Genomic DNA, 57,671 nt, shown 5'->3' with positions numbered 1-57,671 from the left:
CTCCTGGCCAAACCCTGCCGTGTGGCTCAGTACGACCCCTACAACAACGACGAGCAGGACTAGCCCCATCGCCAGCAAGGCAGCGGTGAACGCCGTGCCGGCCACATCGCTATCCGGGGTGGCGAGGAAAATGATGGTGGCAAGCACCGCCAGCCCCGCAACAACCGCCACCACCACCGGCTGAAAACCACCGGCCATCAGCACCGTGGCCACGATCATGATGCCCATGTTCAAGAGTAGCGCGACAAAATCCCCCAGCCCTTGCTTGCCCCCAACCGCGGCCAAAAGGCCCAACAGCACGAGAAGCAGTGCGACGATCGTACTCATGCGCGCCCCTCCTTTGCTAAAAAGGTTGCCAGTCCACTGGTCAGCGGGACGGCCAGCACGATGCCAAACGCGGACACCAGCGACTGGGCAAAGCCTAAGCCCATCACCCAGATGACCGTTTGGGCGATCGAGTTGCCATTGCGCAGCCACAGCACGCTTTCCGTAAAGGTCTCCGCGATAAAGATCATGAACAGCACCGCGATCAGTGGCCCCATCACGCTCCGCCCGATCGCCATCCCCGCGGTGAAACGGTTTTGCGTCGGCGGTAGCTCGATCACCGCCGCCGTGATGTCCGTGCACTCATCAAACACGGCACCCAGTGAGCCGATGATGATCTGCACGAAAAACAGCAGCTGCGGAGCTTGGGTCACGTACTTCACTGCCTCCAGGTGCAAGTCCTTGTAACCGGTCAGGTGAAACACCGCGTACCCCAGGGCCACCCCGGCCGCAGTTGCCCCGATGGTGGCCGTGGCCGCGATGGCCGCCGACCGCGAGACCCCGAGGACGAATAGCGCCGTCACCACGGTAAAGGTCACGGCCAGGCCCGCAAATAGCCCGAAGGCCGCCACTTGATGGGAGTTGAAGTCCACCCGCAGCACCAGCAGCAACAGCCCGATATTGGCCAGAATGCTCAGCGCGGTCATCACGAACCGGCGCCGCATAATCAGCACCAGCAAGGCGACGGCAAACCCGAACAGCGCCAAGACGATGCCATCTCGCTTGCGGTTCAGCAACACGAAGCGACTGTTTTGCTGACTCAAAAACACTTGACTCCCGACCTGCAGGCGGCTGTCCATCGCGCCTGACCGGACGGACGTGTGATTAAAGTGGACCACCCGCCCCCGCGCTTCGGTGTTGAGCAGGCGCGCGGTCACGGCTTGGCGGGTCGTGCGGTCGCGGTTGCCGAGGTTGTCCGTGATCGCACGCGTCTGCGTGGTGCGTACGGCGGTCACCTGGCCGATCGGCTGACGGTACAGGCCCGCGTCCCAGCGCGCCAGCCCAAAAATCACGGCGAACACCAGCAGGGGGAGCCCCCACTTGACCTTAGCTGATATGGTTTTCCCGTAAAATCTGTTCATAGGCACTCCGCACCGGCCCGGCCGGCTTCTCCCACACGTCCCACTGCTTCACGTCAACGGGCGGAAACTGATACGTCTCATTAATATAGGTTTCGTACGTGCGCACGGCGGTGGAGTGCGGGATGTTGAGTTGCAGGATGCGGACCTGCTTGATCAGCCCGTTCAGCGCCGCACGTTCGGCGCGCCCGTTCATCATGATGTTGCCGAGCTCCGCGTACCGGTGCCCATCGTTTTCAGTGATTTCCTGAATCAAATCGAACTGTTCGAACTTGTCGTTCATCCGTCTGTCCTCTTTTCTGGTTGCGCGCCGCAGACTTTGCCCGTCCCCGCGCCTGTGGTAAGGTAAGGTGACACTGAAACAAGGAGTTCTGCTATGCGCAAAGCCATCTTAATCTGTCTGCTGGCGAGTGTCACCCTGATCCTCTGCGGCTTTACCGTCGTCGGTCACCGCGGCGACCCGCTTCAAGCACCGGAAGAAACGTTCCAAAGCATTGATCTCGCCATTGCCAACGGGGCCAATTACGTCGAACTGGACATTCACGAAAGCCAAGACGGCGTGTTGGTGGTGCAGCACGATGACACCATCACGCGAATGACGGGTGCCGCGTTCCCCATCGGCACCACCCCGTTTGCGACGTTGCACGCTTATCATACCAAAAACGGCGAGCCAGTTCACAGCCTAGCTGAGGTCTTTGACCATTACCGCGACAGCCCAGTGAAATTTCTGATCGAAACCAAAGTGGTCAAGGGTGATCCGCACCCGGACGCCGAGGCGAAACTGGCCGCCTTGATCACCCAGAACAACCTGCAAAAGCGCGTGATGTTCCATTCGTTTTCGCTGACCAGCCTCAAACGGCTACAACAGCTGCTGCCGACTGTGCCGCGCCTGTTCATCGTCGGCTCACTCAAGCGTATCACCTTCGCCGTTTTTCCTTACGTTTCGGGGATCAACGTCTCAAGCGACCTGGTCACCCCGGCACTGGTCAGCACGCTTCACGCCGCGCACCAGAAGGTCTACGTCTGGGATGAGATGGCCGAAAACCGGGCGAAGTGGCGCTGGTTGGTCAACCTGAACATCGACGGGGTCGTCACCAACTACCCCGGTCTGGCCCATGAATTCCAGCTGATGAAGCGAGACACGGCCAGTCGCGCCGTAGACCGCCAGGCGACCAACACCTCCAGCCAGACCCTGCCGGTGTACGCCAACCCGTACACCCAGGACCCGACCAAGACAACGCTCGCCCCCGGGGCCAGTTTCACGGTTGCCGAGCAGGTCACCACGGCCAGTGGGACCTACTACCAGATGAGCCAAAACCGCTTCGTGCCCGCGGCCGCCCTGACCCTAGCCCCACAGGCCGGCTGGGCGCAAAGTCTGATCGGGCGCACAGTCTGGGCCCACGGTCAGGGACTACGGCTCGCCGTGCACCCGGCCCCGCGCGCCACCAGTGGCACGGCCGGCTGGTTGACGACCAACAGCGCCGCGCGCATCGATGCGGTGTGTGTGCGCCATGCCACAACGTGGGTGCACGTCACGGCCGGCTGGGTGCCGCTGAGTCAGCTTCTTCTGCCGGTCGCACAGGTGCCACACCCGCTGAACACGCGCACGCTCCCCGGCCCCCTGCAAGTGGCGCTGTGCCTGACGCCGGGTAACGTCCTGCTGTCACCCGCTGTCCTGTAGGCCGCGCCGCGCGTCTTTGGCCGCGGTGGCGCTCACCGCCAATCACCGCGATTCAGTGCGCACTCAGCCCGGAATGAAGCCGGTTACCCTGTGAACGACTTTTTGCTTGTGTCGGGTTGGGCCGGTCTGATATGGTTGAGTTAATCAATTAAAGAAAGCGGGATGATTTGATGACGATCAACTGGCAAGCAGAAGCAGAGAAGTACCAAGATGACTTACTGAAGGACCTCTTTGAGCTCCTCAAGATCAACTCCGAGCGCGACGTCGAACACAAAACCGACGCGGCACCGCTGGGCCCTGGCCCGGCCAAGGCCCTTCAGGCGATGCTCGCCTTGGGTGAGCGCGACGGCTTCAAGACCCTGAACGTGGACAACGTGGCGGGCCGCATCGAATACGGGGCCGGTGAGGAGATCTTCGGCCTGTTCGGCCACATGGACGTCGTACCGGCTGGGCCGGGCTGGGTCACCGACCCGTTCGAGCCGGTCATCAAAGACGGCAAGCTGTACGCCCGCGGGTCTGCGGATGACAAGGGGCCAAGCATCGCGGCCTACTACGCGCTGCGCCTGATCAAGGACCTCGGCCTGCCGGTCAACAAGAAGATCCACTTCATCATCGGGACCGACGAAGAATCCGCCTGGGTCGGCATCAACCGCTACCTCGAAGTGGAACCGGCGCCAGACTTCGGCTTCTCGCCAGACGCCGAGTTCCCGATCATCAACGGGGAAAAGGGGATCGCGACGTTCGCCGTTCACTTCAAGCCGATCGCAGCCAAGCCAGCCGGGTTGACCCTGCGCAGCTTCAAGTCCGGCCTGCGGGTGAACATGGTACCGCAAACCGCTACCGCCGAAATCGAAGGCAGCTTCCCAGATGCCTTGATTGCGGCGCTTGAAAGCTTTGGCCCAGACCACGGCGTGCAGATTGAAAGCACCACCGAAGGCAACCGCATGACCATCACCCTGACCGGAAAAGGGGCGCATGCGCAGGAACCAAAGGCCGGCGTCAACGCCGCCACCTACCTGGCCACCCTGCTGGCGCCGTTTGACTTTGACCCGGCCGGTCACCGCTACTTGACTACCCTGGCCGACCTGATGCACGACGACTCACGCGGTCACAAGCTCGGCATCAACTACACGGACAAGGTGATGGGCGACCTCACCGCCAGTGCCGACCTGCTGACGTTCAGCCAAGACGGCGAGCAAAGCATCATGGTCAACGTGCGCTACCCACAAGGCACCGATGCCGACACCATCCGCGACCAGATCGAAACTGCGGTTGGGGCTGACGCAGCCGACGTGAGCGTGCTCGGTCACGCCCAGGTACCGCATTACGTGCCGGTGGATGATCCGTTGGTGCAGACCCTGCTGGGCGTTTACACCAAGCAAACCGGCAACCCGGGTCACGAAGTCGTGATCGGTGGCGGCACGTACGGCCGGATCATCGAACGCGGCGTGGCGTTTGGCGCCCAGATGCCAGACCAAGAGAATGTGATGCACCAGGCCAACGAGTACATGCCCGTGGCCGACATCATCAAGTCTGTGGCCATCTACGCCGAGGCGATCAGCGAGCTGGTCAAATAATCCCGCACCCGCCGTCAGTCGTCGCTGGCGGCGGGTTTCACTTATCCTCACCCAGAAAGAAGGTCGGCCATGTTTCCCGCCACCGCTGTCACCCCTTGGCTCCACGGGCCCGCGCAGGCCCTGACGCTCACCACCGCCGCGCAGGTGGCGTCCACCATGACGAGCGCGCGCCAGGCCCTTGCGCACCAGCCCCTGCCGTTTGCCCTGATCGCCGACACGCAGTCCGCCGGTGTCGGGCGCCGCGGCAAATCGTTTTTCTCGCCGGCTGGCACCGGGCTTTACCTGACCGTCGCCTTCACGCCACCGGCCGCGCTGACGCTCGTCACCCCGGCCGCCGGGGTCGCCTTACAGGCCGCCATCGCCAATCAGTTCGGGGTTCAGGCCACCATCAAGTGGGTCAATGACCTGCTGGTGGGCGAGCGCAAGGTGGCCGGGATCCTGGCCGAGCAGGTGCTGACCCCACGCGCCATCCTGTTGGGGGTCGGCGTCAACGTCGCCCCGAGCCGCCAGCCGGTGGCCGTGCCGATCGACCTGCCCATGGGCACGCTGTTGCCTGCCCCCCCTGCTCAGGATCCGCGGCCGCAGCTCGCAGGGGCCTTCCTGTCGCGCTTTTTCGCCTTGATGGCCGCCCCCGCCACCATCATGCCGGCCTACCGCGCCCACGCCGCCTGGCTGGGGGCGCGCGTCCAGCTGACCGGCGCTGGCGCCCCGCAAGTCGGCCAACTCGCCGGCTTTGACGACCAAGGCGCCCTGCAACTACACACCCCCACCGGCCTGATCACCGCCAGCAGCGGATCGATCCGCCGGCTTTAACCGCAAGGGGCCGAGACATAATTAACGGCCCAAGAATGAATCACGACTATTCCAGAATAGTACGACCCAAAAGCGACGCCCTACCTAACGGATGTCTGCTCGTAACTCACTGCGTTCGAACGAGCAGCGCAAGCCGTATAAGCAAGTAGCCCCACAAAACCTAAGTTCGGGTTTTGCGGGGCTGCTTGTTTATACTCTGGGCTAAAACCGCATTTTGTCTCAGCCTCTCGTTTGGGTGCGTTAGGCCTGCGCGTCGATCAAGCGCGGCAACTCGGCCAGGTCGCTCAGCGTGTACGTCGGCCGCACTGCGCTGCGGTTCGGCACAAAGCGCGGGTTGAGCCAAGCGGTGTCGAGCTTTGCGTTGATGCCCCCCTGAATGTCTGACGTCAGCGAATCGCCGATGATCAGCGTGGTGGCCGGATCAAAGCGGGGGATCCGCTTGGCGACATAGTCGAAGAAAGCAACCGTCGGCTTGGGCGCCCCGATCACGTCAGACACGAACACGTCCTGGAAGAAATCAAGCAATCCCGCCTTTTGCAGCCGGGCCTGCTGCACCGTCTCCACGCCATTGGAAACGATGTACAACCGGTACTCGCGCAACGCCACCAGCGTGTCCACCACGTGGGGCATGCGGATGGCCTCCTGGTCGATCATCGCGTGGTACTTCTTTTCCGCCAGCAGGCCGTCTGCCGCGTAGTGGAACTGCTTGAACACCTGCGTGAAGCGCGTGCTAAAAATCTGTTCGCGCGGGATCTCCCCTGCCTCAAAGCATTCCCACAGCCGCGCGTTCAGCTGCAAGTAGGCAGCCTCCACCGCCGGCGTGTAAGGTAAGTCAAAAAGCGCAAAGGTTTTGGCCAAACTCTGCAACTCCCCCGCCTCAAAGTCCAGCAGCGTATCATCGACATCAAATAGTAACGTTCGATACATGGGCACACCTCCATAAAGGTCAAGCCTAGCATATTTTGTTAAGGAATGCGACGGATGACGGCAAGCCATTTGGTTTTGGGTTATAATGAACAATATTGTGCCAATCTAAAGGTGGGAACAAGTTGAAAACAGGATTCAAGAAAAAATGGGCGGCCTTCAGCGGCAAGCACGCCACTGCGGCCAAACCGGCTGAACCCCTTGCAAGTCCGCTGCCGCCCTTTTCACGGCAAACCTGGCCACTGTACCTCGAAGTCGCCATGCAAACTGTCAAGTCATTGATCTACTACGCCCTGGGCGCGCTCCTTGTGGGTGGCGCACTGGGCGTTGGCGTGTTGGGCGGCTATTTCGCGTCCATCATCGACCAGACCCCGATCCCAACGAAGACCGCGATGACCCGCACACTCAAGCGGATGGATCAGTCCACATCCCTGTACTTCGCCAAAAACGTTCAGTTCGCGCATGTTAAAAGTGACCTGCTCCGCGAGCCCGCCACGCTGAAAAACATTTCCCCGTGGCTGCAAAAGGCGCTGGTCGCCACGGAAGACGAGGAGTTCTTCGAGCACGATGGCATTGTGCCAAAGTCGCTGATTCGCGCGGTCTTCTCCGACCTGACCGGGCTGGGTAGTCAAACCGGCGGCTCCACACTGACCCAGCAGGTGGTCAAGATGCAGTTCTTAAGCAGCGAAACGACCTTCAAGCGCAAGGCCGTCGAGATCATGTACGCCTTGCGCCTCAATCACTACTTCTCCAAGCAGGAGATTTTGGAAGCCTATCTGAACGTGGCAACGCTTGGGCGCAACAACAAGGGGCAAAACATCGCCGGCGTCCAAACCGCCGCACAAGGGTTGTTCGGCAAGAACGCCAGCGACCTAAACCTGGCGCAGGCCGCCTTCATCGCGGGCCTGCCGCAAAGTCCGTCCATCTACACCCCGTACACGAACACGGGCGCCTTGAAACCCAACCTCAGCCCTGGCCTCAATCGGCAAAAAACCGTGCTGTTTCGAATGTACCGCGCCGGCACCATCAGCAAGGCCCAGTATACCGAAGCCAAGAACTACAACCTGACGGCCGACTTCTTGCCCACTCAGGCAGCCGATGCTGAGACGCAGAAGTACACTTACGTCTACAACATGGTCACCAGCGAGGCCACCGGCATTTTGGCCAAGCAACTGGCCAAAAAAGACGGTCACAGCGCCAGCGACCTGAGTAACAACTCCGCGCTGACGGCGCAGTACCAAACCGATGCCAAGAAGTTGCTGGCCACCAAAGGGTACTCGGTGCACAGCACGATCAACCAGTCGGTATATGACGCGATGCAAACCGTGGTGGCCGCCAACAAGGGTGCCCTCGGGGAAACCTACACGAACACCACCACCGACTCGGTGACAGGCCAAACCACGACCACAACCGAGCCGGTGCAGTCCGGTGCCGTCCTGATGGACAACACCACCGGGGCCATCGTCAGCTTCGTCGGGGGCACGACTGGGGAAGTGAACCACATCTACACCAAGCGCTCCCCTGGGTCCTCGATCAAGCCGATCCTCGTCTACGGACCAGCGGTTGAAAACAAGCTGATCGGTACGCAGACGATGCTCGCCGATTTTGCTAACGACTTCGGGAGCTATTCCGTCACAGACTACGGGGGTGTGATCCAAAACAAGTTCGTCAGCGCAACCACTGCGCTGGCCAACTCGTACAACATTCCCACCGTTTACCTGTACAGCCGCCTGCGCCAAGCCACCGACGTCAAGTCCTACATGATTAAAAACGGCATCGATACGCTGACCAAGAACGACTACAGCCAGCTCGGCTTGGCCCTCGGGGGCACGGACTACGGGATGACCGTTCAGCAAGCCGCCGGCGCCTTTGCCACCTTCCAGCGTGGCGGGACTCACGTCAGCCCGTACGTGATCGACAAGATCGTCGACCCGGTCGGCAACGTCATCTACCAGCATAAGACCACCAAGACGGCTGTGTTCTCCGAAGCGACCAGCTACATCATGCAGCAGATGCTCCACCAAGTCATCACCAACGGGACGGCCGCCTCGCTGGACTACCTGGTGAATTTTGACACCAGCCACCTGATCGGCAAAACCGGGACCAGTAACGATTACAAGGACATCTGGTTCCTCGGCTCCACGCCGGGCCTGACCATGGCCTCCTGGATGGGCTACGACAACGCAGGCGGCAGTCAGCACACCATGACGAGCAACGGCTCACTCGTCAATCAGCGCCTCTGGGCCAAGCTCATGAACGCCGCCTACCAACTGATGCCCAACGAGTTTGCCCTGAGCAAGACGATGAGCAGACCGAGTGGCGTCAAGAGCGTCGATGTCAACGCCGAAACCGGTCAGCTAGCCGGCAGCGTGCTGTACAACGGCACCACCTACAACGTTGGGGGCAACAGCATCGCCAGCCTGTACAACAACTGGACGCCAGGCGCCACTGAAGCGAAGTTCGCCATTGGCGGCAACGCCAGCGACTACGCCCTTTTCTGGGAATACTTCGGCGGTGCGGACAACGATTACGGCCTTCAGACCAAGGATGGCGAAACACCGCAAACCGCGGCGCAAAAGGCTGCTGCGGCCAGTGCTGCGGCCGCGACTGCCGCCGCAGCCGCAGCGCAGGCAACCATGGATACGACCACGGACGACGCCGCAACCTCAGACGAGCCCGCGACCGATGCGACAACCGCCAACGCCTCAGCTAGCAGCACCAGCAGTAGCGCCCCCTCGGAAACCGACTCCGGTGGCGCGTGATCCGCAGCACTGAAAAGCGCCCGCCATCTCGTATGCGGGCGCTTTTCAGTTGTACTGCCACACCCTGCATGTGGCCCCGATACGGCGGGTGGGCCTGATCGCGTGTCCGTAGCAGCCTCACGCAAAAAGGCGCCCCGACCCGCTGGTACACGGGGTGGGGCGCCACTATCCTGCTACTTACTTGGTGGACTTGCGGGCAGTGATATCAAAGCCCAGGCGGATCGTCTTGGCATCGATGTCTTCCTTGTTCATCATCTTGGTGAGCAGGCGCATCGCGACGGCACCGATATCATACAGCGGCTGGTCGATGGAGGTCAGCTGTGGGCGGGCCATCTCGGTCAGCTTGGTGTTGTTGGAGGTGATCAGCTCGAAGTCGGCAGGTACGCTGACGCCGGCATCCAGAGCGCCGTCCAGCAAGCCCACGGCCACTTCATCGTCGCCGACAACGGCGGCGGTGGCACCGGCCTTTTGGAGCTGTGCGAACAGCGCAAGCCCGGCGTGGTAGCTGGTTTCCGCTTCAAAAACGAGGCTTTCGTCGTAAGCGAGGCCGGCCTTTTCAAGCGCCTGCTTGTACCCCTTGAGCCGGTACTGGCCGTTGATCGGCTGGCTCAGCGGGCCGGTGACCAACGCCACCTGCTTGTTGCCGGACGCGATCAGTTGCGTCGTGGCGGCTTCAACGGCGGCCACGTAGTCGATGTTGACGCTGCCGACCTGCTCGTCGGGGTCCACGGACCCCGCCAGCACGATCGGGGTCTTGCTGCGGGAGAACTCTTGGCGTACGCCATCAGAGATGTCATTGCCCATGTAGATCAAGCCATCGACCTGCTTGGCCAAAAGCGTGTTGAGCACCTGAACTTCTTTTTGGCTGTTTTCGTCAGAGTTCGCCAGGATGATGTTGTACTTGTACATCGTCGCCACATCGTCGATCCCCCGCGCCAGGCTGGAGAAGAACATGTTGGTGACGTCAGGGATGATCACCCCGACCGTTGTGGTCTTCTTGGACGCCAGGCCACGCGCCACGGCATTCGGGCGGTAGTCGAGCTTGTCGATGACTTCCAGCACCTTCTTGCGGGTGGCTGGCTTCACGTTCGGGTTGCCGTTAACGACCCGGGAAACCGTCGCCATCGAGACGTTGGCCTCACGTGCAACATCGTAGATTGTGATTGTTTGCTTTTCCATGATTGATTGCTCCTTGGTGTGTTGACACTTCATTTCCAGTCCACTGTATCAGAAGGATTATCGCAATGCAAGCGTTTTACTGAACTTTTCATGCAAATTTTCATGAGCTCTTTTCAGAAAGTCATCAAATCCACCGCTGTGCTATACTTAAAGGCGCAAAACCCACCCCGCTTGCGGGCGTGCTGGATCAACAAAGGAGGCACTCGCATGAATCAACATCTTCAAGCCCTGCAAACCTGGGTTCAGGATCAGAACCTGGACCTGGCTTACATCAGCAACTTCACCAACATCAACTACTACACCGGCTTCTTCAGCGACCCTGAGGAACGGATCACCGGTCTGTTCGTTTTCCCCGACCAAGAACCATTCCTCTTCGTGCCCGCCCTGTCGATCGAGGCCGTTAAGAAGGCCGGCTGGCCTTACGGCGTCGCCGGCTACCTCGACCACGAAGACCCCTTCGCGCTGATCGCCACGCAGATCAAACAGCGCAGTGCCAACCCGCTGCACTGGGGGATCGAAAAGGATGACTTGGCTGTCTTCAAATACGAGGCCATCATGCGTGAGTTCCCGCAGGCCACCTTCCCGGCCGATGCCAGCCGCTTCAGCGAAGGCCTGCAGCTGATCAAGACTCCGGACGAAATCGCGAAGATGATCGCGGCCGGGCAGCAGGCCGATCGCGCCTTTGCCGCCGGGTTCGCCGCACTGAAGGCGGGCATCACGGAGCAGCAGGTCGTCGCCGAGATCGAGTACGCGATGATGCAAGAAGGTGTCATGCATATGTCCTTTGACACCATCGTGCAGGCCGGCGTCAATGCCGCCGACCCGCATGGCGGCCCGGAAGCCACCGCAGTGCAACCTGGGGAGCTCGTCTTGTTTGACCTCGGGACGAACAACCATGGCTACATGTCCGACGCTACGCGCACCGTGGCGTTCGGCGGTCCGGTTTCCGCCAAAGCCCGTGAGATCCACGCGGTCTGTCTGGAAGCACAGCTGACCGCTCAGGCGGCCGTGCGGCCCGGCTTGACCGCTGAGGCCTTGGACAAAATTGCCCGTGACGTGATCGAAAAGGCCGGCTACGGGGCGTACTTCAACCACCGCCTGGGCCACGGGATCGGCATGTCCACCCACGAATTCCCGTCCATCATGGCCGGCAACCAGATGGAACTGAAGCCTGGCATGTGCTTCTCCATCGAACCCGGCATCTACATCCCCGGCGTGGCCGGCGTGCGCATCGAAGACTGCGTGCACGTCACCGAAACGGGTTGCGAGCCATTCACCCACACCCCAAAGGACTTCACGACCATCGCTTAATCAAAGAAGCCGTGCCCTGCAATTGCGCAGGGCACGGCTTCTTTGATTAAGCGCTAAGCTTCCGGGGTATCGCTTTCAGCGTCCGGGGCCGCATCCGCTTCTGGTGTGGCTGGTGCTTCTGGCGCGGCTGGGGCATCGTCTTGATCCTTCGCTTGCGCAAATGCGCTTTTGCCGTCCAGGACAATGTCATCGAACTCATCGTTCACGGCCACTTCCGGCGCATCGGTCAGCTCATCTTTGAGCGCTGCCGTGGCCTCATCGAACGTGGTCAGGTCGGCTTCTTCCACCGGCTTTTGGGCCTTCGCCTTCAGGTCACTGACGAAGTCTTCCGCGGACTCGCGCCATTCGGCGGTCGCATCGCGCGCGTAGTCGTAGTAATCGGCGGCGCGGTCAGCCAGGTCGTCCTTCTTCTCGCTAAACTTGCGCTTCAGGTCTTCGCTGGTCTGTGGTGTCAACAAGTAGGTGGCGGCCAGCGAGCTGGCGGCCCCAAGCACAAACCCTAACAGAAAATGACTCTTTTTGGACATATGGACTTCCCCCTAATCTTTGGTTGGTTCTTTTTTCTTCAGCAACGACATGGCTTTTTGGCCCACCTTGGCGGCAACGGTGACCTTGGTCGCGTTCTGGGCCCCACTGGACACCTTGCTGGCCAAGTTGCGCGTGGAGGTGTTCAGGTCGGACACAGATTCGCCGAGCTCGCCGATCGCCGTGAAGACGGGATCGATGGCGGCGACCTTACCGTTCACGTCGTTCAACAGCGTGTTCGATTTGGTCAACAGCGCCTCGATCTCGTTGGTCAAAGGCTTCACCTCTCCGTTAATCGTGGCCAGTGTCTGATTGACCTCCGCCACCGTCTGCTTGATTTCTTTCGTGACCCCGGACAAGCGGATCGCGATAATCGCCACGGCCAGCGCAATGATCAAAAATGCGACCGCTGCGATCACGCCTGCGACTTCTGCTCCTGACATGCAACACCCTCCTTATGGGACCCCTGTTGGGCCCATGCAATGGCTTTCGCCGGATACCTTTAGGATAGCATCAATCCCGGGGGGCGGCAAACACTAGCCTAAAAGTTCCCTAATATTTTGGGCCTTCAACTGGGCGAGTTGCCGCGGGTTTGATAAACTAGAAGCACTAAGGAGCGGATACTGTGACCATACTGACAGAAACTAAAGACCTCACCACGCAGACGAATCTACTGCTGCGCTACCTGAATCACATTGACTGGGACGGTGTGCTGAACCAGGCGATCACCGTTGTCGTCCAGTTGCTATTCTTCTCGCTCTTGTTCTTCGTCCTCAACGCGGTCGGCAAGAAGCTTGTCAATCGCGGCTTCAACACCTACAAGACCAAGAGCCGCCTGTCGGATTCCCGCATCGCCACGATGCATACGCTGACGCGCAACGCGTTCTCGTACGTCATTTTCTTCTTTTACCTTTACGCCATCCTGTCCACGCTCGGCGTCCCAGTGGGTACGCTGATCGCTGGGGCCGGGGTGGTCGGGATCGCCTTGGGCTTGGGCGCGCAGGGGTTTGTGTCCGATGTCGTCACCGGCTTTTTCATTATTCTGGAGGGTCAGTTCGATGTCGGGGACTCGGTGCAACTCGGCCAGATCAGTGGCAAGGTGACCAGCGTTGGGTTGCGCACCACCATCGTGCAAAGCTTCAACGGGACCATCAACTACATCCCTAACCGCAACATCACCATCGTCTCCAACCTGTCGCGCAGCAATATGCAGGCCCTCATCAAGCTACCGATGCGCCCGGACGTGGACCTGGCGGCCGTTACTCAGGTCATCAACGACGTCAACCACCGGCTGGTGCCGACGCACAAAATGATCAAAAGCGGGCCCGATGTGCTCGGCCTCACCGACAACGGCGATGGCACCTTCTCTTATCAGGTGCTGATGTTCGTTGAAAATGGCCAGCAGTTGCCGATCCAGCGCGAGTTTTTGGCCGCCTATGTGCAGGCGCTGGCAGATGCCGGCATCGACATCCCCACCCCGACCCTGACGTTAAACAACCACTAGCCCCCCAATCGGAGGACCATTATGTTGAACTTTCTCAAAGGCGCCATCATCGGCGTTGCGCTTGTCATTCCCGGCCTGTCCGGCAGTATCTTCGCCGTTGTGGTCGGTCTGTACGACCGGCTCCTGCAGGCGGTCAACCACTTCCGTGAAGCCCCACGTCAGCACGGGCGCTTCCTGCTCCCCATCGGCCTCGGCGCCGTGGTCGGCATCCTCGCCTCCACCAAGGCCGTCCTAGTGGTCACCACCCAGTGGCCGCTGGCCAGCTACGGTTTTTTCATCGGGCTGGTCCTCGGCATCGGCCCCTACATCTGGCGCAAAATCCGTCAGGTGCCCTGGCGGCCGGTGTATGTGTTGCTGCCGGTGCTGGGCTTTGCGGTCATCTACGGCCTCGCGAAGCTTGGCGGCACGCAACCCGAGAACCTGATCGCCATTCCCGCGCTGACCAGCGTCCAGGACGCCCTGACCATGACTTACGCCGGCGGTTTCGCCGTTGCCCTGATGGCCATTCCAGGCATCTCAGGCTCGATCATGCTGATGGTGATCGATCAGTACGGCACCGTGTATAACGCCGTCAGCCAGCTCGGGAGCGCCTTGCGCGCAGGTCTCAGTGGCGACTGGGCGGCCGCGCGTGACGCGCTCGCCAGCGTGGCACTGCTACTGCCGTTCATGCTCGGGGCCGCCATCGGCCTGCTGCTCATCGCCAAGCTGATGGAATGGCTGCTTCAACGCTTCGAGGCGCAGGTCTACTACGCGGTCATCGGGATTGTCATCGCCGCGGTGGTCATCCTGGTCGAAACCGGCCTGACGCCGTACTGGCCAGCAGGTGGCTTGCAGCCGGTTGGGCTCGTGGCGCTCAGCGTGCTGGTCGGCATCGCCGCAACGCTGTGGCTGGACAAGCCGACAGACTAATTCCTCACTTGGTTGGCGCGTGACGCGCCAAGGCCCCGCCTCGATCGGTTCGTTAAAAAGGCTGCGACATAATTTAACCGCCCGAGAATGACCCACGACTATTCCAGGACAGGACGACCCCAAAAAGTAACGCCCTTTCTAACGCATGTCTACTCGTAACTCACTACGTTCGAACGAGCAGAGCAAGCCGTATCATCAAGGCCTCCCGCAAAACCTAAGTTCGGGTTTTACAGGAGGCCTTGATGATACTCTGGGCTAAAACCGCTTTTTGCCTCAGCCTCTTTGCGCTACGGTTCTTCAGGTTTGAGGGTCACAAGGTACTGCTTGTCCAGATTGTGACCGATGTAATTGATGCCCTTCATCACCTCGCGCCGCGTCACGATGCCGGTGAAGGTGCCATCACCGGCCACGACCGGAAGAAAGGGGTTGTCGACCAACAGGTGCAGCACGTTCTCCACGTCGTAGGGGTTTTGGATCGTTACCACATCCGTTTCCATCACGTCCTTGACGCACAGCTGATCCAACGGGGCGACGCTGAGGTCATCAAGCCCGAGCATCGTGTTGGTGATCATCGGCAGTGACAACAACCCCTTGAGGTGGTCATCGCGGTCAAGGACCGGGATCTTGGCGTAGCGGATCTTGGTCAGCACGAGAAAGGCGTGGCGCAGCGAGTTGTCTTCGCTGACACTGGCAACAACGTCACCGGGAATCATGAAGTGCTGGCGGTTCTCTATCATCATGTGATCGATCACTTTGTTGATCATTCGGTTAAACTCCTTTGGACTGGCAGCAGCAATCGCTACAGGGACGACTCCATTGTACCGAAATCCGTATGTGAGCGCACCCACAAGCTGAAAGCTTTACGGCTTCGTAAAAGTTATTTACTATGATTTCATTAATTGGTATCATGACATCATATTGCTCACTTTTTTGACTAATGGCACAGATGGAGGCACAAAATGACATACGATATAGGCGTGCGCCTGATTGCGGAATTCATGGGCACCGCGATCATGGTCGCACTCGGTAACGGTTCGGTCGCAAACGTCGACCTGAAAGGGACCAAGGGGAACGGCTCTGACTGGATGCTGATTGCCGTTGGTTACGGCGCGGGGGTCATGATCCCCGCGATGGTCATCGGGGGGATCTCTGGGAACCACATCAACCCGGCGTTCACGATCGGGCTCGCCGTTGCGGGCATGTTCCCGTGGGCTGAGGTGCTCCCCTACCTCGCCGCGCAATTTCTTGGCGCGATGTTCGGTCAGCTGTGGGTCGTTGCAGCCTACAAGCCGCACTACGATTTGACCGTCAACACGCAGCACGTGCTGGGCACATTCAGCACCATCAGTGCGACCAAGAGCAAGTTCAACGGCTTCATCAACGAATTCATCGGGTCATTCATCCTCTTCTTCGGGGCGCTGGGCATCACCAAGGCGCCATTCTTCCAGGATAACCTCGGCACCGCGCACATGGCCCTCGGCTTCCTGGTGGCCACGCTGGTGGCAAGCTTCGGGGGGCCGACTGGCCCGGCCTTGAACCCGGCGCGTGACCTCGGTCCCCGGATCCTGCACCAACTGCTCCCCCTGCGCCACAAGGGCAGCTCCGACTGGGGCTACGCCTGGGTCCCAGTGGTGGCGCCAATTCTGGCCGCCATCACCGCAATTCTTTTATACAAAACCGTCTTCATGTAACGCCACTCGCCTAGCGCTTGCGCTGGGCGTTTTTGATTGGCGCTCCCCAAACTGAAAAAGCGAAGCGGCCTGCCCCCCAAGTGCGGTTTTACAGGTCACTTCGCTTATCCACTGGGCCAAGCCCGGTGTGGGTCACCGCACGTTTTGCTTAACGCGTAAAGGTGCGGCGCAGGCCTGGCGCAGGCTGGCCGTCACGCTGATAGTAGGTGCACGTGACGGCCGCTGACGTGACGTCGATCACCGCGTAGGTGCCGCCAAGGCGGGCAAACTGTCCGCGCGGCTGGCTGATGCTACCGGGGTTCAGGATCACCATGCCGTTGTGCTGCGCCACGCCCAGTGCGTGGGTGTGGCCGAACAGCACCAAGTTGGCCCCAGCCTGCTCTCCGGCTTCGATCAGCTGGTCCAGTCCGTAGTTGACGCCGAAGCGGTGGCCGTGGGTCATGAAGATGGTCACGCCGGCCACGGTAGCGGTCAGCGTGAGCGGAAAGGCGGGGTCATAATCCATGTTCCCTGCCACCGCCCGGTAGGTTTGAAACACCGGGGCATCTGCCGCGAGCTCCGAGTCACCGGCGTAAAAGTACGCCTCCGCGTCAGGCTGCTGTTTTAGAATTTTGAGCAGGATGCCCCGGTCGCCGTGGGCATCACTGACTGCAACGATTTTGACCATTCGTCCTCCCTCACCGCGTCTCGCGGTACCACTGCCGCCACTGCTGCTCAAGCGCCCGCATGGCGTTGCCGCGGTGGCTGACCGCGTTTTTCTCTGTTTCGCTCAGCTCGGCCATGGTTTTACCCAAGTCCGGCAGCAGAAAGTACGGGTCGTAGCCAAACCCATTGTCCCCGCGCGGAATGCCGGTGATCATCCCGGTCACACTACCGCTGACCACCAGGTCGTCGGCTGGTCGGTTCGGCTTCGCGAAGACCAGCGTCGAGTGGAATGTGGCCTGACGCTTGGCTTGGGGCACCGCCCCAAGCGCCGCCATCAGCTTGGCGTTGTTGGCGGCATCATTGTGGCCGGCGCCGGCGTAGCGCGCCGAGAACACCCCAGGCTGGCCGTCCAGCGCAGCCACCATCAGCCCGGAGTCATCGGCCAACACCGGCAGTTCTAGCATCCTAGCGTAGCCGTCCGCCTTCAGCCGCGCGTTTTCCTCGAAGGTTGCCCCGGTTTCGGCCACCTCCGGCAGCGCCGGAAAGTCGCTTAGGCTCTTGACGGTGATCCCGTCCGCTTCAAACATCGCGGCGATTTCGCGCACTTTTCCCGCATTCTTGGACGCGACCACGATCGTGTCGGTCGGGGCCGCCTGGGCCCCCGCGGTCGGCAGGTCGTCAATGGTCACGTGGGTGCTTTGAACGCTCAGCGCCAGCCAGTTGCCGGCGATCACATCGAACAGCTCGGCGTTCCCAGTGGTGTAAAAGACGCGCGTTGGCGCGCCAACCGGTGCATCGTTGGCGATGTCAAAGTAATCCAGCAAGGTGGAGACCTCGCTGACGGTTTCAGCGCCGGAGTCGATCAGCGTCACCCCTGGGCCCATCACGTGTTGAATCAGTGGCCGCAGCAGCGGGTAGTGGGTGCAGCCCATCACCAGCGTGTCGATGTCTTGATGCAGCAGCGGCTGCAGGGTCTCAGCCACCACCCGCTTGGCGATGGCGCTGGTCATTTCGTTGCTTTCCACCAGTGGCACGAACTTCGGCGCCGCCAAGCTGGTCACGCGCACACGGGCCGCTTTTTGGTGCAGGGTGTGCGCGTAGGCGTCACTTTGAACTGTCCCCTCGGTGCCGATCACTCCGATGTGGCCGGTGTGCGTGGCCTTCAGTGCGGCCCGGCTGCCCGGCACGATGACGCCAATGACCGGGATGTCGAGCTTCGCCTTCAGGTCGGGGAGTGCCGCGGCCGTGGCCGTGTTGCAGGCCACCACCAGCATCTTGATGTTTTTTTGAAGCAAGAAGTTGACCATCTGCCACGTAAACGCGCGCACCTGCGCCGCGGGCCGCGGGCCGTACGGCAGGCGCGCCTGATCGCCGAGGAACACGATGTTTTCGTTGGGCAGCTGGCGCAAGGCCTCCTTGACGACGGTCAGCCCGCCGACCCCGGAGTCGATGAATCCAATGGGTTGCGTCTTCATTATCTTTGCCTCTTTCGCTTAGTCTGAATCTATATTGTGGGCGTCCTGCGCGCTTTTTTCAAGTCTCATGCTGACCGCTGATTTTCCGCGGCGAATTGGGTATACTAAAAGCGAGCGTTGCCGCCCTACGGCAACCGTTGAGGAGGCCATCATGGCAAAAGCCGATTACCAAGAACTACTCGCGCTGGATGCGCAGGGCCCGCTGTTCGGCGAGCTGATGCTGCGCGACTTGCTACTACCCGACCTACTGGGTGAGGAAACCAGCAGCATCGCTTACTGGGCCGGCCGCGCGCTGGCCCGTAAGCTGCCCGTCGAAGAAGACCAGCTGACCACCCTGTTTGAGCGCGTGGGCTTTGGCGTGCTGGCACCGGCCAGCAGCAAACACCACGAGCGCAACTACACCCTGAGCGGCCCGGTTGTTCAGACGCGCATCGCAAACTTTGACGCGCCGGACTTTCGCCTTGAGGCAGGATTCCTCGCCGAAAGTCTGCAACAGGTGCTGGGCATGGTGGTGGAAGCCAACCCGACGATCGATCGTCGCAAGCAGGTGGTCACGCTGACAGCCGCCTTGGACCCTAAGGCCCCAGTGGCGCGCACCACCCAGTTCATCCACCACTAAAAAAGCGAACGCCGCGGCGTTCGCTTTTTTAGTTACTTCGTGTACTTGTCGAGGATTTCGGACAGCTGCTCTTTGGTGTGGTAACCCACGATCTTTTCGACCGCCTCGCCGTCTTTTTTCACCAACAGCGTTGGAATCGCCATGATGCCAAAAGACTGCGGCGTGTTTGGGTTCGCATCCACGTCCATCTTCACAAACTTCACGTCCTTGCGTGTCTCCGCCAAGGCATCGATCACTGGGCTCTGCATCCGACACGGGCCACACCAGGTCGCCCAAAAGTCGGTCAGGGTCACGCCGGTTGCTGTTTCCTGCTCAAACGTCGTATCCGTTACTGCTTCAACCATTCGAGTCACTCCTTCTTACTTTTCGTAACTATGACTAATTTTAATATACCACACTCAGCCGCCAAATGCGACTTAATTGCCCACAACTAAACGCCCCCGCGCCACGCGCTACTTAAACTCCACGATTGTTGCACCGGAGCCGCCGGCGTTTTGCGGGGCGAAGCCGAAGCGCTTGACTTGCTTGTTGCGCTTCAGGTACTGGGTGACGCCGTTGCGAATCGCGCCGGTGCCCAAGCCGTGGATAATGGTGACCTGCTGGTAGCTGGCCAGCAGCGCGGCATCGATGTAGCTGTCGAGCTTGGCCATTGCATCGTCGTAGCGCTCACCGCGCAGATCCAACGTGGTGGCCGGCCCGGTCATGCCGCCGCGCACGGTGGCCACCCGACGTTTAGGTGTCGCGTCTTCCGGCGCCTGCATCTTCTCCAGGTCCTTGGTGGCGATGCGCATGCGCATGATGCCGATCTGCACCTCCCAGTGCGTGGCATCGACCGGCGCCAGCAGCTCCCCGGTTTGGCCGTAGCTCAGCACCTTGACCGTGTCTCCCGGCGTCAGCGCCTGCTTGCGCTTTTCGCGGCGCAGGATCCGGTTTTTCGGCGCGGCCTTCTCCTGATGCAGGTCTTTCAGCGCGGTTTTGGCTTCGATCAGCTGATTCTCCTTGACAGTGCCCGGATTGGTCAGCTGCATCTGGCGCAGGTCGCGGATGATCTTGTCGGCCTTCTCCGTCGCCTTGACCACAATGGCATTGGCTTCGTCTTTGGCCTTGTCAAGCTGGCGCTCGCGCTCGGTGAAAAAGTCGGTGTAGGCCGCCTTGAGGTCCGCATGCAGCTGCGTCGCCTCATCCAGTTCGCGACGCGTGGCCTTGTACTCGGTTTCGGCCGCCTTGCGCTGACTTTCAAGGTCCGCGATCATGTTATTCAGGTCGTGACTGTCATCGGCGATCAAAAGCTTCGCGCGGTCCACGATGCTTGGCTCAAGGCCGAGGCGCAGCGAGATGTCAAAGGCGTTGGAGCGCCCTGGCACCCCGATCAACAGCTTATACGTCGGCTGCAGTGTCGCCACATCGAACTCCATGGACGCGTTGATGGTGTTGGGGGTGTTGTACCCGTAAAGCTTCAGCTCCGGGTAGTGGGTCGTGGCCACGACCTGTGACCCCACCGTGCCGACCTCATCGAGGATCGCGATCGCAAGCGCCGCCCCTTCCTGCGGGTCGGTGCCGGCGCCGAGCTCATCGAACAGCACCAGGCTTTGCGCGTCAACATGCGCGAGGATGCTGATGATGTTGGACATGTGCGCCGAAAACGTGCTGAGGTTTTGCTCGATCGACTGCTCGTCGCCGATATCCGCAAAAACATCCGAGAACACGCCGATGGTGCTCTCCTCCGCCGCGGGAATGAACAGGCCGGACTGGCCCATCAGCTGCAGCAGGCCCAGCGTCTTGAGGGTGATGGTTTTCCCCCCGGTGTTCGGCCCGGTCACTACGATCGCCTGGTAGTCCGCACCGATGGTGATGCGATTGGGCACCACCTTCTTGGGGTCGATCAGCGGGTGGCGCGCCGCCAGCAGGTCCACGTGATTCGCAGTGGACACCTGCGGCTCCGTTGCTTTCAATAGCCGCGCATACTTGGCCTTGGCGTTGATAAAGTCAAGGTGGCCGAGCACGCCGGCGTTGGCGGCCAGCTCACGGGTGTACGGGGCCACAGCCTCAGACAGCTCCGCCAAAACGCGTTCGATCTCGGTCGCCTCGGCGATCTGCGCCTCACGTAGCCGGTTGTTCATCTCAACAATGGCTTGCGGCTCGATGAACAGTGTCTGACCGCTGGCGCTTTGGTCGTGCACGACGCCGCCGAACTGGCCGCGGTACTCCGCCTTGACCGGGATCACGTAACGGTCATCGCGAATCGTCACGATCGGGTCGCTCAGATACTTGGCGGAGCCGCCGTGGGTGTAGTTGTCCATCCGCGTGCGGATCTCGCCTTCCAACCGCTTGATTTGTTGGCGAATGCTGCGCAACGCGGGGCTTGCGTCATCGGTCAGGTGCCCCTCATCGTCAACCGCCGTCACCAGCCGCCGCTCAAGCGCCGGCAGGCTCGTCAGCTGCTGCTGCAAGTCGTACACCTGCCGCAGGTCGAGGTTTTCGCTCAGGTCCACCAGAAACTTATCGACGGCGCTGACCGTGCGCAGGACGCGAGCCAGCTCGGCCAGCTCGCTGCCGTTGAGCACCGCACCGATCTGCACCCGCTTGAGGGCGGGGCCGATGTTGGTCAGTTGCGGGATCGGGATCCCGCCGCGCAATCGCAGAATCGCCGCGCCATCGGCCGTTTCATCCAGCGCCAGTTGAACCGCCTGCGCATCGCTGGCCGGGGTCAGCGCGCGCACGCGCGCCTGGCCCGCCGCCGTGGCCACGTCTTGCAGCAACTGCGCCTTGATCTGGTCATACGCCAGGGTCTTGAGAATTTTTGGGTTCATGGATCACTTCATCTCCTAATTAAAACGTGAAAAGCGGCCAGACCAAAGGCCTGCCCGCATGATTGGACGAATTAGGCTTCAAGCCACAGGTGGGTAAACAACCCGGTCAAGCCTAGGGAGTAGCGCACAATCAGCTTCGCCACAAAGGAGTCGGCCAGTATGTGCTGCAGCCCGGCCACGGGAATCAGGGCCACTAGGTACAGCAACAGGAAGACGAACAAGTACCCCATCAGGAGGTTCAAGACGCCCCCGGCCAGCCCGTTGACACTCGGGTCCACCGGCCGGTACTTCAGGTCGTGCAGCCATAGCGCAACAAAACGCGTCACCAGCCACCCCAGTGCCAGCAAGGCAACAAAGGCCACACCGCGATAAAACGCCTGGTCCAGCGTCAGCCCAACTTGGTTGCTGAAGAACACGAACTCGCTTGACTCGGTAGCCGACGGGTACGGCACCAACAGCGTCAGGTGCGTGGCCAGGGCCTGATACCCTGCCGTGGCGATCGCAAGGCTGATCAAATAGCCGACAATGTGCACCAGCTGCAACCAGACCCCGCGGCGCATGCCCTCATAAAAGAAGTAGGCTAACACCAGAATAATGCCCAAACTTAACATTCACTCACTCCTGCGCGGCAAGCTGTGCAGTTGCCTCGATCTTCACCGCGTCGGACAGCGCATTGAACGCCAGCAACACCGCAGCATCTTCCGTACTGATCGTTGGGGCAAGTGTTTTGATCTGCGTCAGTCGCTCGTTGAGCATCGCCACCACCGCCGAAAAGTGGGCCGTTGAGCCCGGGCCAACGATCGTGTACGTTTTGTCCCCGATAACGGCCTTGAACCGTCGCTTCTGTTCTTCCACACAAACCCCTCCTAAACCGCGTTTCCGCCGACGCCAAATAGGCCAGCCGAAACTGCATACTGGCCTATTTTACCATGAAAGAATCGGTGACGCCAGACGTCGAGCGGCATGGCGATCTGGGTCCAGTCTATGTCGCCCTGCCACTTGCACTTAAGTGTGGCCCAAGCTTTTCAGGATGCGTTTGACCGTGACGCCTTGGTGAGAGACTTTCCGACCCGCTTACTGATTTCCGGTCTTCGTCGAGCGGCGTGGCGATGTTGGTGCGGTCTAAGCCACCCTGCCACTCGCGCCTGAGTGCGATCGCAAACTTTTCGGGATTCTTTTAACTGTGAAGCCTTGGTTAGAGACTTTCCGATTCGCTTACTGATTTCCGGTCTTCGTCGAGCGGCGCAAAGCAACGCAGGTGCATCTAGCTACGCCAAGTCACTCGGGGCCAAGTGCGCCCCAAGCGCCTTGGCTTGCTCTGCCTGTTCGAACGCAGTGAGTTACAGGCAGACATACGTTAGGAATGCTAGCTGACCTGCTAAGTGCGCTTTGCGCCGCTCTGGGGACCAAAAAAGCAGCCCTCCGCGGACTGCTTCCTGTGGCTTATTCGCCGTCTTCGTCGTCTTCATCGGCCAAGAAGGTGTTCAGCACCTCTTCGACCATCTCCCACTCATCATCGTCCTCAATCGGGAACAGGTCGCCTTGGCTGGCGTCGCCGTTTTCGTCTGGGGTGAAGGAGAAGGCCTGGATCTCGACGTCTTCGTCTTCGGCTGCGCCTTGTGGGTAAAGTAACACGTAGCTCTTGCCGTAGTCGTCAGAGTCAAAGGTGAAGAGGACCTGATACAGTTCCTCGTTGCCTTTTTCGTCGATCAGGGTAATCAGTTGCTCGTCTTCACCTGCGTGCAGGTTTTCGTTGTTTTCTTCAGCCATGTGCTTTCCTCCGTGGCGGACCTAGTGACTCACCCGGTCCAAGTAGTTTTGCAGGATCATCTGGGCCGCCAGCTTGTCGATGACTTGCTTTTGGCGCTTGCGCGACGCGTCTGCCTCTTCGATCAGCATCCGCGACGCCTCAACGGTGGTCAACCGTTCGTCGGTGAACGCAACGGGCAAGTTGAAGCGGGCCTCAAGCATCTTACCGTATGCCTGTGACTTTTCCGCCCGCGGGCCCAGTGTGTTGTTCATGTTCTTAGGCAAGCCCACCACGAACTCGGTCACCTCATACTGCGCCACAATTTCGGCCACGCGGTCCAGGCCAAAATCATCCTTATCTTCATTGATGCGGATGATCTCAAGGCCCTGCGCCGTCCAGCCAAGCGGATCGCTCAACGCGACCCCCACCGTGCGGGAGCCAACGTCTAATCCCATTAAGCGCATCTATTGTTTCTCCTTGCCGAGATAGTTGCGAACAAGCTCTTCGATGATCTCGTCGCGCTCGTGCTTGCGAATCAGATTCCGCGCGTCGTTGTAACGCGGAATGTACGCCGGGTCACCAGAGATGAGGTAGCCCACGATCTGGTTGATCGGGTTGTAGCCCTTTTCTTCAAGCGACTGGTACACAGTCTCTAACGTTTCATGAACATTCTTCGGGTTGTTATCCGGGAAATCAAAGTGGACGGTTTGATCCAATGTGCTCATTCTTAACACCTCTATTCTGTCCAGTTCACCCTATAGTTTACTTGAATCTGGCCAAAAGTACAATCTAACCCCTCGCCCCGATCAGCGCCAGGAGTCGCCCTGAAAGCGGTCACGGCAAGGGGTTGCGCGCCTTTCACAATATTTAGTTTTCGTGCGCGATCAGGGTGTCCTTCGCCAGCTTCAGTGCCGCACCGATCCCGGCCGGGTTCTTCCCGCCGGCCTGGGCCATATCCGGCCGGCCGCCGCCACCGCCACCGATGGCTGGGGCAATGGCCTTGATCAGGTCGCCGGCCTTGACGCCTTGCTTGATAGCTGCCGGGCTGGCGCCAACCAGCAGGCTGACCTTGCCATCCTTGGCGGTTGCCAGCACCAGCACGTCACTGGCCGCCTTCTCGCGCCACTGGTCGCCCAGTTGGCGCAGTTCATTCATGCCGGCCACGTCAACGGCCTTGGCGATCAGGGTGAAGGCCCCGGCATCAGCGGCTTGATCGAAGATGCCGGCCGCCTCTTGGGCCGCCAGCTTCGCCTGCAGGCCAGCGACCTGCTTGCTTGCGGCGCGCAGGTCGGCCTGCAAACTTTGCACCTTGGCCGGAACGGCGGCCACTTGGTCCAGTTTCAGGTTCGCTGCGGCTTCCTGCAGCAAGTCCTGTTGCTGGGTCAAGTATTCGTAGGCCTCCTGGCCGGTCACGGCCTCAACTCGACGCGTGCCGGCGCCGATGCCGGTTTCACTGGTGATTTTGAACAACCCCAGCGCCGCCGTGTTGGTCGGGTGTGTGCCGCCATCGAACTCGCGGTTGTAGTCACCGATCGACACGATGCGCACGACGTCGCCGTACTTGTCGCCAAACACCGCAATGGCGCCTTGCTTCTTCGCTTCCTCGATCGGCAGCTCTTCCCATGTGATCGGCAACTGGCGCCAGATCTGGGTATTGACGCGTTGCTCCACTTCACGCAGCTGCGCCGGGGTGACCGAGCCAAAGCTCGTGAAGTCAAAGCGCAGGTAGCCGGGCTCAACCAAAGAGCCCGCCTGGTGCGTGTGTTCGCCGAGCACTTCGCGCAGCGCCTGGTCGAGCAAGTGCGTCGCGGTGTGGTTCATGGACACCTTCTTGCGCCGCGTTTCATCCACGGTCAGCGTGTAGGTGGCGCCCTTGGTCAGCGTGCCTTCCACGTCGACCGTGTGCAGGTTCTGCCCGTTCGGGGCGTGCTGCACATTGGTGACCTTGGCCACCACTGCCCCATCGGCATCGGTGATGATCCCGTGATCGGCGACCTGGCCCCCCATTTCCGCATAAAACGGCGTCTGATCAAACAGCAGGCGCGCCGTGCCAGCGGTGACGCGGTCCACGAGCGTATCATCGACCACGAGCTCAAGGAGCTGGGCGTCATCTTGCAGGTCCGTCCAACCCGTGAAGCGGCTGGCGTCCTTGATTCCCATCAGCACTTGGTCCTGGCTCCCCATGGACTGCGCGTCCCCCCGGGCGGCGCGCGCACGGGCCCGTTGTGCGTCCATGTTGGCCTTAAAACCGGCCATGTCGGTGGTGAAGCCCTCATCGGCCGCGATCTCGGCGGTCATTTCAACCGGGAAGCCAAACGTGTCGAACAGCTTGAACGCCGTGGCGCCCGGCACTTCGGTTTGGCCCGCGGCCTTCAAGTCGGTGATGGTGGCGTCCAGCAGACTGAAGCCGGCGTCCAACGTTTCGCGGAACCGATCCTCCTCGGAGCGGATCACTTTTTGAATGAAGGTCTGGTTCTTCAGGACTTCTGGGTAGTAGCTTTCCATGATCCGCCCGACCACGGGAACCAGCTGATACATGAAGGCCTGGTTGATGCCCAGCTTCTTGGCGTTCACCACCGCGCGCCGGATCAAGCGGCGGAGCACGTAACCGCGCCCTTCGTTGGATGGCAGCGCACCGTCCCCAATGGCAAAGGTGACCGTGCGGGCGTGGTCCGCAATGATCTTGAAAGCCACGTCGTCCTTGGCATCAGCGCCGTACTTGCGGCCGGCGCTGAGCGCCTCGGTGGCCTTGATGATCGGCATGAACAGGTCGGTTTCGAAGTTCGTCTTGGTGTTTTGGATGACGGACACGAGCCGTTCGAGCCCCATGCCGGTATCGATGTTCTTGTGGGGCTGCTCCACGAAGCGCCCGTCCGGCAGGTGGTTGAACTCAGAGAACACGATGTTCCAGACTTCCAGGTAGCGCTCGTTTTCACCCCCCGGGTAGTTCTCGAGATCGTCTTCCGCCACGTTGTTGAATGCTTGGCCGCGGTCATAGAAGATTTCGGAATCCGGACCGGATGGCCCCTCGCCGATATCCCAGAAGTTGTCCTCGACTTCGAAGATGTGCGCGTCCGACAGTCCCACAACGTCGTGCCAGATGCGCTTGGCTTCCGTATCCTTCGGGTACACCGTCACGTACAGCTTGGCAGGGTCCAACCCCAGCCAGCGGTCTGATGTCAGGAACTCCCACGCCCACGGGATGGCGCTTTCCTTGAAGTAGTCGCCCACTGAGAAGTTGCCGAGCATTTCAAAGAACGTCAGGTGACGCGCAGTCTTGCCGACATTCTCAATGTCGTTGGTACGGATCGACTTCTGCGCGTTGGTGATGCGGGGGTTGGCGGGCACCACGGTCCCGTCAAAGTACTTCTTCAGCGTAGCGACCCCGGAGTTGATCCAAAGCAGCGTCGGGTCATCGACGGGGATCAAGCTGGCGCTGGGTTCGACTGCGTGCCCTTTTTCCTTAAAGAAATCCAGAAACATCTGGCGGATCTGTGCACTTGAAAGTTGTTTCATTGTGTCCTCCTACTGGTGTTCGCACCTGCGAACCGACAAAAAACACCGCTGCAATCCAAGGACGCTTGCGCGCGGTACCACCTTGGTTGCAACGATGTCACTCGTTAACCTCTTAATTACGGTATTCATCTCGATATCAGGGAGCACGGCTGGGTCAGGCCACGACGCTCGCAACAGTACGCCGTTTTCTGGATGGGAAGCTGACCTTTGTCGCATATCCTAACGCGCTCAATTATACGAATTGGGCCTTGGCAAGTCAACCGGTCACAGCGCGATTCGCACGATTTTGCGGTAACGGCTGCCGGCAAAGGTCGGCGCGGCCGCCCGGTAAAACGGCGACAGGCCGAGCCACGCCGCACCGGTCGGCGGCGCGGTCAGGCCAGCCCGCTTGGCCACCGCCGTGGCGAGTAGCTCGGGCTGCCCCACCACCGGCACAGTCAGACCAAAGCGGTTGGGCACGTAGTTCATCGGCTGGGTCGGCAGGCGGTTGCCCCACGCAAACAGGCTGGTGCCGCCGCCGCTCATCAGGTACTCGAACTCACGCTCAGTGGCGAGGCCAAACCCGAATCCGCCGAGCCGCCGCAGCAGCTGTGGCAGGTCCCAGTCGCGGCGTTGGGCGACCTGATACGTCGATTCGCCGACCTGGCGCAGCACCACCTGGCCGTCCGTCAGCACCGGTGCCAGGGCCGCCGGCGCTTCTGTTGCGGATGGTTGCAACAGCGTCAGCACCGCCTGGCGCACCGGACTAAACGCGAAGTGGTTGCCCAAGAAGCGCTGCGTCAGCAGATCGATCTGCCCCAGCACCTCCAGGTCGCTCGCAATGCTGGCGCGCGCCACCAGCATCGGCGGCAAATCGACCACCGCCGCCGGGCTCAAGTGGGCCACAACAGCAGCCGCCCCAACGCCCAGCGCGTCAACCACTGGGTGCATCGCCGGCGGCAGCGGGTTTGGCACACCCAGGCTCACCTGGCGCATCCCCGGCACAAAGCGCAGCCACTCCCCGGCGATCAGAAAATCATACGTGGCCAGCGTTTGCCCGAACCAGCTCACCGTCACCGGCACGCGCGCGTCCACGGCTACCAGCGGGCTCAAAAAGTAGCGGCTCAGCTGCGTGGCCGCAAAGTCGCGCTGTTTGGCGCTGAGGGTCTGCCAGTCCGGTAACAGAAGTGATTGATCTGCCATAGTGCCCTCCTTTGAGGCCGACGTAGAACCTGATTCAAGTCTCTGGCCAGTGCGCATTCGCGGCTTTGAGTCGCGATCAGTCCGATCGCATCGCTAGGCCTCAGATGTTCTGCGCGACTCACCATCAGAAGACGCCCGTTCAGCCCGTAATCCTGTGCGGCAAGTGGCGCGCCTGATGCACCCGGTCGCGCCCGCCAGCGCGTGCGGGCGATGTGACTACTTGCTCTTTTTGGCCTTGCGGGCGCTGCGCAACTCTTCACGCTTCTTGATCTTATTGTTGCGGCGCCGCTCATCTGCAATCGCGGCCTGGATCTTCTTCTTGTAGCCCGGTTTCTTCTTCTTGGCTTCCTTCTTGGCGAGGCCGCGAATGGTCAGGCTCATTTCTTCCGTCTTCGGCTTGCGGGCCTGGCGGCGGTTGCGGTCGTAGCCGTCCACCAGCTCACCGTTTTTGAGCTGCTTGGGGGCAAAATGGATGCCCAGATGCTCAAGTTCGGCGATCTTGGCCTCTTGCCCCGGCAGGTACAGGGTGATGGCGGTGCCAGGCAGCCCCTTGCGGCCGGTGCGGCCAACGCGGTGAATGAAGAACTCGTTGTCGTTAGGCAGCTCCGCATTGATCACGAGGGACACGCCGTCGATGTCGATGCCGCGGGCCGCTAAGTCCGTTGCCACCACGTACTGGTACTTGAGGTCAGCGACTTCCTTCATCACGCGCTTGCGCTCGCGCGGCGCGATGCCGCCGTGGATCTTGGCCACTTTCAGCCCCTGGCTGGCCAGGTAGCGGTGGATCGCATCGACGCTTTCCTTCGTGTCGGCAAACACCAGCGCCAAAAACGGGTTGCCCCGAGTCAGGAGCTTGTAGATCAGCGCGTTTTTGTCCTGGCCTTTGACCGACATCAGCCAGTTGTCGACGGAATCGGCGATCACATGCTTGGGCTTGATGACGATCTCGGTCGGATGCGCCATGTACTTCTTCAAGAACGGTTGCAGCTTCGGCGGGATCGTGGCGGAGAACACCAGCATCTGCAGGTCCGCCGGGAACAGGCTAGCGATCTGGTCGACGATCGGCAAAAAGCCCATGTCGAGCGTCATGTCAGCTTCATCGACTACAAACGCGGTCGCCGTGTGGGCGGCCAGCGCCTGCGCCTTGATCAGGTCAAGCAGCCGCCCCGGGGTGCCGATCGCGACATGCGGTTGCTGGTTGGTCAGCTTCTCGACTTGGCGGTTCTTGTCTGTGCCGCCCACATAGTTGTTGATGCGCATCGCTGGCATGTCCTCAGCCAAGGCGCTGGCCACCGTGTAGATCTGGGTGGCGAGCTCACGCGACGGTGCCGCGATCACCAGTTGCACGTTGGGGTTGGTCACGTCGATGGCATTGAGTAGAGGCAACAGGAAGGCATGCGTTTTGCCGCTCCCGGTTTGGCTTTGGCCGATCACACTTTCCCCGCGCTTGGCAGCCGGGATCACTTTTTCCTGAATCGGTGTCGGCGTGGTGATGTTCATGCGGTCCAAGGCACTGATCAAAAACGGCTTGAGCCCGTACTGTTTGAATTGGTTGGTCATGGTTACTCCTTATCATTGGCGACCAGCGCTGCCAGCTCGGCAGTGATGGCCGCGATTTCGGCAGCGTCTTGGGCTTTGGCCCCGCTGGCCAGCGGATGGCCGCCCCCATTGTGGGCGCGGGCAATGTCATTGATGATCGGGCCCTTGGAGCGCAGGTTCACACGGTACGGGGCGTCATCGGGCTGCTGCACGAACAGTGCCCAGGCCACGACCTCCCCGAGACGGCCCGGTGTTCCCACGGCGGCATGCACCTGATCTGCCGTCAGACCCAGGCCCTGCCACACCTCAAGTGGGATCACAACGGTCGCCGCGCCGGCTTCGGTCACGTTGAGGTGCATGAACACGTAGCTCTGCAGCTTGGCTTGCGCAAACGTGATCTGATTCATCCGGTTGTTCAGCGCGGTCGGATCGAAGTCCTGCTTGATCAGCTCGGCCGCCACGTTCAGCGTGTGCGGCGAGGTGTTGTTGAACAAGAAGCGCCCGGTGTCGCCCACGATGCCGGCGTACAGCAGTCGCGCCGCCGCCGCGGTAAGCTTCAACGCGCCGTCACTGGCCTGAATCAGGTCATAGATCAGCTCGGACACCGAGCTGGCGGCTTCATCGACCCAGGTCGGGTCGCCGTATGCATCGTCGTTGGGGTGGTGGTCGATTTTGATCAGCATCGCCCCTTGCGGATAGCGGGCGTCCGAGATGCGCGGCTGATTGGCCGTGTCACAGACGATCACCAGCGCGCCAGCATAGGTCGCATCCGGCACGGTTTGCATCTGGGCCAGCCAGTCGAGGTTCCCCACTGGGCCACCCACTTGGTAGACCTTTTTGGTGGGAAAACCGGCCCGGATGGCCTCAGCCAACCCGCCCTGGGAGCCCAAGGCGTCCGGGTCCGGGTTGACGTGCCGGTGGATCAGGATCGTGTCGTACTGGCGGATCGCGTCAATAATCGCGGATTGAATCATCGTGAAGTCCTTTCTAGCAGCTGACAGGTGACCAAGGCCTTGGCGACCGGCAGGCCATCCGTCTGCAGTTCAATGTCAAATGAGCCTTCATGGCGCGTCAGCTCAAGCGGCCGCAGGGTCACCTGCACCGTTGACTCCAGCTGGATCGGGCGGAAGCTGTGCAAAGACAGCTGCTCCACCAGCACATTGCGCCGGCCACTGGCGTTCAGGTAGTGGGTCACCACCGCGTTGACCGCCTCGCTCATCACGCCAAAACTCAGCGTGCCCAGCTTGTTGGTCATCATCGGGGTGGTGTGCATCAGGTACACGGTGCCGTTTTCGGGTTGCACCTTAGCCAGCTCGATCTGCGCGTCGACCATGTCGGCGATGGTCGTGCCCACCGAGGTGCTCCCCAGGTCGGCCAGGCTAGCAAACACGCTGGTGCGCGTCACGATCCCCAGCAGCTGCCAGGCGTCGTCGACCACTGGCAGCAGGTTCAGCCCGTTGCCCTGCATCGTGTGGCCCACCGCGGTCACGCTCAGGTACGGCCGCACGGTTTGCGGGTCCTTGACCATCACGCGCTCAAGCGGCGTCGTCGGCTTCTTGCCGGCCACCAGCTTGGGCGTGACCATGCCGACTAAGCGGCCCCCAGCGGTGATGACCGGCAACACGAAGTCCGCACGGTCGGCTCGCAGGCGCATGAAATCCGCCACGGTGTCATCGACCAGCGCGGTTTTGGTTTCGGCCAGCGGCGTGTAAATGGCCGCCACGGTCAAAATGTCCTGCTTGATGGCCTGATCCGACAGCGCCCGGTTGATCATTGTCGCCACCGTGAAGGTGTCAAAACTGGTTTGCAATACCGGCAAAGACAGCGAATTGGCCAAACCGATCACGGCATCGGAGGTCATGAAGCCCCCGGTGATCAGCACCGCCGCGCCGTTTTGCAGCGCCAGGCGCTGGGCGTCCTCGCGGTTCCCGATGATGACCAGTGAGTTCTTCGTGATGTAGCGCGTCATCTCATCCGGCGTCATCGCGCCGATGACGAACTTATCGAGCTTCTTGGCGAGGCCGGCCGAGCCGCCGAGCACCTTGGCATCGATCAGCTTCAACAGCGCCCGAAACGTCAGCGAGTCGATGTTGTTGACCGGCTTTTGCTCGATGCGAATCGTGCCCACCCGCTCAATGGTCGACACCAGGCCGGTGGTTTCCGCCTCCTTGATGGCGCGGTACGCCGTGCCTTCGCTGACCTTCTGCTGCTTCGCGATCGTGCGCACCGAAATCTTGGTGCCCACCCCGAGGCTGGCAATGTAACTCAGGATCTGTTCGTGTTTTGTCGCCATTCTTCAAGCTCCCGTTCAATACAGTCTTTAGCCCGATTATACCATAGTTAGCGAACTGTATTGCTACAGTTTCAGGTCGATGTTCTCATATTGCTGCGGGTCTAACCCCGTGGCGGTGATGCCCAGCAGCCGGATCGCCTCAGGCTTCGGCGTCAGCCCCTGCCACAGTTGCCACGCCGCCTGAAAAATCGCCGTGGCCCCTTGCACGTAACCATCCTGCGTCAGCCGCCGGGTCAGGGTCACAAAATCGCGGTCGCGCACCTTGAGCACCACTGTCTTCCCGTGCTTTTGCTTGCGGGCCAAGGCGCCGGCGACCTGTTCCGCCAGACTTTGCAGCTCCGTTTGCACCTGCGCCTCAGTGGTGAGCACACTGCGGTACGTGCGCTCCTTGCCGATTGACTTGGCATCGCGCACCACCACCGGGCGGTTATCCACCCCCCGGGCGTGCTGGTACAGGCCAAAGCCCATTTTACCGAAGGCGGCGATCAGCTCGGCTTGACTGAAGCGGCGCAGGCTCGCCCCATCGGTCACGCCCATCGCTTCGAGCTGTGGGGCCGTTTTTTTGCCAACGCCGCGGAAGGCTTCGATCGGTAGCTGGTCCAAAAACGCCTGCGCCTGCTCTGGCAGAATGATGGTACGCCCCTGCGGCTTGTTGTACTCCGAGGCTTCCTTGGCCAAAAACTTGTTATACGACAGGCCGACCGAGCTGGTCAGGCCCGTGGTCTGACGGATCTGGTCCTGCAGCCACAAGGCCAGCGCGATGGTGCTGGGGAAGTCGCGGTTGGCGGTCACGTCCAGGTACGCCTCGTCCAACGCCACGGGCTCGATCAGGTCTGTGACCTGGTGAAACAGCGCATGGATCTGTGCCGACACCGCGCGGTACTTCGTAAAGTCCGGCGCTTTGAACGTCAGCAGGCGCTTGGGCACCAACCGTAACGCCTGGCTGGCCGGCATCGCCGAGTGCACGCCGTACTGGCGGGCCACATAATTGGCGGTCGTCACGACCCCCTTGCCCCCAGTCGTGCGCGGGTCGTGGGCGATCACCAGTGCCCGCGTCTTGAGCCGCGGCTCGTCACGTTGCTCAATCGACGCGTAAAACGCGTCCATGTCAACGTGAATGATTTTGCGCGAGGTGTCATTGGGCATTGGCAGCTCAAGCATGAGGCCCCTCCTTTCAAAATTGGCGTGACATCACACGGTAACAGGGCACAAAAGCGCTGAGCCACCCGCGAGGTAGCTCAACGCTTCTGACCGTTCATGGATTAATCCGCCATCTGGATCCGCGTTGGCTGCCAGAACCACTCGGCCCCATCACGCGCCAGCAGGTCCTTGGCCGCCTGGGGGCCCATCGTGCCGGCCGCGTAAGTCGGCATCGTCTTGTCCTTGGCCCACGCCGCGAGGATCACGTCGACGAACCGCCAGGTCTGCGCCAGCTCATTCCAGTGGTTGAAGTTCGTCTGGTCGCCGTGCAGCACATCGTTGATCAGACGCTCATAAGCCTCCGGTGCCGACTTGGCGGCCGCCGGGTCGTGGCGAAACGCGAGCTCGGCTGGCGCCAACACATTGGTTTGCCCGAGCTTTTGGCCGTTGAGTTGCAGGGAGAAGCCCTGGCTCGGCTCCACATAAATCGTCAGGGTGTCTGCCGCCGTCACCCCAAACAGGCTGTTAGCCTGCGGTTTGAATGTCACCGTCAGCTGCGTCGACTTGCGCGTCAGGCGCTTGCCAGTGCGCACGTAAATCGGCACCCCCGCAAAGTTCGGCGCCGTTGTGGTGATCTTGCCGGCCACGAAGGTCTCGGTCATCGAATCCTGCGCCACGCCATCCTCATCGCGGTAGCCGCGGATCGCCTCGCCATCGATGGTCGCCGTCGTATACTGCCCGCGCACAAAGTTGGTCGCCACTTCCGCCTCGGTGTAACGGTGTAGTTGATCAAACGCGCGGGCCTTGACGGTGTGCACCGCATCCGCGGTCAGCGCGGCCGGCTCATCCATCGTCAGGTAGGCAAGCAGCTGCATGACGTGGTTTTGCACCATGTCGCGCAAGGCGCCGGAGGTTTCGTAGTAGCCGGCCCGTTCCTCGACCCCGACCGCTTCGGCCAGCGTGATCTGAATGTTTTGAATGTAATCCTTGTTCCACACAGTCCGCAGCAGTGGGTTTCCGAAGCGCAGGGCCAGCAACGACTGCGCCATTTCCTTCCCCAGGTAGTGATCGATGCGGTAGATCTGCTTCTCGTCGAAGGTCGCCGTGATCGAATCGTTGAGGGCCTTGGCACTGGCGTAATCGTGGCCGAACGGCTTTTCAATGATCAGGCGGTTGAAGCCCGTTGCCGTGAGCAGCGCCTCGGACTTCAAGTGACTGGCGATCGTGGCAAAAAAGTTCGGCGCCATCGCCATGTAAAACAGCCGGTTGCCGCCGGCCGCGTACTTCTCATCCAGCTGCGCAGCGAGCTCCTTGAGCGTGATGTAATGCGCCGCATCCGTCACATCGTGCGATTGATAGTAAAAATGACTGGCAAACGCGCTGGCTTGGGCGGTCGATTCAATGGAATCCCCTGCCACAGCGGTCTTCACAATGTCGCGGTAGTACTCGTCCGTCCACGGCCGCCGGGCGGTGCCGATCACGGCGAAGTGGTCCTTGAGAACCCCCCGCTGATACAGCCCGAACAACGCCGGGTACAGCTTGCGTTGCGCCAGGTCACCCGACCCGCCGAACAACGTGATCACTGCTGCGATTTCTTTAGCCATCTTGAACTGCCACCACTTTCTAGTCTTTGAGTTCCACAAAAATATGCGAGGCGCGCTTGCGCTCGATCGGCAAATCCTTGCCTGTCTCCGTCTGATGTAGCGTCACCGTCTGCTGGTCCTTGTCGACCACCGTGAAGTGGTCCTCAATGTGTAGCCCCAGCCCGAAGATGTAATCGATCACCGCGGCCTCGTCAACCACTCGTTCGATGTGCCCCTTTTGGCCCACCTCGACATCGGCCAAGGCCACCCGGCTCTGGTCCAGGTAATGCCCATCAGAGTCCGGGATCACCCCACCGTGTGGACAGTACTGCGGCTTACCGAGCATCTTGGCCAGCCGATCGGCCATCTCTGGCGTGGTGGCGTGCTCCAGCTTCTCAGCCTCCTGGTGAATGGCATCCACGGGATAGCCCAGCGATTGCACCAAAAAAACTTCCCACAGCCGGTGGTTGCGCACCAGCATGGCCGCCTTTTGCTGCCCGCTGGCCGTCAGTTTAATGCCTTGGTAAGGCGTGTGCGTCACATAACGCTGCTCGACCAGCTTAGTGACCATCTCACTGACACTGGCGGCACTGACGTCAAGGCCCGCCACGATCTGCTTGTTCGAAATCAGTGCGGTATCCCCGCCCAACTCGAAAATCATTTTTAAGTAGTCTTCTTTATTCGGTGTCATGCTTTTCTTCCTTTTTGGCGTAAGTACACTACCCCTATTATGCCTGAATCCCAACCAAATTACACGTCCAAGCGCAAATTGCGCCCCGCCTTTGTGCCGAGCCGTAGTCTGGTGGTGACCCAATCCTCGTGCCCGTGGGGCAATGCGGCGGTGACTTGCCACCGCGAAGCAATCGAGGCCGGGGCCCCTAAAATGTCGGTGAACGCTTCTCACCAATGCCCGGCGCGCTTTTTGCCGCGCTGACTGCTGACCGGTTGTCGGCGCAACTTTGTGCAGCTTTTGGGCGTGCAAAAAAGCCAACCCGGCAGGTTGGCTTTTTGTGGGACGTGTGAATGGTTAGATCCGAACACTTGCTGCGGAGTCGGTGCCCTCGAATTCGTCGAGGACGATCTGCTTCATGTCAGCGATCAGTGGTTCCACTGGGTTCGTGACCGTGCAGTTGTCTTCGTAAGCGAGTTCCGCAATGCGGTCCACGTTGGCGAGGACGTCTTCTTTGCTGATACCTTGATCCTTCAGGCTCAGCTGAACGCCAACGCGGTGCGAGAGGTCGATGATGGCCTGAACGTAGGCTTCAACGAGTTCCTCAGTGGTGTTCCCCTTCAGGCCCAAAGCGCGCGCGATGTCGGCGTAGTCTTCAGCAGCCTGGAAGTAGTTGTACTTCGCCCAGATGGCCCGCTTCTTCGGGGTCTTGGCGTTGTAGCGGATCACGTGCGGCATGGTGATGGCAATGCACCGCCCGTGAGGCAGGTGGAAGGTCTGGCCAAGCTTGTGGGCGATACTGTGGTTGATCCCCAAAAGCGCGTTGGCAAAGGCCATCCCAGCGATAGTGGACGCATCATGCATCTTCGCCTTGGCATCAAGGTCGCCCTTATAGGAGTTCTCCAAGTTGGCAAACACAGACTTGATAGCCTGCAGGGACAGCCCCTTGGTGTAGTCCGTGGCCATGGTGGAGACGTAACTTTCCGTTGCGTGGCACAAAACGTCCAGCCCGGTATCGGCCACAACCTTTGGTGGCACAGTTTCGATGAACTGGCTGTCAACCAGGGCAACGTCTGGCGTCAGCGCGTAGTCGGCCAGTGGGTACTTGATGCCGGTTTCGGAGTCCGTGATGACCGCGAATGGGGTCACTTCAGAGCCAGTCCCGGAGGTCGTTGGGATGCAGATCAGCTTGGACTTGGTCGGCTTCGGGAACTTGTAGGTCCGCTTGCGGATATCCAAGAACTTCTGCTTGGCGCCGAAGAAGTCGCCGTCGCCATCGTAGAACAGCCACATGCCCTTGGCCGCATCCATGACGGAGCCGCCCCCGATCGCAACGATGGCGTCAGGCTTGAAGGACTTGGCAATCTCCGTCCCTTTGTAAACGGTGTCGGAGGATGGGTCCGGTTCAACATCGACGAAGGTTTGGATCTGAACGGAGTTGCTGCGCTGGTTCAGCACGTCTTCAACGATCTTGACGTAGCCCAGCTTCTCCATCCCGCGGTCCCCAACGATCAAAACGCGGTCGAGCCCATCCATCTTTTCGAGGTAACGGACCGAGTTACGCTCGAAGTAAATCTTGGGGGGGAGCTTCACCCACTGCATGTTGTTGCGGCGGCGAGTCAGCGTCTTGATGTTCAGCAGGTCGATCGTCCCAACGTTGTGGGAGATCGAGTTGCCGCCGTAGGAGCCACAGCCCAGGGTCAAAGACGGGATCATTTCGTTGTACAGGTCCCCGATACCGCCCATGGTCGATGGGCTGTTGACCAGGATCCGGCAAGCACTCATGCGGTCCGCGTATTCCACTTGCAGCTGTTCATCTGCGGTGTGAATGACTGCGGTGTGGCCAAGGCCACCGTTGTTCAGCATGGCTTCCGCCTTGTCGAACCCATCCGCGTGGTCTTCGGCCTTGATCATCGCCAGGACTGGGCTGAGCTTTTCACGGGACAATGGGAACTTCGGCCCAACGCCCTTGAGTTCCGCGATCAGGATCGGGGCGTCTTCTGGGATCTCGATGCCGGCCCACTTGGCGATCGTGTAAGCACTTTGCCCCACGATCGGTGGGTTGACGCTACCCTTTTCAAGGTTGATGACGGTTTTGCTCAGCGCTGGAATGTCCTTTTGCTTAGCAAAGACCGCACCTTGCGCCTTGAATTCTTCCTTCACGGCGTCATAGATGGCTGCATCGACGATGACCGCCTGTTCGGACGCGCAGACCATGCCGTTGTCGAAGCTCTTGGACAGGATCACGTCATTGACGGCCTGCTTGATGTTGGCACTTGCTTCGATGTAGGCAGGCACGTTCCCGGCCCCAACGCCCAGCGCTGGCTTACCGGTGGAGTACGCCGCCTTGACCATGCCAGGGCCCCCAGTGGCCAGCACAGTGGCGATCCCAGGGTGGTTCATCAACTTCTGGCAGGCTTCAATGCTTGGGACCGGAATGTACTGCAAGGCGCCCTTTGGCAGGCCAGCCTTTTCAGCTTCTTCCCGGATCACTTCAAGGGCCTTCGCGGAGGAGTTTTGCGCCCCTGGGTGGAAGGAGAAAATGATTGGGTTACGGGTCTTGATGGCGATTTCGGACTTGAACATCGTCGTGGAGGTCGGGTTCGTCACCGGCGTTACCCCGGCAATGACCCCGATCGGTTCAGCGAGCGACACGATCCCGCGCTGCTTGTCTTCCGCGATCACGCCAACGGTCTTGTTGTCCTTGATAGCGTGCCAGATTTCTTCGGTGGCGAACATGTTCTTGATCGCCTTGTCTTCGTAGACCCCGCGGCCGGTTTCTTCAACGGCCAGCTTGGCCAGCTCCATGTGGTGATCGAGCCCGGCGATGGCCATCCGGTGCACAATGTGGTCGACCTTCGCCTGATCGAAGGTCTTCATGACCTTCAGCGCTTCTTGAGCGTTGGCAACAAGTTCGTCAATCATGGCTTGAACATCGATTGGCGCTTCAGTTTTAGGTGTGTCTTTCAGCATCTTGATTCCTCCACAGTTTGTCGGTTTGTTTTTGTTAACCATTTCACGAGTATAAGATACCAAGTATTTGTGAATTTGTAAACAGACTTTGGTGAATTTTTTCACAGATTTTTTTGTTTCCTGTTTTATCCGCGACCTGATAACTGTTTCAGTCATTTAGGCATCTGTTACTAGATGAGCGTAACCGCATTCAATCTCGGCGATTCCTGCGCCCCCGGGCAGGAGGATCTGTCCCCAAAATAATTCACGAGTGACCGCAAATTTTTTTCGCCAATCAAAAAAGCACCCGCTGTGGATGCTTCTCAGGCGCGTGTCGTACCGCGCGCCACCAACTGTGGGGCCAACAGGACTTCGCCTTGCTGCGCACCGGACTGGGCAATTTTGGCCAAGAGCATGCGGGCCAGGTGCTCCCCCAACAGCGGCACCTGCTGCTGCACGGTGGTCAGTTGCGGATTGGAGACCTGATCCAGGAAAACCCCATCGTGCCCGATCACCCCAAAGTCCTTCGGGATGTTCCCCCCTTGCTGCAAGATGGCGCGTACCACCCCGACCGCCAGCCGGTCGCTGGCGCAGATGAAGCAGGTGTTGGGTGCAAACTCCTGCCAGTGCTGCGTGATGTATTGCTGTGACAGGTGACTGCGGTTGGCCATCCGGTAGATCCGTGGCAACTTGGCGTGCTGCTGAAGTGTGTTGATGTACCCCGCCTCACGCGAGTACTCAAAGGGCTCCTTCACATCGATGCCGATGAAGATCAAGGACTGATAGTTCTTGGCCAGCGCATACTGCGTGGCCAGCTGCGTCCCCAGCTTGTTATCCGTGTCGATAAAGTCGTAGCCGTAACGGTTCTCCCCGAAGAGCACGAGGGGGCGCTTGAGCTCATCTAGCCACGGGAAGTCCCGGGTACGCGCGCCGGTGATCAGGTACCCATCCGCATTGCCAATGGTCAGACGGTCGCGGTCCGTGATCAGCTGCAAGGCGTACTGTTGCTTATCCAGCCCGCGCGCGATGCCAAACAACAGGTTCATGTAATACGGCTCGGTGGTGTCGATGTCCTCAAGGATCAGGAACTTCACCACGTTGCTCCGGTTATTAGCCAACGCCTTAGCCGCCACGTTGGGCTGGTAGTTCAGCGCCGTCATCGCCGCCACGACGATCTCGCGCAGCTCTGTGGTCACCTGCTCTGGATGGTTGATGACGCGCGAGACCGTCATCTTGGAGACGTTGGCTCGCTTGGCCACATCTGATAGTGTCACCATGCGGATCCCCCCTTTTGCCTTCTATTCTAGCATGCATTGGCCCAGCCATTCAGTGGATCGCTTCATTTGCCGCGACCTGTTCCCCATCGTTAGTGCATTTGGGCGCAAAAACAGCCTCACGTCGAGGTGAGACTGCCGTGGCCGGTTAACCCTTGTCGGCACCTGCCGTAATGCCGTTAACATAGAACTTTTGCATAATGACGAACAGCACAGTGATCGGGATCGCGATGATCACGCACCCGGCGATAAACTGAGTGAAATACGTGGTCGAGGCGCCGCGGGTGCTGTGAAGCATGTTGTACAACCCGTACGCGATGGTGTAAGTCTTCGAATCCCCTGACGCCGAGAGGATGATCCCGGAGAAGATGAAATCGATCCACGGCGCGATGAACGCGGTCAGCGCGGTGTAGACGATGATGGGCCGCGACATTGGCAGGCCGATGTGCCAGAACACCTGCCACTTGGTCGCGCCGTCCATCACCGCCGCTTCGTCGATGGCGACCGGGATGGTGTCAAAGAAGCCCTTGGCGATGTAAAAGCCGAGGCCCGCCCCGCCAACGTAAACGAGGATCAAGCCCCCGAGGTTCAGCATGTTGAAGCTCTTCAGGATGTAGTACAGGGCGATCATCGCCATGAAGCCAGGGAACATCCCCAAGACCAGCGCGATCTGGAGGAACGGCTTGCGCAACCGAAAGCGCAGACGTGACAGCGTGTAGGCCACGCAGATGGTGACGAAGGTCGACAGGATGGTGGAGATGATGGACACCATCAGCGTGTTGCGGATCCAGTAGACGAATGGAAACTGCTCGCTGGTGAAGATGCCGATGTAGTTTTGTAACGTGAATTCCTTCGGCCAGTAGGTGGACACGAACCCGGTATCGTTGGCCGAGAAGCTGGCCAAGACGATCCAGACGATGGGCACGAGCCATAGCACCGCTAGAAAAATCAGTAAGAGGTAACGGAAGCCCAAGGAAAGGCGCCGTTGTGCATGATATGATTTCATCGTTTAGCCCTCCTTGAATGCGTTCGTGCGCCGGTAAGCGATCAGACTGAACGTCGCGCTGAGGATGAAAATCAAGATCCCCAAGACCGCCGAGGCGTTATAGCGCTGCGTCTGCCCGAACACCAAGTTGTACAGCCAGGTCACCAGCAGGTCAGTATCGCCGGCCCCGTTGTAGTTGTTGTTCATCGGGTAGCCCCCGGTCAGGAGGTAGATGACGTTGAAGTTGTTGATGTTGCCGATGAACTGCTGAATTAACGCAGGGGACATCACGAACAGGATCTGCGGGAACGTGATGGTGCGGAACACCTGCAACGCGTTAGCCCCGTCCATGCGTGCCGCTTCGATCTGATCTTGCGGCAGGTTCTGAATAATTGCAGTTGAAACAAGCATGGACACGGGGATCCCGATCCACATGTTGACCACGATGACCGTGATCCGGGCGACCATCGGATTGGCAGAGGCCCCGATGAAGTTGATTGGACTAGAGATGAGGTGCCAGTTCATCAAGAGGTTGTTCAGCGGCCCCTGCAGGTCCAGGAACTGGGCCATCATCAGCAGCGACACGAACTGCGGCACGGCGTAGACGATCACAAAAATCGTGCGCCAGAAGCCTTTGTGCTTAATGCCTTTGGACTCGATCAGCATCGCCAGCAATACGCCGAAGAAGAACGTGGTGGCGGTGGCCGCAACGGCCCAGACCAGCGTCCAGCCGAGCACCGGGAAGAAGGTGCCAGCCAAGTCACCGGTCAAAACGTTGCCGAAGGCCTTGAAGCCGGTCCAGGAAAAGCCGATCGGGTGCTTGCCATCGTAGTTGGTGAACGCCATGGAGATCATGTAGAGCGTGGGTAAAATCGTGAACGCCACGATGCCGATAATCGGGATCATCATCAACGTCGCGTGCAGGCGACTGTCAAGCAGCGAGTGCAGGTCCTCGCGATTGGTCGGCACGTGCTCCCCATCGCGCAGTTGCACGTACAAGGTGCGCACGGAGCGCAGGTTGGCGAGGTACAAGCCGAGCATCGTGACTAGCAGAATGACGCTCATCACGCCGAATAACAGGATGACCACCGAATTGTCGGGTAGCTTGGTCACGTAGACGCCTTGGCTGGCGTCAAAAACGACCTTTTTGCTTTTGATGGTCCCCAGATCGCTCAGCATGCCTAGCAAACTAATGCCGCTGAAGATAAACCAAGCCAAGAAGGCGAGCTCTAGGCCCAAAAATGCGATGCCCTTGGCCCACTGCTTATGCTTGAGTTGCGCGAGCCCCATGAAGAAGAAGGACAGCTTGAAACTGGCGTCACCGTTCGCCCACACCTCGCGGTACGTGGCGGTTGGTGGTTGGTGCTTGGATTTTCTTTTGAACATAAACTTCTCCTTCCCCCAGTCAGGTCTTACCCTGGCGATTGCTGTACCATGACACAAGCCACAGCGGTGGCTTGCGCGGTGGTGCAGCAATCTAAGGTCTAGTTGGCCTTCGAAATGGCGCTGACAAAGGTGTCAAGCTTTGCTTGGTACTGCGCGGCTGGGATAGACCCGGTGTAGGCGCCGTTGATCAGCGGGGCAGACAGGTTCCAGAAGGTGGCCATCTGAGTCATCTTCGGCATGATGGTGGAATAGCCTTCCTGGCTCATCGTGATCACAGCCTTAGCGACCGGATCGCTGGCAACGGTGCTGGAGGCCTGCGCGGCTTTGTCTACCGGGATCGCCCCGGAGTGCTTGTAAACCACCAGCTGCGACTTCTTGTTGGTGACGTACTGGGCCAGCGTTGCCGCCGCCTTTTGGTTCTTCGTCGCGGTGTTAGAGTTCACCGCGAAACACCCAACGCCGAGGAAGGCCTGCATCTGCACGTCCTTGCCGCCCACATTGATGGTTGGGTAAGGCGCAACGGCAAAGTCATCCCCGAGGATCTTCTTGATGTTGGCGGAGTCCCACGGGCCGTCAAGCGTTGCGGCGGCGTTGCCGGACTTCAGCTGGTTGAGCGCGTTGCTGGTTTGCATGACGCCTTTGTTACTCTTTTGCTGAGCAAACCAGGTCATGGCTGCGACCCCGGCGGCCGTGTTGGCGTCGGTGCCCTTCAGCGTCTCGCCGTTCTTGCCGTACAGATATGTGCCGGCTGACAGAAAGACCGGGTAGAAGTTGTACGCGTTGGTGAAGTCTGTGGCGACCACCCCTTTGGCGGTCAAGCCGGCCCAGGTCTTCACGTCGTCCGCAGACAGCTTGGCCTTATTGTAGTACAGCGTCTGGGCCTGCTGCGAGGTTGGGTAGCCGTACATCTTCCCGTCCCAGGTCACGGCTTCGCTGGCCACGGCCACGTTGTTCTTCTTCACGGCCTTGGTGGCGGCTGGCGACAGCGGGTTGATGTAGCCCTGGTTAGCCATGGAGCCCAGCTGGTCGTTCGCCACTTCAAAGACGTCCGCAGCCTTACTTGGGTCCTTGCCGACATCCGTCTTGGCGTTGGCCGAGCCGTTCGGACTTTGGGTCACGGTCACTTTCACGTCTGGGTATTCCTTGTTAAAATCCTTCACGATGGTCTTGTAGTACGGCACCTTGGTTGTGTCGACCCACAGCTTGACCGTGCCACTGACGGTTTTGCTATCGCTAGTGGTGCTGTCGCTGCTGCTCTTACCACATGCGGCCAGTGTGATGGCTGCCAGCAGCGTTGCGCTGCCCAAGAGTACTTTATTCAGTGATTTCATTAACTTTCCCTCCGATATGTGTGTTGCGGTCGCGTTCCCCCGTGACCTTGGCGGCAAATGCTTGATACGGTGCCAGTTGAAGTGAAGAAAGTGTGGTGGGTGCGGCCATGTTGCTGATGATCACCGCATCCAGATGGGCGGAACTGGAAAATGATTGCGTGGTGCCGGTGAGATTGGCCACAACGAGCCAAGTCTCCCCTTCAAACGTGCGGGTGTAGGCCATGACGCCGGCGGCCGTGGTCAGTGGGGCAAACGCCCCCCAGACGACCAGCGGGTATCGGTGGCGCAAGGCCACCAGCTGGCGGTACGTGGCGAGCACCGATGTCGCATCGGCCTGGGCCGCCGCGGCGTTGATCACCGTATGATTCGCGTTGACCGGGAGCCACGGTGTGCCAGTGGTGAACCCGGCCTGAGCGCCGGCGGTCCACTGCATCGGGGTGCGCGCGTTGTCGCGCCCCATGCGGTTGATAGCCGCCAGCATCGTTGCTGGTGCCACGCCGGCTTGGATCTGCTCAGCGTAGGCGTTTCGGCTTTCAATGTCTTGCACCTGGTCAATGCAGGTGACCGGTGCATTGGTCATGCCGAGCTCCTCGCCTTGGTAGATGAACGGCGTCCCGCGCATGAGATGCAGCAGGATGGCAAACATCTTGGCGCTGCGCACCCGGTAGCGGTCATCATCGCCCCACCGCGACACGATCCGCGGCAGGTCGTGGTTGTTCCAGAACAGGGCGTTCCACCCGTGGTGGTAGTCTAGCGCGGTTTGCCATTTGCACAGCACGTTGCGCAGCGCCTGGTGATCCAGCGGGCGCGTGACCCACTTGCTTTGGCCGGGCACTTGGTCCAGCTGCATGGCCTCGAACTGAAAGACCATCGACAGCTCGTGATGCGCCGGATCCGAAAACTGCTGGGCGATCGCCGGCGTGGCGCCCCAGGTTTCCCCGACCGTCATCACCGGGAAGCGGCCAAAAGTGGCCGCGTTCATCTCCCGCAGGTAGTCGTGCAGGTGCGGGCCGTTGGCAGTGATGCCCGAATCCGGGTCCTTGCCGATCAGGTCGATAACATCGAGGCGAAACCCGCCGATGCCCTCGTCCAGCCAGAAGTTCATCATCCGGTAAATGGCCTGCCGCAGGGTCGGATTGGCCCAGTTCAAGTCCGGCTGCTGGCGGCCGAAGAGGTGCAGGTAATACTGCCCCGTCGCCTCGGACCACGCCCAGGCGGACCCGGAAAACGTCGAGCGCAGGGCGTTGGGCGCGTGGCCATCGACCGGGTCGCGCCAGATGTACCAGTCGCGGTGTGGATCGGCACGCGACCGCGCCGCCTGAAACCACGGGTGCTGATCCGAGGTATGGTTGACCACCAGATCCATCACGATTTTGATGTTGCGTGCCTTGGCCGCTTGGATCAGCCGCCGCATGTCCGCCATTGTGCCAAACTGCGGGTCGATGGCCTCGTAATCCGAAATGTCGTAGCCGTTGTCCACCCCAGGCGACTGGTAGACGGGGCTCAGCCACAGCGCATCCACGCCCAGGGCTTGAAGGTAGTCCAAGCGGCTGATGATGCCCGGAATGTCGCCGATGCCATCGCCGTTGCTATCCTGAAAACTGCGCGGGTAGATTTGGTACACGACGGCTTGCTGCCACCATTGCGTCATCAGTCCCCCTCCTTTACGGCGTGGGCGGCGGTGATCGCCGCCAGATCAAGCGCCGCCGTAGTGGGCACAATGAGGTCGGCAGCGGCCAAGGTGGTCGCATCTCCGATCCCGACTGCGAACTGTCCAGCCGCCTTGATGGCCGCTACGCCAGCGCTGGCATCCTCAAAGCCCACCACTTCGCGCGCTGTCAGCCCGAGTTGCGCCTGCGCGCGCTGGTAGATTTCCGGATCCGGCTTACCGCGATGCAAGACCGCCGGGTCGACTCGAGTCTCAAAGACCGCGTCCAACCCGAGCTTAGCGAGGATCGCCGGTGCGTTCTTAGACGCGGAAGCGATGGCCAGGTGTAGCCCGGCGGCCTGCGCGTCCGCCAGCAAGCGGGGGATGCCCGGCAGGATGTCCGCCGGCGTCAGCGCATCGATAGCCGTCAGATACAAGGCGTTCTTTTTCGTAGCCAAGGCCGCCTTTTGCGCTGGCGTGTACACCGCGTGTGGGTCGCCGTAGCTCAAGACCAGCGCCAGCGAGCTCTCGCGAGAGCGGCCGCGCAGCGCATCGTTGGCCGCTGGCGGCAAGGTGATGCCCAGCTGCGTGGCGACCTGGTTCCAGGCCGCGAGGTGAAAGCGGGCCGTGTCGGCGATCACCCCATCGAGATCAAACAGTAACCCCTTAAGCATCCGCCACCTCCTGCGTCAGGTGCCGCTTGGTGCCGTTGACCCAAACGTCCAGCGGCGCGCCGGTCACCAGCTTGATCTGGGTCGTTTCAGTGACGGTTACCGCCAGCACCCGCCCGCGATAATTCAGGCTGAAACTGTACCGCGTCCAACCCTTCGGTAGAAACGGGTTGAAGCGCAACTGATCGTGATCGTAGCGCATCCCGGCAAAGCCTTGCACAATGGCCAGCCACCCCCCGGACATCGAGGTGATGTGCAAACCATCCTCGGTGTCGTTGTTGTAGTTGTCCAGATCCAGCCGGGCGGTGCGGGCGTATAGCGCGACCGCCTTATCAACCTTGCCCAGCTCCGCGGCTAAAATGGCGTGAATGGCCGCGCTCAGCGAACTTTCGTGCACCGTCAGCGGTTCATAGAAGTCGAAGTTGCGTTCCTTTTGGGCCCGCGTGAAACGATCATTCAGGAAGTAGATGCCCTGCAACACGTCGGCCTGCTTGATGAACGGGGAGCGCAAGATCCGGTCCCATGACCAGTGCTGGTTGATCGGCCGCTGGTCGGCCGGGATCGTGCTGGCCGGGCGAATGTCTTTGTCCAAGAACGTGTCGTGCTGCACGAAGATCCCCAGATCCGGGTCCGTCGGCAGGTACATGTTGTCAATGATGGCCTGCCAGTGCGCTTTTTCATCGGCGGTGACAGCCAGCTTGGCCACCACGTCCGTGTCCGCCTGCGGGAGGCGCGCCAGCGTGTATTCCAGCACCCACTGGGCCATCAGGTTCGTGTACCAGTTGTTGTTGACGTTGTTCTCGTACTCGTTAGGCCCGGTCACCCCGTGGATCATGTACTGACCGCGCCGCTTGCTGTAATGCACGCGGTCCGCCCAAAAGCGCGCGATGCCGACCAGCACCTCAATGCCGGCAGTGTTCACGTAGGTCTCATCGCCGGTGTAGGCCGTGTACTGGTAGATGGCGAAGGCCACGGCCGAATTGCGGTGTAGCTCCTCAAAGGTGATTTCCCATTCGTTGTGGCACTCAATGCCGTTGAACGTCACCATCGGGTAGAGTGCCCCGGCCAGTCCCTGCTGCGCGGCGTTGTGGAAGGCGCCAGGAAGCTGGTCGTGGCGGTACTGCAACAGTGCGCGGGTGACGCTTGGCGGCGTCACGGCCAGGTACATCGGCACCACATAGGCCTCGGTGTCCCAGTAAGTCGCACCCCCGTACTTTTCACCGGTGAATCCCTTGGGTCCAACGTTCAGCCGCGTGTCTTGGCCGTAGTAGGTCATGAACAGCTGCGCGATGTTGAACCGGATGCCCTGCTGGGCCGCGTCATCGCCGTCGATCTGCACATCGCTTTGCGCCCACCGGTTGGCCCACACGGCGGTGTGCGCCGCCAGAGCTTCGGCAAAGCTGGCGGTTTGCAGTTGTGTCATCAGCGCGGTGGCCGCCGCGGGTTGGGCTGCTGGGGCAACATCGCGGCTGGTCAGCACGATCACGTCTTTTTCAACGGTGCCGGTTTCGCCGGCAGCCAGGCGCATCTGCAGCGTCTCAGTCAGCGTGCCCGGCGTCGTCTTGCGCGCCCCTTGCACGGCTCGCCCATCCACCCGCAGCGCCTGTTGCAACAGGACGGTGAATTGCGGGACGCCGAACGGGTTGGGCCGCGTCTGCAGCTGGATCGTGCCAGCTTCAGCGGATTCAGCTTGCGGCACCCAGAAACGCTCCGAGTAGTTGCTATCCTCATTGGTGACGTTCCCGTCCAGGCCCGCGGCCAGCACCAGATCCGCGTGGCCGCGCAGGCAAGTCATCGTGAGCTCGATCAGCGCCGCTTGCTGCACCACGTTGCTGACGAAGCGCCGGAACGTGAAGGCGACCGCGGTATCCCCCACCTCATAGGTGAAGTGCCGCGTCAGGAGACCCTGATGCAGGTCCAGCATCAGCGCAAAGTCGTGAAACGTGCCCGTCGCCAGATCAACGGGCTGGCCGTTGAGCGTGATGGGCAGGTCGATGAAGCTGGGCGCGTTGATCGCTTTGCCAAAGTATTCCGGGTAACCGTTCTTCCACCAACCGACGCGGGTCTTATCCGGGAACCAGACGCCGCCGAGGTAGGTCCCTTGCAGGTGGTCACCCGAGTAGCCTTCCTCGAAGTTGCCACGCATGCCCATGTAGCCGTTGCCGATAGCGGTCAGGCTTTCCTGCAGCCGCTTTGCTTGAGGATCAAAGGCCTGGGTCGTGATCAGCCAGGGGTCGATCGCGAAAAGTCGCTTGATTGTTGTTGTCATTGTCGTTCACTCCGTTTCGCTTGCACCTTTAAGTTTGCCGGCGTGAAATCGCTTTTACAATAAGCAGAACCTTGTTACCGCTATCAGAATATCAATCCAGTGACAAGACAAAGCCCTGGGCCGCCAGCTGATCACCGGCGTAACCCTGCGCCAGCACGGGCGTGGCGACCAACTGTTGGGCGGTCGCCGTCGTGTTGAACCAGGCGGTCAGCGTCCGGTCTCCCAGCGTCCGCGTGACCTGGATCAGGCCGGCCGCCGTCACCTGGTAAGCGGTGGTACCGGCGCTGAGCAGCTGGCTGTGCGCGCGCCGAAAGTGAACCAGTGCCGCCACCCGCTGCCAGGTCGGCCCGTTAAGTTGCGCCCAGTCCATCGGCTTGCGGTCATCCGGGTCGTTGGCACCGGCCATTCCCATTTCCGTGCCGTAGTACAGGCACGGGGTCCCGGGTTGGACAAAGGTAAAGGCCAACGCGTTCAGGGCGCGATCCAAATCGCCGCCTGCGACCGTTAACAGCCGCGGTGTGTCGTGCGAGTCCAGCATGTTGAGCATCGCCTGGTTGGTTTGATCGCGATACCGCATCAGCTGATCGACCAAGCGCGCCGTCATCTGCGGCGCCGTCACCGCGCCGGTCAGAAAATGATCCTCGATCTGCTGGGTGAAGGCGTAGTTCATCACGCCGCTGAACTCGCCACCGTTCAACCACGGCTGCGCGCTGTGCCAGACCTCGCCGAGCACGTAAAAGTCCGGCTTGGCCGCGGTCACCGCCGCATAAAAGCGCCGCCAGAAGTGGTGGTCGACCTCATTGGCGACATCCAGCCGCCACGCATCGATATCAAACTGGCGAATCCAGTACGTCGCAATGGCCAGCAGATAATCCTGCACCGCCGGGTTGGCCGTGTTGAGCTTGGGCATCGAAGGCTCAAAGGCGAAGGTGTCGTACTGCGGCGCCCCGGCATCCTGAGTGGGATCGTGAAACGGCGTCAGCGGCAACTCATGAATGTGGAACCAATTGTAAAAGCGGGACGCGCGGCCGTTCGCCAGCACGTCTTGCCACTGCAGGGACTGCGCCCCCAGGTGATTGAACACAGCGTCCAGCATCACCCGCATCCCCCGGGCGTGCGCGGCCTGCACGAGCTTGGCAAACAGCGCTTTGTCGCCAAAGTCCGGGTCGATTTCGTAATAGTCGATGGTATCGTACTTGTGGTTCGAGCTGGCCTTGAACACCGGACAGAAGTACAGCCCGTTCACCCCCAGCGCTTCAAGGTCATCGAGGTGGTCGAGCACGCCTTGCAGGTCACCCCCGTAGTAGTCGTTGCGGCCCGGGTGATCCGTCGGCCGCCAAGGCTTGGTGCCGGCTGGGTCATTGCTGGCGTCCCCGTTGGCAAACCGCTCCGGAAAGATCTGGTACCACACCGTGTCGGCCACCCATGCCGGGATCGTCACCGCGTCGATGGGATGAAAGTACGGCACCCGGAAATAATTCCCCATTTCCTGCAGCACTACCGCTGCGGCCGCGCGCGGTCCGCGGTCACCGAGCAGCACCGTCTCACCGCTGGCATCGGTCACCGCAAACAGGTACTGCATGCGCGCGTATGGCGCCGTCAGCGTCACCCCCCAGTAATCATAGACCTGGCCCTCCCCGATGCGGGTCATCGCCACCGTCTGCGGGGCAAACGCGGGGTCACCGGTGGCGGTTGGCAGCTGCCAATACGGGTCGCCACAGATGACGCTGACGGTGGTGGCATCCCCCTTGGCCGTGCGTAGGCGCAGGCGCAAGTCGTGGCTTGGGGTCAGGAAACAGTCTTCGCTTTCTGGGCGGTGGCTCATTGCTGCTGTGTTCATTCAATCGCTCCTTCTCGAATCAAGACAACGCCGGCGTCTTCGCCCAGCGTCAGTTGCGGGCCAGCCAGGTGCACCGCGCCGCTGGTGAGCAGTGCGTGGTAGTGCCCCTGAGGCAGCGTCACAGTGGTAGTGGCACCAAGCGCGACCGCCACCACGGCCAGGGCCGAGCCCAGCTGCCGCGTGTACACGTAGCTGGTTTCGGCGGTCGTCAGGAGGTGGTAGTCGCCGTCTTGGAACAGCGGCCGCTTCTTCAAGGCGATCAGCTGCTGGTAAAACGCCAGCGAACTGGTCGGATCCGCCGCCTGGGCGGCCACGCTGGCCACCGGGGCCGCCGCGCCGGTCAGCCACGGCGTGCCGGTGGTGAAGCCGCGTTGTGCCCCGTCATCCCACGGCATGGGGCCGCGCGCCGGTAGCTTATGCGTGGTGCTGACCAGTTTCACCGCGGCTTCGGGGGTCATCCCCGCGGCAGTCGCCTCGGTCACGAAGGCCGTCACCGTGGGGTCGCCAAAGGCCGCGGCGTCCGGCAGTTGCAGGTTCGTCAGCCCCAGCTCCTCGCCGTAGTAGATGATCGGGAGCCCGCGCTGCAGGTACATCAGCATCGCCAGGCTTTGCGCCTGTTGCGCCGAGTGCGCCACCCGGGTGCCCAAGCGCGGCATGTCGTGATTGCTCCAGTACAGCGTGGGCTGCGCCAGCCCGGCCAGCGTCTGCTGCCAGACCGCCTGCGTCTGCTTGAAGGCCGGCAGGTCCAGTGGGTGTTCTTGGTACTGCGTCGGCAGCTGCGGGTCCAGCCCGCTCAGGTCATCCGGGAAGTAGCGGAACGTGACCACGCTGTCCATCAGCCCCGCGTCAGGCGCGGTGTACGCCGCTGCCAGGTTCACATTGGCGCTAGCCGCCTCCCCAAGCAAAAAGACGTCGGGGTAGTCCGTCTTGAGCCGCCGACAAAACGGTCGCAGCCACGTCTGCACCTGCGGCAGGTTGGCGTAAAACGGCTCCGCCAGCACCGGCGTGGCGGCCGGGACGGCATCCGGGAAATCTTGGTCCAGCTTCGCCTTGGCGATGTGAATGAACGCATCGAGCCGCAAGCCATCGACGCCTTTTTGCAACCAGTAATCGGCCACATCCCCCATCGCGTGACGCACCTCGGGGTTGGCCCAGTTCAGGTCCGGCATGCGGCGGTCGAACAGGTGAAAGTACGACTGCCCACTGCCGCTGGGATCCGGCGCCCACACCGAGCCACCGAAGAAGCTGCCCCAGTTGCTGGGCCGCTTGCCCTCATGGCCGGCGAAGATGTAGTAGTCGCGATACAAGCTGTCTGCACCGCGCAGCGCATCTTGGAACCACGGGTGCTGATCGGAGGTGTGGTTGAGGACAAAATCGAGGATCACATGGATCCCCGCGGCGTGAAACGCAGCGATCAGCGCGTCCATGTCCGCCATCGTGCCCATCGTCGGGTCGATCGCGTAGTAGTTGGCCACATCGTAGCCATTGTCCACCTGCGGCGAGGTGAACACCGGGTTCAGCCACACCGCCGTGATGCCCAGCGCCTTGAGGTACGGAATGCGGGCGCGGATGCCATTGAGGTCCCCGATCCCGTCGCCGTTGCTGTCCTGAAAACTCTTGGGGTAAAGCTGATAAATAATTGCATGGTCATACCAAGCCATGAGCGCACCACCTTTCTTCACTAAGCGTAAGGAAGCGCCTCGCTTTGCACAAGCGTTCAAGCCCTGTTACCGTTATCAGATTGCCGCCAGCAAAAAACCGCCCCTGTGCTCGACCGAGTGGGTCGTGCACAGGGGCGGCATCACTGCCATTACTTGTTGTTGTCGTCGCCTTCGGAATAGCCCTTGTCGTCGTTGGCGTCACTCGCGTCATCAGCCTTCGGGGCCTGTGGCGCAGCCGGTGCGTTGACGGTGCGAATCGCCGTCAGGCTAAAGGTCAAGAAGACCCCATCGACATCGATATCAACGGTGCCAGCGGTGGTGTCGATGGAATCGACCACGCCGTGTAGCCCGCCGATGGTGATGATGTGATCGCCCTTCTTGACGCCGTTAAGCATCTCCTGGCGCTTTTGCTGTTGCTTTTTTTGCGGCCGCATCATGCCAAAGTACATGAACGCGCCCATGAAAATGACCAGAATGATCATTGAAGTTCCTTGCCCCATGATAGGCACCTCGTTTTCTTTTTAAAGTTCACTGAATACTGTAACAAATTCCGGCACATTAGACCAGCCTTAGAAGTTTTTTGCGTTCGGCTGGTTGTAACCGTACTGCTCAAAGTACGCCGCCCGAAAATCGGCCAGGCTGTCCGTCGCAATGGCGGCCCGGATCTGTTGCATCAGGTGCAACAGGAAGTACACGTTGTGGTAGCTGGTCAGCCGCTCGCCGAACGCCTCGTCGGCCTTGAGCAAATGACGAATGTAGGCGCGGGTGTAGTTGCGGCAGGTGTAGCAGTCGCACTGATCATCCAGTGGCGTGAAGTCGCGCGCGTACTGCGCGTTTTTGACCACCAGGCGCCCGTGGCTGGTCATCACCGTGCCCTTGCGCGCAATGCGGGTCGGCAGCACGCAGTCGAACATGTCGATGCCGCGGATCACGCCATCGATCAGCGCGTCGGGTGAGCCGACCCCCATCAGGTAGCGTGGCTTGTTCGTCGGCAGCAGCGGGGTCGTGAAATCTAAGACGTGGTTCATCTCTTCCTTGGACTCGCCGACCGACAGCCCCCCGATGGAATAGCCCGGGAAATCGAGCGACACGAGGTCCTTGGCGCTTTGCTCGCGCAGGTCACGGAAGCCCGCCCCCTGCACGATGCCAAACAAGCCTTGACGTTCCGGATTTTGGTGCGCACGCAGCCCACGCTCCGCCCAGCGGCTCGTGCGCGCCACGGATTGGCGCACGTAATCGTAGCTTTCAAAAAACGGTGGGCACTCGTCGAAGCTCATCATGATATCCGGCCCCAGCGCGTTTTCGATCCCGATCGCCTTTTCTGGCGACAGGAACATCTTGGCGCCGTTCAGGTGGTTGCGAAAGTGGACGCCTTCCTCGGTGATGTTGCGCATGTGTGCCAGCGAGAAGACCTGAAACCCGCCAGAGTCGGTCAAGATCCCCTTGTCCCAGTTCATGAACTTGTGCAGGCCACCAGCTTCTTCGATCAGATCCTCCCCAGGCCGCAGCCAGAGGTGGTAGGTGTTCGCGAGAATGACCCCTGCGCCCATCTCGGTGAGCTCCTCCGGTGCCAGCGTCTTCACGCTGGCCTGCGTGCCCACCGGCATAAACATCGGGGTCGGAAAAGTGCCGTGCGGCGTGATCAGCTCGCCGAGCCGCGCGCCGGTGTGCTTATCTTGGTGAATGAGGCGGTACTTGATGGCTGGTTCCATAGGACAACTCCTTGTTGAGGTGTGGGGACGATTGGGGATGGAAAAGGGAAAACGGCTGAGGCGGGCTTGGACCGCGCCTAAGTGCGGGCCCAAGCTTTTCCGCGGTCTTCGAACTGGACAGTATAGGCAGCGTACTTTCCGACTTGCTTACTTCTTTCCGACCTTCGTCGAGCGCCGCAAAGCAACGCAGACATGTCTAGCTACGGACTGGCACTCGGGCCTAAGTGCGGGCCCAAGCACCAGTCCTAGGCTAGCCAGTCTGCTAAGTGCGCTTTGCTCTGCTCTGGTCGTCGAGCACCGTGGCGCATGAGGGTGCGGTCTAAGTCGTCCTGCCACTCGCGCCTAAGTGCGGGCGCAAGCGTCAGGCCGCCTTAGCCCAACCCTCATAACCGCGCCACGTCGCTCTGGTTTATCTGTGAATAAACATCGCATCGCCAAAGCTGAAGAAGCGGTAGCGTTCTTTGATGGCGTGGTGGTAAGCATTCAGGATGTTTTCGCGGCCGGTGAAGGAGGCGACGAGCATCACCAAGGTGGACTTTGGCAGGTGGAAGTTGGTGATGAATGCGTCCACGGCGCGCCACTGGTAGCCCGGCTTGATGAAGATGTCGGTCCAGCCGGAGTCAGCCTTCAGCTCGCCGTCAAACTTGGTGCCGATGGTTTCCAGCGTGCGAATCGAGGTCGTGCCGGTGGCGATGATGCGGCCGCCGTTTTGGCGCACTTCATTCAGGGTGTCGGCCGCTTCCTGAGAAAAGCGGTAGAACTCGCTGTGCATCTTGTGGTCCTCAATGTTGCTGACGGACACGGGGCGGAAGGTGCCCAGCCCCACATGCAGGGTCAGGTACACGAGGTGCACCCCCTTCGTCTGCGCCTGTTGCAACAGTTCTTCCGTCCAGTGCAGGCCGGCGGTTGGGGCCGCGGCTGAGCCGATCTCCTTGGCGTAAACGGTTTGGTACATCTCAGGGTCGTCGAGCTTCTCCTTGATGTACGGTGGCAACGGCGTCTCGCCGAGCTGGTCAAGGATCTCCATGAAGATCCCGTTGTAATGGAACTCGATAATACGGCCACCGTGTTCGAGTTCCTCGACCACCGTGGCGGTCAGCAGACCGTCACCAAAATCAACCACCGTGCCCACCGGCGCCTTTTTGGCCGGCTTCATCAGGGTCTCCCACTTGTCGCCTTCGATGTTGCGCAACAGCAGCACTTCCATGTGCGCCCCGGTTTCCGGCTTCACGCCGTACAGCCGCGCCGGCATCACGCGCGTGTCGTTCATCACCACGGCGTCGCCTGGATTCAGGTAGTCGAGGATGTCGTAGAAGTGCTTGTCGGCCATCGCGCCGGTTTCTGCGTTAAGCACCAGCATGCGGCTGGCGTCACGCTTTTGCAGCGGGGTCTGGGCGATCAGTTCCTGAGGCAGGTCGTAGTCAAAATCTTCAGTGGTCAGCAATGTGGTCAATCTCCTTATTGGATGGGGTACGGCATCTCAAGGTGGGCAAAGCCGGCGGGGGTCACCATGCGACCGCGCGGCGTGCGCTTCAAAAAGCCGAGTTGAAGCAGGTAGGGTTCGTACATCTCTTCAATGGTCGCGGTTTCCTCGCCGATGTTAGCCGCAATGGTCGACAACCCAACTGGGCCACCGGCGTAATCGCGGATCATCATCATGAGCAGCTTGCGGTCGATGGCGTCAAGGCCGTGGTCGTCCACCTGCAGCTGCGTCAGCGCGTGGTCCACCAGGCTGACGGACACCGGGGACTCCGCCACATCGGCGAAGTCGCGGATCCGCTTGAGCAGGCGGTTGGCGATCCGGGGGGTGCCACGGGAGCGCCGCGCGATTTCAAGCGCGGAGTCCGCCGGCAGTGCCATGTTGAAAATATCGGCGGAGCGCAGCACGATCTCTTGCAGCTCGCTGGGTTGGTAGTACGCCATGTGCTGGGTGATGCCGAACCGGTCGCGCAACGGCGCCGACAGCATCCCCGCCCGCGTCGTCGCGCCGATCAGCGTGAACGGCGGCAACGGGAAGTGCACCGGGTGCGCGGTCGGGCCCTGCCCCACCACAATGTCGATGTAAAAATCCTCCATCGCCGAGTACAGCATTTCCTCGACGATCTTGGGCAGCCGGTGGATCTCGTCGATGAAAAGGACATCGCCGGGCTGCAGCTCGTTCAAAAGCGCCACCAGGTCGCCGGGCTTTTCGATCGCCGGGCCCGAGGTGGTGCGACTGTTGACGCCAAGCTCGTTAGCGATCACCAGCGCCAGCGTGGTTTTCCCTAACCCGGGAGGCCCATACAGCAGCACGTGGTCCAGCGCCTCTTCACGCTTTTGCGCCGCCTGGATGTACACGCTCAGCTGTGCCTTCACCGCCGTCTGCCCGATGTACTCGGACAAGTGGTGGGGGCGCAGGCTGCGCTCGATGGCGTCTTCTTCGGTATCACTTTGGCTGGAAACCAGTCGTTCTTCGGCCAATGCAAGGCCTCCTTTCCGCCCACCGCAATGCGGCGCGCGTCTACTTGCTCAGTAACGTCAACCCTTCGCGCAGGTACGCGTCCGTGGTGGTGGCCGAAGTCGCCGCCAGCGTCTTGGTCAGCTTGGCCACCGCCTTTTCGGGGTAGCCCAAAGCCACCAGCGCGGCCAAAGCGTCTGCCAGCGCACCGTCCACCGGGGCTTCCGGCGCCGCGAACAGGTCGCCAGCAGGCTCGGCCAGCTTGCCCTTGAGGTCCAGGATGATCTGCTGGGCCGTTTTCTTCCCGATGCCGGGGAACTTGGTCAAAAAGGCCACGTCGCCTTGCGCAACCGCGGTCGCCAGGCCGCCTGGGTTGGCGTTGGCGAGGATCGCCAGCGCGGATTTGGGCCCGATGCCGGTCACCGTCAGCAGCTGGTTGAAGGTCTGCTTATCGGCCGCCGTTGCGAAGCCATACAGCGCCTGGTCGTTCTCGCGGATGATGTGCTGCACAAAAATCGTGGCAGCCGCACCGACCGTGTAGGCATAAGGGTTGGTGACGAGCAGCCGATAGCCGACGCCCGCGACGTCCAACACCACATAGCCGGGCGTGACCGCGGCGACCACGCCTTTGAAGTATTCGTACATGTTGCCATCCTTTCAGTACACACGTTTGCCCACCATTTTATCATACTTGAGCCGAGGTGACGAAACTGTTCGTGCAAGGCGCAGCGCCGTGCTACCGGCCTCGGGCGCAGGACCGAGCCCGTTTCAGTCAAACGGCCCGCTAGCCAAGCGCCGCCGCGCTTGCTAAACTTAACTTAATCACAACGAAAGTGGGTGCGCAGATGTCCCCGACCACGGCCCGCCGCTTCATCAACCTCGGCGCCTTCGTCAGCCTAAGCGTATGTCTTGGCCTGACGGTTTACTGGTACCAGCTCGGCGTCTTTCACGACCTGCCGAGCCTACAAGCTTACCTGACCACGACCGGCCTTGTTGGGCCGCTAATTTTCATCGGCATCCAGATCATCCAGGTCGTCATCCCGATCATCCCTGGCGGTATCAGCACCGCCGCCGGTGTGCTGCTGTTCGGGCCGTGGGCAGGCTTTGCCTACAACTACATCGGCATCAGCATCGGCTCGTGCCTCAACTTCTTTTTGGCGCGCCACTACGGCAAGCCGTTCATTCTGTTCATCATCAGCGAGGCGACTTACGACAAGTACATCGCCAAAACCACGAATCAGCACCGCTTCAATTGGCTGTTCGCGGCGGCCATCATCGCGCCGGTCGCACCAGACGACGTGCTGTGTCTGATCGCGGGGCTGACCAAGATGAAATTTTCCACCTTCTTTTGGATCATCGTGCTGGGCAAGCCGGTCACCATCGCCGCGTACTCCTACGCCTTGATCGTCGGGGCGCAGTGGCTCCTGCAGTTCTTCTGATCACACTAAGGCGCGCCGCCTCCATCTTGGAAGCGGCGCGCCTTTTCGTTTAGTCCAGGGCAAGTCCGTGAAGCATGCGGCCAAGCGTTGCGATCGGCAACCCGACAATATTGTAAAAGTCGCCGTCAATGGCGCGCACCAACAACGCCCCTTGCCCCTGAATGCCGTACGCGCCCGCCTTGTCGCGGTACTCGCCGGTATCGAGGTAGCGGTCGATCGCCGCGTCATCCAGCGGCCAAAAGGTCACGGCCGTGGTGACCACCGCGGTTTGCAGCGGCTGGCCCGGCCGCGCGATGGCGAGCCCGGTGGCACAGTGGTGCGTGGTGCCGGCCAGCTGGCGCAGCATCCGGGCCGCATCCGCGCGGTCCTTGGGCTTGCCCAGCAGGTCAGCCCCTTGATAACACATGGTGTCCGCGGCGATGACGGTGGCCGCCGGGTGCAGCGCCGCCACCGCCTGCGCCTTCGCGATCGCGAGGCTTTGCACGTATGGCGCGGGCGCAAGCACCGGCAAGGCGCGCTCGTCGATGGCCGCGGGGACAACGGTGAAGTCAGGCACCAGGCGGCT

Annotated in this window: 51 protein-coding genes (2 of these 51 cut by a window edge); 10 read left to right on the top strand and 41 right to left on the bottom strand. The window is 60.7% G+C overall.

The window, feature by feature from the left end; genetic code table 11:
• The 3 genes in view from EKM88_RS09070 to EKM88_RS09060 are tightly spaced (each overlapping or abutting the next) and all read right to left on the bottom strand, a layout consistent with a single transcriptional unit that may run on beyond the window.
• On the bottom strand, positions 1-327 hold the beginning of the coding sequence (locus EKM88_RS09070) for a YibE/F family protein (RefSeq protein WP_125705401.1). The gene continues 408 nt to the left of window position 1, outside the view; the window shows 327 of its 735 coding nt (coding positions 1-327); the start codon lies at positions 325-327; its stop codon lies off the left edge, out of view.
• The gene (locus tag EKM88_RS09065) at positions 324-1,406 is read right to left on the bottom strand and encodes a YibE/F family protein (RefSeq protein WP_125705399.1); all 1,083 of its coding nucleotides are present in this window, start codon (positions 1,404-1,406) and stop codon (positions 324-326) included. The genes EKM88_RS09070 and EKM88_RS09065 overlap by 4 nt, the downstream gene beginning before the upstream one ends.
• Positions 1,372-1,686, bottom strand: coding sequence for a hypothetical protein (locus EKM88_RS09060; RefSeq protein ID WP_125705397.1), 315 nt, complete (start codon positions 1,684-1,686; stop codon positions 1,372-1,374). Before EKM88_RS09060 ends, EKM88_RS09065 begins: the two co-directional genes overlap by 35 nt.
• Positions 1,687-1,779: 93 nt before the next feature.
• On the opposite strand from EKM88_RS09060, the gene EKM88_RS09055 reads away from it, so the two are divergent.
• From EKM88_RS09055 to EKM88_RS09045, 3 genes are all read left to right on the top strand, one after another.
• Entirely contained in the window at positions 1,780-3,084 is a 1,305-nt protein-coding gene (locus EKM88_RS09055; protein ID WP_125705395.1) for a glycerophosphodiester phosphodiesterase, read from the top strand.
• A 170-nt stretch (positions 3,085-3,254) separates the two neighbouring features.
• On the top strand, positions 3,255-4,661 hold the full coding sequence (gene pepV, locus EKM88_RS09050; RefSeq protein ID WP_125705393.1) for a dipeptidase PepV: 1,407 nt from the start codon (positions 3,255-3,257) through the stop codon (positions 4,659-4,661).
• Between the two features lie 69 nt (positions 4,662-4,730).
• Entirely contained in the window at positions 4,731-5,474 is a 744-nt protein-coding gene (locus EKM88_RS09045; RefSeq protein ID WP_125705391.1) for a biotin--[acetyl-CoA-carboxylase] ligase, read from the top strand.
• 240 nt (positions 5,475-5,714) lie between these two features.
• Here EKM88_RS09045 and EKM88_RS09040 read toward each other — a convergent pair whose 3' ends face one another.
• A complete protein-coding gene (locus tag EKM88_RS09040; RefSeq protein ID WP_125705389.1) occupies positions 5,715-6,401 on the bottom strand; it encodes a YjjG family noncanonical pyrimidine nucleotidase in 687 nt (228 codons plus the stop codon).
• 122 nt (positions 6,402-6,523) lie between these two features.
• On the opposite strand from EKM88_RS09040, the gene EKM88_RS09035 reads away from it, so the two are divergent.
• Entirely contained in the window at positions 6,524-9,160 is a 2,637-nt protein-coding gene (locus tag EKM88_RS09035; protein ID WP_125705387.1) for a transglycosylase domain-containing protein, read from the top strand.
• A 177-nt stretch (positions 9,161-9,337) separates the two neighbouring features.
• On the opposite strand, the gene ccpA is transcribed toward EKM88_RS09035, so the two are convergent.
• Entirely contained in the window at positions 9,338-10,339 is a 1,002-nt protein-coding gene (gene ccpA, locus EKM88_RS09030; protein ID WP_125705385.1) for a catabolite control protein A, read from the bottom strand.
• Positions 10,340-10,546: 207 nt separating this feature from the next.
• Here ccpA and EKM88_RS09025 point away from each other — a divergent pair, with 207 nt between their 5' ends.
• The gene (locus EKM88_RS09025) at positions 10,547-11,650 is read left to right on the top strand and encodes a M24 family metallopeptidase (RefSeq protein ID WP_125705383.1); all 1,104 of its coding nucleotides are present in this window, start codon (positions 10,547-10,549) and stop codon (positions 11,648-11,650) included.
• 53 nt (positions 11,651-11,703) lie between these two features.
• Here the strand turns inward: EKM88_RS09025 and EKM88_RS09020 are convergent, their stop codons facing one another.
• The gene (locus EKM88_RS09020) at positions 11,704-12,177 is read right to left on the bottom strand and encodes a YtxH domain-containing protein (RefSeq protein ID WP_125705380.1); all 474 of its coding nucleotides are present in this window, start codon (positions 12,175-12,177) and stop codon (positions 11,704-11,706) included.
• A gap of 12 nt (positions 12,178-12,189) precedes the next feature.
• Positions 12,190-12,618, bottom strand: coding sequence for a DUF948 domain-containing protein (locus EKM88_RS09015; protein ID WP_125705378.1), 429 nt, complete (start codon positions 12,616-12,618; stop codon positions 12,190-12,192).
• Between the two features lie 188 nt (positions 12,619-12,806).
• On the opposite strand from EKM88_RS09015, the gene EKM88_RS09010 reads away from it, so the two are divergent.
• Together EKM88_RS09010 and EKM88_RS09005 are read left to right on the top strand one after the other, a co-directional pair.
• Positions 12,807-13,679, top strand: coding sequence for a mechanosensitive ion channel family protein (locus tag EKM88_RS09010; RefSeq protein ID WP_404819973.1), 873 nt, complete (start codon positions 12,807-12,809; stop codon positions 13,677-13,679).
• A gap of 21 nt (positions 13,680-13,700) precedes the next feature.
• Positions 13,701-14,588 (top strand): DUF368 domain-containing protein, encoded by an 888-nt coding sequence (locus tag EKM88_RS09005; RefSeq protein WP_125705374.1) that lies wholly within the window; start codon positions 13,701-13,703, stop codon positions 14,586-14,588.
• Between the two features lie 287 nt (positions 14,589-14,875).
• Here the strand turns inward: EKM88_RS09005 and cbpB are convergent, their stop codons facing one another.
• A complete protein-coding gene (gene cbpB / locus EKM88_RS09000; RefSeq protein ID WP_125705372.1) occupies positions 14,876-15,352 on the bottom strand; it encodes a cyclic-di-AMP-binding protein CbpB in 477 nt (158 codons plus the stop codon).
• A 195-nt stretch (positions 15,353-15,547) separates the two neighbouring features.
• Here cbpB and EKM88_RS08995 point away from each other — a divergent pair, with 195 nt between their 5' ends.
• Positions 15,548-16,279 carry an MIP/aquaporin family protein gene (locus tag EKM88_RS08995; RefSeq protein WP_125705370.1) on the top strand — a complete coding sequence of 244 codons (732 nt, stop codon included), beginning with the start codon at positions 15,548-15,550 and terminating at the stop codon, positions 16,277-16,279.
• 148 nt (positions 16,280-16,427) lie between these two features.
• Here EKM88_RS08995 and EKM88_RS08990 read toward each other — a convergent pair whose 3' ends face one another.
• Together EKM88_RS08990 and racE are read right to left on the bottom strand one after the other, a co-directional pair.
• Entirely contained in the window at positions 16,428-16,946 is a 519-nt protein-coding gene (locus tag EKM88_RS08990; RefSeq protein ID WP_125705368.1) for a YfcE family phosphodiesterase, read from the bottom strand.
• 10 nt (positions 16,947-16,956) lie between these two features.
• The gene (gene racE / locus EKM88_RS08985) at positions 16,957-18,399 is read right to left on the bottom strand and encodes a glutamate racemase (RefSeq protein ID WP_125705366.1); all 1,443 of its coding nucleotides are present in this window, start codon (positions 18,397-18,399) and stop codon (positions 16,957-16,959) included.
• A gap of 151 nt (positions 18,400-18,550) precedes the next feature.
• On the opposite strand from racE, the gene EKM88_RS08980 reads away from it, so the two are divergent.
• The gene (locus EKM88_RS08980) at positions 18,551-19,018 is read left to right on the top strand and encodes a DUF2507 domain-containing protein (RefSeq protein ID WP_125705364.1); all 468 of its coding nucleotides are present in this window, start codon (positions 18,551-18,553) and stop codon (positions 19,016-19,018) included.
• Between the two features lie 32 nt (positions 19,019-19,050).
• Here EKM88_RS08980 and trxA read toward each other — a convergent pair whose 3' ends face one another.
• From trxA to ruvA, 30 genes are all read right to left on the bottom strand, one after another.
• The gene (trxA, locus tag EKM88_RS08975) at positions 19,051-19,362 is read right to left on the bottom strand and encodes a thioredoxin (protein WP_125705361.1); all 312 of its coding nucleotides are present in this window, start codon (positions 19,360-19,362) and stop codon (positions 19,051-19,053) included.
• 108 nt (positions 19,363-19,470) lie between these two features.
• Positions 19,471-21,828, bottom strand: a complete 2,358-nt coding sequence (locus EKM88_RS08970; RefSeq protein WP_125705359.1) for an endonuclease MutS2 — start codon at positions 21,826-21,828, stop codon at positions 19,471-19,473.
• Between the two features lie 71 nt (positions 21,829-21,899).
• Complete coding sequence (locus EKM88_RS08965; protein WP_125705357.1) at positions 21,900-22,439, bottom strand: CvpA family protein; 540 nt, start codon at positions 22,437-22,439, stop codon at positions 21,900-21,902.
• Positions 22,440-22,443: 4 nt separating this feature from the next.
• Complete coding sequence (locus EKM88_RS08960; RefSeq protein ID WP_125705354.1) at positions 22,444-22,683, bottom strand: cell division protein ZapA; 240 nt, start codon at positions 22,681-22,683, stop codon at positions 22,444-22,446.
• A gap of 588 nt (positions 22,684-23,271) precedes the next feature.
• Positions 23,272-23,598: a DUF1292 domain-containing protein gene (locus tag EKM88_RS08955; RefSeq protein ID WP_125705352.1), complete on the bottom strand. Its 327-nt coding sequence runs from the start codon at positions 23,596-23,598 to the stop codon at positions 23,272-23,274.
• Positions 23,599-23,619: 21 nt separating this feature from the next.
• Positions 23,620-24,042 (bottom strand): Holliday junction resolvase RuvX, encoded by a 423-nt coding sequence (ruvX, locus tag EKM88_RS08950; RefSeq protein WP_125705350.1) that lies wholly within the window; start codon positions 24,040-24,042, stop codon positions 23,620-23,622.
• Positions 24,043-24,303 carry an IreB family regulatory phosphoprotein gene (locus tag EKM88_RS08945; protein WP_125705348.1) on the bottom strand — a complete coding sequence of 87 codons (261 nt, stop codon included), beginning with the start codon at positions 24,301-24,303 and terminating at the stop codon, positions 24,043-24,045. It abuts the gene before it with no gap.
• Positions 24,304-24,445: 142 nt separating this feature from the next.
• Positions 24,446-27,094: an alanine--tRNA ligase gene (gene alaS / locus EKM88_RS08940; protein WP_125705346.1), complete on the bottom strand. Its 2,649-nt coding sequence runs from the start codon at positions 27,092-27,094 to the stop codon at positions 24,446-24,448.
• Positions 27,095-27,358: 264 nt separating this feature from the next.
• Entirely contained in the window at positions 27,359-28,276 is a 918-nt protein-coding gene (locus EKM88_RS08935) for a hypothetical protein (protein ID WP_125705344.1), read from the bottom strand.
• Positions 28,277-28,492: 216 nt separating this feature from the next.
• The gene (locus EKM88_RS08930; RefSeq protein WP_125705342.1) at positions 28,493-29,836 is read right to left on the bottom strand and encodes a DEAD/DEAH box helicase; all 1,344 of its coding nucleotides are present in this window, start codon (positions 29,834-29,836) and stop codon (positions 28,493-28,495) included.
• A 2-nt stretch (positions 29,837-29,838) separates the two neighbouring features.
• A complete protein-coding gene (locus EKM88_RS08925; RefSeq protein WP_125705340.1) occupies positions 29,839-30,789 on the bottom strand; it encodes a DHH family phosphoesterase in 951 nt (316 codons plus the stop codon).
• Positions 30,786-32,108 carry a DRTGG domain-containing protein gene (locus EKM88_RS08920; protein ID WP_125705338.1) on the bottom strand — a complete coding sequence of 441 codons (1,323 nt, stop codon included), beginning with the start codon at positions 32,106-32,108 and terminating at the stop codon, positions 30,786-30,788. Before EKM88_RS08920 ends, EKM88_RS08925 begins: the two co-directional genes overlap by 4 nt.
• Positions 32,109-32,171: 63 nt before the next feature.
• Positions 32,172-33,269, bottom strand: a complete 1,098-nt coding sequence (gene dinB, locus EKM88_RS08915) for a DNA polymerase IV (protein ID WP_125705336.1) — start codon at positions 33,267-33,269, stop codon at positions 32,172-32,174.
• A 101-nt stretch (positions 33,270-33,370) separates the two neighbouring features.
• Positions 33,371-34,852 carry a glucose-6-phosphate dehydrogenase gene (gene zwf, locus EKM88_RS08910; protein WP_125705334.1) on the bottom strand — a complete coding sequence of 494 codons (1,482 nt, stop codon included), beginning with the start codon at positions 34,850-34,852 and terminating at the stop codon, positions 33,371-33,373.
• A gap of 19 nt (positions 34,853-34,871) precedes the next feature.
• Complete coding sequence (locus EKM88_RS08905; RefSeq protein WP_125705332.1) at positions 34,872-35,522, bottom strand: metal-dependent transcriptional regulator; 651 nt, start codon at positions 35,520-35,522, stop codon at positions 34,872-34,874.
• A 336-nt stretch (positions 35,523-35,858) separates the two neighbouring features.
• On the bottom strand, positions 35,859-38,474 hold the full coding sequence (adhE, locus tag EKM88_RS08900) for a bifunctional acetaldehyde-CoA/alcohol dehydrogenase (protein WP_125705330.1): 2,616 nt from the start codon (positions 38,472-38,474) through the stop codon (positions 35,859-35,861).
• A 302-nt stretch (positions 38,475-38,776) separates the two neighbouring features.
• The gene (locus EKM88_RS08895) at positions 38,777-39,730 is read right to left on the bottom strand and encodes a LacI family DNA-binding transcriptional regulator (protein WP_125705328.1); all 954 of its coding nucleotides are present in this window, start codon (positions 39,728-39,730) and stop codon (positions 38,777-38,779) included.
• Positions 39,731-39,875: 145 nt separating this feature from the next.
• Positions 39,876-40,733: a sugar ABC transporter permease gene (locus EKM88_RS08890; RefSeq protein WP_125705326.1), complete on the bottom strand. Its 858-nt coding sequence runs from the start codon at positions 40,731-40,733 to the stop codon at positions 39,876-39,878.
• A 3-nt stretch (positions 40,734-40,736) separates the two neighbouring features.
• Positions 40,737-42,098 (bottom strand): carbohydrate ABC transporter permease, encoded by a 1,362-nt coding sequence (locus tag EKM88_RS08885; RefSeq protein WP_125705324.1) that lies wholly within the window; start codon positions 42,096-42,098, stop codon positions 40,737-40,739.
• Positions 42,099-42,196: 98 nt separating this feature from the next.
• Complete coding sequence (locus EKM88_RS08880) at positions 42,197-43,429, bottom strand: extracellular solute-binding protein (protein ID WP_125705322.1); 1,233 nt, start codon at positions 43,427-43,429, stop codon at positions 42,197-42,199.
• Positions 43,413-45,080: a glycoside hydrolase family 13 protein gene (locus tag EKM88_RS08875; protein WP_125705320.1), complete on the bottom strand. Its 1,668-nt coding sequence runs from the start codon at positions 45,078-45,080 to the stop codon at positions 43,413-43,415. Before EKM88_RS08875 ends, EKM88_RS08880 begins: the two co-directional genes overlap by 17 nt.
• On the bottom strand, positions 45,080-45,751 hold the full coding sequence (gene pgmB, locus EKM88_RS08870; RefSeq protein WP_125705318.1) for a beta-phosphoglucomutase: 672 nt from the start codon (positions 45,749-45,751) through the stop codon (positions 45,080-45,082). Before pgmB ends, EKM88_RS08875 begins: the two co-directional genes overlap by 1 nt.
• A complete protein-coding gene (locus EKM88_RS08865; protein ID WP_125705436.1) occupies positions 45,744-48,005 on the bottom strand; it encodes a glycoside hydrolase family 65 protein in 2,262 nt (753 codons plus the stop codon). The genes pgmB and EKM88_RS08865 overlap by 8 nt, the downstream gene beginning before the upstream one ends.
• Positions 48,006-48,108: 103 nt before the next feature.
• A complete protein-coding gene (locus EKM88_RS08860) occupies positions 48,109-49,857 on the bottom strand; it encodes a glycoside hydrolase family 13 protein (RefSeq protein ID WP_125705317.1) in 1,749 nt (582 codons plus the stop codon).
• Positions 49,854-51,518: a glycoside hydrolase family 13 protein gene (locus tag EKM88_RS08855; protein ID WP_125705316.1), complete on the bottom strand. Its 1,665-nt coding sequence runs from the start codon at positions 51,516-51,518 to the stop codon at positions 49,854-49,856. Before EKM88_RS08855 ends, EKM88_RS08860 begins: the two co-directional genes overlap by 4 nt.
• A gap of 149 nt (positions 51,519-51,667) precedes the next feature.
• Positions 51,668-52,021 carry a preprotein translocase subunit YajC gene (yajC, locus tag EKM88_RS08850; protein WP_404819972.1) on the bottom strand — a complete coding sequence of 118 codons (354 nt, stop codon included), beginning with the start codon at positions 52,019-52,021 and terminating at the stop codon, positions 51,668-51,670.
• 66 nt (positions 52,022-52,087) lie between these two features.
• A complete protein-coding gene (tgt, locus tag EKM88_RS08845) occupies positions 52,088-53,230 on the bottom strand; it encodes a tRNA guanosine(34) transglycosylase Tgt (protein WP_125705313.1) in 1,143 nt (380 codons plus the stop codon).
• A gap of 409 nt (positions 53,231-53,639) precedes the next feature.
• On the bottom strand, positions 53,640-54,671 hold the full coding sequence (queA, locus tag EKM88_RS08840; protein ID WP_164512060.1) for a tRNA preQ1(34) S-adenosylmethionine ribosyltransferase-isomerase QueA: 1,032 nt from the start codon (positions 54,669-54,671) through the stop codon (positions 53,640-53,642).
• Between the two features lie 17 nt (positions 54,672-54,688).
• On the bottom strand, positions 54,689-55,690 hold the full coding sequence (ruvB, locus tag EKM88_RS08835; protein ID WP_125705309.1) for a Holliday junction branch migration DNA helicase RuvB: 1,002 nt from the start codon (positions 55,688-55,690) through the stop codon (positions 54,689-54,691).
• Between the two features lie 40 nt (positions 55,691-55,730).
• The gene (gene ruvA, locus EKM88_RS08830; RefSeq protein ID WP_125705307.1) at positions 55,731-56,312 is read right to left on the bottom strand and encodes a Holliday junction branch migration protein RuvA; all 582 of its coding nucleotides are present in this window, start codon (positions 56,310-56,312) and stop codon (positions 55,731-55,733) included.
• 200 nt (positions 56,313-56,512) lie between these two features.
• On the opposite strand from ruvA, the gene EKM88_RS08825 reads away from it, so the two are divergent.
• Positions 56,513-57,106: a TVP38/TMEM64 family protein gene (locus tag EKM88_RS08825; protein ID WP_125705305.1), complete on the top strand. Its 594-nt coding sequence runs from the start codon at positions 56,513-56,515 to the stop codon at positions 57,104-57,106.
• Positions 57,107-57,155: 49 nt separating this feature from the next.
• Here EKM88_RS08825 and EKM88_RS08820 read toward each other — a convergent pair whose 3' ends face one another.
• Positions 57,156-57,671, bottom strand: partial view of a Maf family protein gene (locus EKM88_RS08820; RefSeq protein WP_125705303.1) — the 3' portion only. Its footprint extends 45 nt past the window's final position; 516 of the gene's 561 nt are visible here — the last part of the coding sequence; the start codon falls outside the window, past its right edge — the gene reads right to left on this strand; the stop codon is at positions 57,156-57,158.

Source organism: Lacticaseibacillus daqingensis (genome assembly GCF_003946115.1).
Taxonomy (GTDB): Bacteria; Bacillota; Bacilli; order Lactobacillales; family Lactobacillaceae; genus Lacticaseibacillus; species Lacticaseibacillus daqingensis.
The sequence above is the reverse complement of the archived record's forward strand: the minus strand, read 5'-3'. Positions and strand labels throughout refer to the sequence as shown.

Coding starts and splice junctions, on each gene's coding strand:
- EKM88_RS08880 (WP_125705322.1), bottom strand. CDS start 43,429: ATGAAATCACTGAATAAAGTACTCTTGGGCAGCGCAACGCTGCTGGCA.
- EKM88_RS08855 (WP_125705316.1), bottom strand. CDS start 51,518: ATGGCTTGGTATGACCATGCAATTATTTATCAGCTTTACCCCAAGAGT.
- EKM88_RS08990 (WP_125705368.1), bottom strand. CDS start 16,946: ATGGTCAAAATCGTTGCAGTCAGTGATGCCCACGGCGACCGGGGCATC.
- EKM88_RS08935 (WP_125705344.1), bottom strand. CDS start 28,276: ATGGCAGATCAATCACTTCTGTTACCGGACTGGCAGACCCTCAGCGCC.
- tgt (WP_125705313.1), bottom strand. CDS start 53,230: ATGGAACCAGCCATCAAGTACCGCCTCATTCACCAAGATAAGCACACC.
- trxA (WP_125705361.1), bottom strand. CDS start 19,362: ATGGTTGAAGCAGTAACGGATACGACGTTTGAGCAGGAAACAGCAACC.
- ccpA (WP_125705385.1), bottom strand. CDS start 10,339: ATGGAAAAGCAAACAATCACAATCTACGATGTTGCACGTGAGGCCAAC.
- EKM88_RS08905 (WP_125705332.1), bottom strand. CDS start 35,522: ATGACACCGAATAAAGAAGACTACTTAAAAATGATTTTCGAGTTGGGC.
- EKM88_RS08925 (WP_125705340.1), bottom strand. CDS start 30,789: ATGATTCAATCCGCGATTATTGACGCGATCCGCCAGTACGACACGATC.
- EKM88_RS08895 (WP_125705328.1), bottom strand. CDS start 39,730: ATGGTGACACTATCAGATGTGGCCAAGCGAGCCAACGTCTCCAAGATG.
- EKM88_RS08955 (WP_125705352.1), bottom strand. CDS start 23,598: ATGGCTGAAGAAAACAACGAAAACCTGCACGCAGGTGAAGACGAGCAA.
- EKM88_RS08890 (WP_125705326.1), bottom strand. CDS start 40,733: ATGAAATCATATCATGCACAACGGCGCCTTTCCTTGGGCTTCCGTTAC.
- EKM88_RS09060 (WP_125705397.1), bottom strand. CDS start 1,686: ATGAACGACAAGTTCGAACAGTTCGATTTGATTCAGGAAATCACTGAA.
- EKM88_RS08980 (WP_125705364.1), top strand. CDS start 18,551: ATGGCAAAAGCCGATTACCAAGAACTACTCGCGCTGGATGCGCAGGGC.
- EKM88_RS08875 (WP_125705320.1), bottom strand. CDS start 45,080: ATGACGCAATGGTGGCAGCAAGCCGTCGTGTACCAAATCTACCCGCGC.
- EKM88_RS09040 (WP_125705389.1), bottom strand. CDS start 6,401: ATGTATCGAACGTTACTATTTGATGTCGATGATACGCTGCTGGACTTT.
- EKM88_RS09005 (WP_125705374.1), top strand. CDS start 13,701: ATGTTGAACTTTCTCAAAGGCGCCATCATCGGCGTTGCGCTTGTCATT.
- EKM88_RS09015 (WP_125705378.1), bottom strand. CDS start 12,618: ATGTCAGGAGCAGAAGTCGCAGGCGTGATCGCAGCGGTCGCATTTTTG.
- EKM88_RS09025 (WP_125705383.1), top strand. CDS start 10,547: ATGAATCAACATCTTCAAGCCCTGCAAACCTGGGTTCAGGATCAGAAC.
- racE (WP_125705366.1), bottom strand. CDS start 18,399: ATGAAGACGCAACCCATTGGATTCATCGACTCCGGGGTCGGCGGGCTG.
- EKM88_RS09065 (WP_125705399.1), bottom strand. CDS start 1,406: ATGAACAGATTTTACGGGAAAACCATATCAGCTAAGGTCAAGTGGGGG.
- pgmB (WP_125705318.1), bottom strand. CDS start 45,751: ATGCTTAAGGGGTTACTGTTTGATCTCGATGGGGTGATCGCCGACACG.
- EKM88_RS08970 (WP_125705359.1), bottom strand. CDS start 21,828: ATGAACCCAAAAATTCTCAAGACCCTGGCGTATGACCAGATCAAGGCG.
- adhE (WP_125705330.1), bottom strand. CDS start 38,474: ATGCTGAAAGACACACCTAAAACTGAAGCGCCAATCGATGTTCAAGCC.
- ruvA (WP_125705307.1), bottom strand. CDS start 56,312: ATGTACGAATACTTCAAAGGCGTGGTCGCCGCGGTCACGCCCGGCTAT.
- EKM88_RS08920 (WP_125705338.1), bottom strand. CDS start 32,108: ATGGCGACAAAACACGAACAGATCCTGAGTTACATTGCCAGCCTCGGG.
- EKM88_RS09020 (WP_125705380.1), bottom strand. CDS start 12,177: ATGTCCAAAAAGAGTCATTTTCTGTTAGGGTTTGTGCTTGGGGCCGCC.
- EKM88_RS09045 (WP_125705391.1), top strand. CDS start 4,731: ATGTTTCCCGCCACCGCTGTCACCCCTTGGCTCCACGGGCCCGCGCAG.
- EKM88_RS08945 (WP_125705348.1), bottom strand. CDS start 24,303: ATGAGCACATTGGATCAAACCGTCCACTTTGATTTCCCGGATAACAAC.
- EKM88_RS08995 (WP_125705370.1), top strand. CDS start 15,548: ATGACATACGATATAGGCGTGCGCCTGATTGCGGAATTCATGGGCACC.
- zwf (WP_125705334.1), bottom strand. CDS start 34,852: ATGGCTAAAGAAATCGCAGCAGTGATCACGTTGTTCGGCGGGTCGGGT.
- EKM88_RS08965 (WP_125705357.1), bottom strand. CDS start 22,439: ATGTTAAGTTTGGGCATTATTCTGGTGTTAGCCTACTTCTTTTATGAG.
- cbpB (WP_125705372.1), bottom strand. CDS start 15,352: ATGATCAACAAAGTGATCGATCACATGATGATAGAGAACCGCCAGCAC.
- EKM88_RS08885 (WP_125705324.1), bottom strand. CDS start 42,098: ATGTTCAAAAGAAAATCCAAGCACCAACCACCAACCGCCACGTACCGC.
- EKM88_RS08860 (WP_125705317.1), bottom strand. CDS start 49,857: ATGAACACAGCAGCAATGAGCCACCGCCCAGAAAGCGAAGACTGTTTC.
- pepV (WP_125705393.1), top strand. CDS start 3,255: ATGACGATCAACTGGCAAGCAGAAGCAGAGAAGTACCAAGATGACTTA.
- alaS (WP_125705346.1), bottom strand. CDS start 27,094: ATGAAACAACTTTCAAGTGCACAGATCCGCCAGATGTTTCTGGATTTC.
- EKM88_RS09055 (WP_125705395.1), top strand. CDS start 1,780: ATGCGCAAAGCCATCTTAATCTGTCTGCTGGCGAGTGTCACCCTGATC.
- dinB (WP_125705336.1), bottom strand. CDS start 33,269: ATGCTTGAGCTGCCAATGCCCAATGACACCTCGCGCAAAATCATTCAC.
- ruvX (WP_125705350.1), bottom strand. CDS start 24,042: ATGCGCTTAATGGGATTAGACGTTGGCTCCCGCACGGTGGGGGTCGCG.
- EKM88_RS08825 (WP_125705305.1), top strand. CDS start 56,513: ATGTCCCCGACCACGGCCCGCCGCTTCATCAACCTCGGCGCCTTCGTC.
- EKM88_RS08930 (WP_125705342.1), bottom strand. CDS start 29,836: ATGACCAACCAATTCAAACAGTACGGGCTCAAGCCGTTTTTGATCAGT.